This window comes from Nocardioides ferulae, assembly GCF_003660455.1.
GTDB classification, from domain to species: domain Bacteria; phylum Actinomycetota; class Actinomycetes; order Propionibacteriales; family Nocardioidaceae; genus Nocardioides; species Nocardioides ferulae.
Genome location: NZ_QZVR01000026.1, coordinates 1 through 56379 on the forward strand (window position 1 = coordinate 1; position 56379 = coordinate 56379).

At 73.6% G+C, this 56379-nt stretch carries 53 protein-coding genes (1 of these 53 only partly in view); 20 read left to right on the top strand and 33 right to left on the bottom strand.

The features are described 5' to 3' along the window. Nucleotides 1-331 precede the first annotated feature (331 nt). On the top strand, nucleotides 332-1987 hold the full coding sequence (locus tag D6B71_RS19820; protein ID WP_121258334.1) for an ABC-F family ATP-binding cassette domain-containing protein: 1656 nt from the start codon (nucleotides 332-334) through the stop codon (nucleotides 1985-1987). Here D6B71_RS19820 and D6B71_RS23215 read toward each other — a convergent pair. Both D6B71_RS23215 and D6B71_RS19830 read right to left on the bottom strand, forming a co-directional pair. Continuing rightward, on the bottom strand, nucleotides 1978-2721 hold the full coding sequence (locus D6B71_RS23215) for a M23 family metallopeptidase (protein WP_206051866.1): 744 nt from the start codon (nucleotides 2719-2721) through the stop codon (nucleotides 1978-1980). The two genes, D6B71_RS19820 and D6B71_RS23215, sit on opposite strands and share 10 nt — an antisense overlap. Then, on the bottom strand, nucleotides 2718-3713 hold the full coding sequence (locus D6B71_RS19830; protein ID WP_121258336.1) for a hypothetical protein: 996 nt from the start codon (nucleotides 3711-3713) through the stop codon (nucleotides 2718-2720). Before D6B71_RS19830 ends, D6B71_RS23215 begins: the two co-directional genes overlap by 4 nt. Nucleotides 3714-3889: 176 nt before the next feature. On the opposite strand from D6B71_RS19830, the gene D6B71_RS19835 reads away from it, so the two are divergent. Then, nucleotides 3890-5242, top strand: coding sequence for a TrpB-like pyridoxal phosphate-dependent enzyme (locus D6B71_RS19835; protein ID WP_121258338.1), 1353 nt, complete (start codon nucleotides 3890-3892; stop codon nucleotides 5240-5242). A gap of 98 nt (nucleotides 5243-5340) precedes the next feature. Further along, nucleotides 5341-5901 carry a Uma2 family endonuclease gene (locus tag D6B71_RS19840; RefSeq protein WP_121258340.1) on the top strand — a complete coding sequence of 187 codons (561 nt, stop codon included), beginning with the start codon at nucleotides 5341-5343 and terminating at the stop codon, nucleotides 5899-5901. Nucleotides 5902-5926: 25 nt separating this feature from the next. Here the strand turns inward: D6B71_RS19840 and D6B71_RS19845 are convergent, their stop codons facing one another. Then, complete coding sequence (locus tag D6B71_RS19845) at nucleotides 5927-6664, bottom strand: hypothetical protein (protein WP_121258342.1); 738 nt, start codon at nucleotides 6662-6664, stop codon at nucleotides 5927-5929. Nucleotides 6665-6771: 107 nt separating this feature from the next. Between D6B71_RS19845 and serA the strand changes: the two genes are divergently transcribed. From serA to D6B71_RS19860, 3 genes are read left to right on the top strand one after another with little or no spacing between them, the layout of a single operon-like run. Further along, nucleotides 6772-7971 carry a phosphoglycerate dehydrogenase gene (gene serA / locus D6B71_RS19850; RefSeq protein WP_121258431.1) on the top strand — a complete coding sequence of 400 codons (1200 nt, stop codon included), beginning with the start codon at nucleotides 6772-6774 and terminating at the stop codon, nucleotides 7969-7971. Between the two features lie 19 nt (nucleotides 7972-7990). Then, nucleotides 7991-8371, top strand: coding sequence for an HNH endonuclease (locus tag D6B71_RS19855; RefSeq protein ID WP_240641585.1), 381 nt, complete (start codon nucleotides 7991-7993; stop codon nucleotides 8369-8371). Between the two features lie 31 nt (nucleotides 8372-8402). Beyond that, nucleotides 8403-9326 (top strand): oxygenase MpaB family protein, encoded by a 924-nt coding sequence (locus D6B71_RS19860; protein WP_121258344.1) that lies wholly within the window; start codon nucleotides 8403-8405, stop codon nucleotides 9324-9326. A gap of 153 nt (nucleotides 9327-9479) precedes the next feature. Here D6B71_RS19860 and D6B71_RS19865 read toward each other — a convergent pair whose 3' ends face one another. The 4 genes from D6B71_RS19865 to D6B71_RS19880 are packed head-to-tail and all read right to left on the bottom strand — an operon-like array spanning nucleotide 9480 to nucleotide 13164. Next, complete coding sequence (locus tag D6B71_RS19865; RefSeq protein ID WP_121258346.1) at nucleotides 9480-9839, bottom strand: acyl-CoA carboxylase biotin carboxyl carrier protein subunit; 360 nt, start codon at nucleotides 9837-9839, stop codon at nucleotides 9480-9482. A 16-nt stretch (nucleotides 9840-9855) separates the two neighbouring features. After that, nucleotides 9856-10125 (bottom strand): hypothetical protein, encoded by a 270-nt coding sequence (locus D6B71_RS19870; protein ID WP_121258435.1) that lies wholly within the window; start codon nucleotides 10123-10125, stop codon nucleotides 9856-9858. A 14-nt stretch (nucleotides 10126-10139) separates the two neighbouring features. Further along, nucleotides 10140-11678: an acyl-CoA carboxylase subunit beta gene (locus D6B71_RS19875; RefSeq protein WP_121258437.1), complete on the bottom strand. Its 1539-nt coding sequence runs from the start codon at nucleotides 11676-11678 to the stop codon at nucleotides 10140-10142. 43 nt (nucleotides 11679-11721) lie between these two features. After that, nucleotides 11722-13164: a methylmalonyl-CoA carboxytransferase subunit 5S gene (locus D6B71_RS19880; protein WP_240641595.1), complete on the bottom strand. Its 1443-nt coding sequence runs from the start codon at nucleotides 13162-13164 to the stop codon at nucleotides 11722-11724. Nucleotides 13165-13495: 331 nt separating this feature from the next. Here D6B71_RS19880 and D6B71_RS19885 point away from each other — a divergent pair, with 331 nt between their 5' ends. Beyond that, a complete protein-coding gene (locus D6B71_RS19885; RefSeq protein WP_121258348.1) occupies nucleotides 13496-14815 on the top strand; it encodes an MSCRAMM family protein in 1320 nt (439 codons plus the stop codon). Nucleotides 14816-14825: 10 nt separating this feature from the next. On the opposite strand, the gene D6B71_RS19890 is transcribed toward D6B71_RS19885, so the two are convergent. Then, nucleotides 14826-15203 carry a nuclear transport factor 2 family protein gene (locus D6B71_RS19890; RefSeq protein WP_121258350.1) on the bottom strand — a complete coding sequence of 126 codons (378 nt, stop codon included), beginning with the start codon at nucleotides 15201-15203 and terminating at the stop codon, nucleotides 14826-14828. An 85-nt stretch (nucleotides 15204-15288) separates the two neighbouring features. On the opposite strand from D6B71_RS19890, the gene D6B71_RS19895 reads away from it, so the two are divergent. Then, nucleotides 15289-15897, top strand: a complete 609-nt coding sequence (locus tag D6B71_RS19895) for an HD domain-containing protein (RefSeq protein ID WP_121258440.1) — start codon at nucleotides 15289-15291, stop codon at nucleotides 15895-15897. Here D6B71_RS19895 and D6B71_RS19900 read toward each other — a convergent pair. Continuing rightward, nucleotides 15891-16211, bottom strand: coding sequence for a DUF4031 domain-containing protein (locus D6B71_RS19900; protein WP_240641586.1), 321 nt, complete (start codon nucleotides 16209-16211; stop codon nucleotides 15891-15893). The genes D6B71_RS19895 and D6B71_RS19900 overlap by 7 nt on opposite strands. Before the next feature lie 2 nt (nucleotides 16212-16213). Further along, nucleotides 16214-16990 (bottom strand): copper homeostasis protein CutC, encoded by a 777-nt coding sequence (locus D6B71_RS19905; protein ID WP_121258354.1) that lies wholly within the window; start codon nucleotides 16988-16990, stop codon nucleotides 16214-16216. 33 nt (nucleotides 16991-17023) lie between these two features. Here D6B71_RS19905 and D6B71_RS19910 point away from each other — a divergent pair, with 33 nt between their 5' ends. Beyond that, a complete protein-coding gene (locus D6B71_RS19910; protein WP_121258356.1) occupies nucleotides 17024-17404 on the top strand; it encodes a hypothetical protein in 381 nt (126 codons plus the stop codon). Here D6B71_RS19910 and D6B71_RS19915 read toward each other — a convergent pair. The 3 genes from D6B71_RS19915 to D6B71_RS19925 form a co-directional block, all read right to left on the bottom strand. Further along, nucleotides 17370-18089, bottom strand: a complete 720-nt coding sequence (locus D6B71_RS19915; RefSeq protein WP_240641587.1) for a GntR family transcriptional regulator — start codon at nucleotides 18087-18089, stop codon at nucleotides 17370-17372. The genes D6B71_RS19910 and D6B71_RS19915 overlap by 35 nt on opposite strands. A gap of 131 nt (nucleotides 18090-18220) precedes the next feature. Then, the gene (locus tag D6B71_RS19920; protein ID WP_121258358.1) at nucleotides 18221-20773 is read right to left on the bottom strand and encodes an ABC transporter permease; all 2553 of its coding nucleotides are present in this window, start codon (nucleotides 20771-20773) and stop codon (nucleotides 18221-18223) included. Continuing rightward, the gene (locus D6B71_RS19925) at nucleotides 20770-21540 is read right to left on the bottom strand and encodes an ABC transporter ATP-binding protein (protein WP_121258360.1); all 771 of its coding nucleotides are present in this window, start codon (nucleotides 21538-21540) and stop codon (nucleotides 20770-20772) included. The genes D6B71_RS19920 and D6B71_RS19925 overlap by 4 nt, the downstream gene beginning before the upstream one ends. Before the next feature lie 133 nt (nucleotides 21541-21673). On the opposite strand from D6B71_RS19925, the gene D6B71_RS19930 reads away from it, so the two are divergent. The 3 genes from D6B71_RS19930 (at nucleotide 21674) to D6B71_RS19940 (ending at nucleotide 25712) form a co-directional block, all read left to right on the top strand. Beyond that, complete coding sequence (locus tag D6B71_RS19930) at nucleotides 21674-22288, top strand: alpha-ketoglutarate-dependent dioxygenase AlkB (protein WP_121258362.1); 615 nt, start codon at nucleotides 21674-21676, stop codon at nucleotides 22286-22288. Nucleotides 22289-22429: 141 nt separating this feature from the next. Beyond that, a complete protein-coding gene (locus tag D6B71_RS19935) occupies nucleotides 22430-24712 on the top strand; it encodes a catalase (RefSeq protein ID WP_121258364.1) in 2283 nt (760 codons plus the stop codon). Between the two features lie 52 nt (nucleotides 24713-24764). Further along, nucleotides 24765-25712, top strand: a complete 948-nt coding sequence (locus tag D6B71_RS19940; RefSeq protein ID WP_121258366.1) for an SDR family NAD(P)-dependent oxidoreductase — start codon at nucleotides 24765-24767, stop codon at nucleotides 25710-25712. A gap of 22 nt (nucleotides 25713-25734) precedes the next feature. Here the strand turns inward: D6B71_RS19940 and D6B71_RS19945 are convergent, their stop codons facing one another. Both D6B71_RS19945 and D6B71_RS19950 read right to left on the bottom strand, forming a co-directional pair. Continuing rightward, nucleotides 25735-26298, bottom strand: coding sequence for a LemA family protein (locus D6B71_RS19945; RefSeq protein ID WP_121258368.1), 564 nt, complete (start codon nucleotides 26296-26298; stop codon nucleotides 25735-25737). A 57-nt stretch (nucleotides 26299-26355) separates the two neighbouring features. Further along, nucleotides 26356-28101, bottom strand: a complete 1746-nt coding sequence (locus D6B71_RS19950) for a DUF2207 domain-containing protein (RefSeq protein WP_164519752.1) — start codon at nucleotides 28099-28101, stop codon at nucleotides 26356-26358. A gap of 214 nt (nucleotides 28102-28315) precedes the next feature. Here D6B71_RS19950 and D6B71_RS19955 point away from each other — a divergent pair, with 214 nt between their 5' ends. Beyond that, on the top strand, nucleotides 28316-30049 hold the full coding sequence (locus D6B71_RS19955; RefSeq protein WP_240641588.1) for a BCCT family transporter: 1734 nt from the start codon (nucleotides 28316-28318) through the stop codon (nucleotides 30047-30049). Nucleotides 30050-30068: 19 nt separating this feature from the next. Here the strand turns inward: D6B71_RS19955 and D6B71_RS19960 are convergent, their stop codons facing one another. The 15 genes from D6B71_RS19960 to D6B71_RS20030 all read right to left on the bottom strand — a co-directional run bounded on the left by D6B71_RS19960 (nucleotide 30069) and on the right by D6B71_RS20030 (nucleotide 43811). Beyond that, a complete protein-coding gene (locus D6B71_RS19960) occupies nucleotides 30069-30854 on the bottom strand; it encodes an SRPBCC family protein (protein WP_121258370.1) in 786 nt (261 codons plus the stop codon). A gap of 7 nt (nucleotides 30855-30861) precedes the next feature. Beyond that, entirely contained in the window at nucleotides 30862-31716 is an 855-nt protein-coding gene (locus D6B71_RS19965) for an FAD binding domain-containing protein (protein WP_121258372.1), read from the bottom strand. Continuing rightward, nucleotides 31713-34196: a xanthine dehydrogenase family protein molybdopterin-binding subunit gene (locus tag D6B71_RS19970; protein WP_121258374.1), complete on the bottom strand. Its 2484-nt coding sequence runs from the start codon at nucleotides 34194-34196 to the stop codon at nucleotides 31713-31715. Before D6B71_RS19970 ends, D6B71_RS19965 begins: the two co-directional genes overlap by 4 nt. Next, entirely contained in the window at nucleotides 34193-34702 is a 510-nt protein-coding gene (locus D6B71_RS19975; RefSeq protein WP_121258376.1) for a (2Fe-2S)-binding protein, read from the bottom strand. Before D6B71_RS19975 ends, D6B71_RS19970 begins: the two co-directional genes overlap by 4 nt. 268 nt (nucleotides 34703-34970) lie before the next feature. Next, entirely contained in the window at nucleotides 34971-35489 is a 519-nt protein-coding gene (locus D6B71_RS19980) for an SRPBCC family protein (protein ID WP_164519753.1), read from the bottom strand. Further along, nucleotides 35486-35797, bottom strand: a complete 312-nt coding sequence (locus D6B71_RS19985; protein ID WP_240641589.1) for an ArsR/SmtB family transcription factor — start codon at nucleotides 35795-35797, stop codon at nucleotides 35486-35488. Before D6B71_RS19985 ends, D6B71_RS19980 begins: the two co-directional genes overlap by 4 nt. A gap of 43 nt (nucleotides 35798-35840) precedes the next feature. Continuing rightward, nucleotides 35841-37070, bottom strand: coding sequence for a sigma-54-dependent transcriptional regulator family protein (locus D6B71_RS19990; protein ID WP_121258382.1), 1230 nt, complete (start codon nucleotides 37068-37070; stop codon nucleotides 35841-35843). A gap of 60 nt (nucleotides 37071-37130) precedes the next feature. Further along, nucleotides 37131-38198: an alpha/beta hydrolase family protein gene (locus tag D6B71_RS19995; protein WP_206051867.1), complete on the bottom strand. Its 1068-nt coding sequence runs from the start codon at nucleotides 38196-38198 to the stop codon at nucleotides 37131-37133. A 40-nt stretch (nucleotides 38199-38238) separates the two neighbouring features. After that, nucleotides 38239-38586, bottom strand: coding sequence for a cupin domain-containing protein (locus tag D6B71_RS20000; protein WP_121258386.1), 348 nt, complete (start codon nucleotides 38584-38586; stop codon nucleotides 38239-38241). Then, nucleotides 38583-39737 (bottom strand): XdhC family protein, encoded by a 1155-nt coding sequence (locus tag D6B71_RS20005; RefSeq protein ID WP_121258388.1) that lies wholly within the window; start codon nucleotides 39735-39737, stop codon nucleotides 38583-38585. Before D6B71_RS20005 ends, D6B71_RS20000 begins: the two co-directional genes overlap by 4 nt. Next, a complete protein-coding gene (locus D6B71_RS20010) occupies nucleotides 39730-40947 on the bottom strand; it encodes a vWA domain-containing protein (RefSeq protein WP_240641590.1) in 1218 nt (405 codons plus the stop codon). Before D6B71_RS20010 ends, D6B71_RS20005 begins: the two co-directional genes overlap by 8 nt. Then, nucleotides 40944-41873, bottom strand: coding sequence for an AAA family ATPase (locus D6B71_RS20015; protein WP_121258390.1), 930 nt, complete (start codon nucleotides 41871-41873; stop codon nucleotides 40944-40946). The genes D6B71_RS20010 and D6B71_RS20015 overlap by 4 nt, the downstream gene beginning before the upstream one ends. 9 nt (nucleotides 41874-41882) lie before the next feature. Further along, nucleotides 41883-42548, bottom strand: coding sequence for a nucleotidyltransferase family protein (locus D6B71_RS20020; RefSeq protein WP_121258450.1), 666 nt, complete (start codon nucleotides 42546-42548; stop codon nucleotides 41883-41885). Nucleotides 42549-42585: 37 nt separating this feature from the next. Continuing rightward, nucleotides 42586-43275: a hypothetical protein gene (locus D6B71_RS20025; protein ID WP_121258392.1), complete on the bottom strand. Its 690-nt coding sequence runs from the start codon at nucleotides 43273-43275 to the stop codon at nucleotides 42586-42588. Next, complete coding sequence (locus tag D6B71_RS20030; protein ID WP_121258452.1) at nucleotides 43272-43811, bottom strand: RNA polymerase sigma factor; 540 nt, start codon at nucleotides 43809-43811, stop codon at nucleotides 43272-43274. Before D6B71_RS20030 ends, D6B71_RS20025 begins: the two co-directional genes overlap by 4 nt. 263 nt (nucleotides 43812-44074) lie before the next feature. On the opposite strand from D6B71_RS20030, the gene D6B71_RS20035 reads away from it, so the two are divergent. From D6B71_RS20035 to narI, 4 genes are all read left to right on the top strand, one after another. Next, complete coding sequence (locus tag D6B71_RS20035) at nucleotides 44075-47797, top strand: nitrate reductase subunit alpha (protein ID WP_240641591.1); 3723 nt, start codon at nucleotides 44075-44077, stop codon at nucleotides 47795-47797. 73 nt (nucleotides 47798-47870) lie between these two features. Continuing rightward, nucleotides 47871-49511, top strand: coding sequence for a nitrate reductase subunit beta (gene narH / locus D6B71_RS20040; RefSeq protein WP_121258394.1), 1641 nt, complete (start codon nucleotides 47871-47873; stop codon nucleotides 49509-49511). After that, entirely contained in the window at nucleotides 49508-50236 is a 729-nt protein-coding gene (narJ, locus tag D6B71_RS20045) for a nitrate reductase molybdenum cofactor assembly chaperone (RefSeq protein WP_206051868.1), read from the top strand. The genes narH and narJ overlap by 4 nt, the downstream gene beginning before the upstream one ends. 3 nt (nucleotides 50237-50239) lie before the next feature. Next, on the top strand, nucleotides 50240-50971 hold the full coding sequence (gene narI / locus D6B71_RS20050; protein ID WP_121258396.1) for a respiratory nitrate reductase subunit gamma: 732 nt from the start codon (nucleotides 50240-50242) through the stop codon (nucleotides 50969-50971). 41 nt (nucleotides 50972-51012) lie between these two features. Here narI and D6B71_RS20055 read toward each other — a convergent pair whose 3' ends face one another. From D6B71_RS20055 to D6B71_RS20065, 3 genes are all read right to left on the bottom strand, one after another. After that, nucleotides 51013-51420, bottom strand: coding sequence for an HIT family protein (locus D6B71_RS20055; RefSeq protein WP_240641592.1), 408 nt, complete (start codon nucleotides 51418-51420; stop codon nucleotides 51013-51015). Beyond that, nucleotides 51417-51836 carry an SRPBCC family protein gene (locus D6B71_RS20060; RefSeq protein ID WP_121258398.1) on the bottom strand — a complete coding sequence of 140 codons (420 nt, stop codon included), beginning with the start codon at nucleotides 51834-51836 and terminating at the stop codon, nucleotides 51417-51419. The genes D6B71_RS20055 and D6B71_RS20060 overlap by 4 nt, the downstream gene beginning before the upstream one ends. Nucleotides 51837-52021: 185 nt before the next feature. After that, complete coding sequence (locus tag D6B71_RS20065) at nucleotides 52022-52354, bottom strand: DUF2249 domain-containing protein (RefSeq protein ID WP_121258400.1); 333 nt, start codon at nucleotides 52352-52354, stop codon at nucleotides 52022-52024. A gap of 144 nt (nucleotides 52355-52498) precedes the next feature. Here D6B71_RS20065 and D6B71_RS20070 point away from each other — a divergent pair, with 144 nt between their 5' ends. The 3 genes in view from D6B71_RS20070 to D6B71_RS23865 are tightly spaced (each overlapping or abutting the next) and all read left to right on the top strand, a layout consistent with a single transcriptional unit that may run on beyond the window. Then, nucleotides 52499-53194, top strand: a complete 696-nt coding sequence (locus D6B71_RS20070; protein WP_240641593.1) for a helix-turn-helix transcriptional regulator — start codon at nucleotides 52499-52501, stop codon at nucleotides 53192-53194. Next, nucleotides 53191-54363, top strand: coding sequence for a hypothetical protein (locus D6B71_RS20075; protein ID WP_206051869.1), 1173 nt, complete (start codon nucleotides 53191-53193; stop codon nucleotides 54361-54363). Before D6B71_RS20070 ends, D6B71_RS20075 begins: the two co-directional genes overlap by 4 nt. Next, nucleotides 54360-56379, top strand: the 5' portion of a protein-coding gene (locus D6B71_RS23865) for a multicopper oxidase domain-containing protein (protein ID WP_121258404.1). 722 nt of this gene lie beyond the right edge of the window; the window shows 2020 of its 2742 coding nt (coding positions 1-2020); it begins with the start codon at nucleotides 54360-54362; the stop codon falls past the right edge of the window. The genes D6B71_RS20075 and D6B71_RS23865 overlap by 4 nt, the downstream gene beginning before the upstream one ends.

The window sequence follows — 56379 nt, forward strand, 5'->3', positions numbered from 1 at the left end:
TGAATACAACCCCTAGATGCCCCACTGTGAGTGGAATGCCGCTGCCGTCGCACATTTCGATGCCCTCTCGCCCTGACCGTGTACTCCGAGGACACAAATCGATGGTGCGATGCCGCGCTCTCCGCCTACCCTCTTCCCGATGGGAACTCTGAAGAGCACGACCGGGACGCTGCGTCCCTCTCGCCGCCGCTGACGCCGTCGTCCTGACGGCCCCGGTCGGCGTACGCCGCAGCGGGTCCTGAGCGCGCCTGCCCTCGCGGGGCCGGCGCGAGCGACCGTCTTCGTGCTCTTCGTTCGGCCGCGCCGGGGCGCGACCGGGAACGGATCCCCCATGACCACCCCTGCAGCCACACCCACCCAGATCGCCCTGGCCGGCGCCTCCCTCAGGTACGCCGATCGCCTGGTCCTCGACCGCATCGACATGACGCTGCGACCCGGCGAACGCGTCGGCGTCGTCGGCGACAACGGATCCGGCAAGTCCACGCTCCTCGCCCTCCTGGCGGGGCAGCTCGCGCCCACTGCCGGCCATCGCCGCGTCGTGGTGCCCGGCGGCCTCGCCCACGCGGGCCAGACGCTCGACCTGCCGCCCGGCAGCACCGTGCAGCACGCCGTCGACCACCTGCTCGCCGACCTGCGGCGTCTCGAGGCCGAGATGCGCGCCGTCGAGGTCGAGATGGGCACCGTCCCGGAGACCCGGCTCCCGACGCTCCTGGACCGGTACGCCGCCCTGACCGCGGCGTTTGACGCGCGCCAAGGACGCACCGCCGACCTGCGCGTCGAGTCGGGATTGACCGCGCTCGGGCTGGGCGGGCTCGACCGGGGCCGACCGGTCGAGACGCTGTCCGGGGGCCAGCAGGCCCGGCTCTCGCTCGCGGTCGCCCTGTCGGCACACGCCGAGCTGCTCCTGCTCGACGAGCCGACCAACGACCTGGACGCCGATGCCCTGGCATGGCTGGAGGGACGGCTCGCCCGGCACCGCGGCACCGTCGTGGTCGCGACCCACGACCGGGGCTTCCTCGACCGCTTCACGACCGGCATCCTCGAGCTCGACCGCGGCCGGGCCCGCCGGTACGGCTCCGGCTACCGGGGCTACCTGGCCGCGAAGGCGGTGGAGCGGGAGCGCCAGCGGGTGGCCCACGAGGCCTGGCGACGCGACCTCGAGCGGCATCGGGCACTGGTCGCGGCGAACGCCGCCCGCACCGAGGCCATCCCGCGCAAGCAGGAGCTCGACGGCTTCGGCCACGGCGCCTTCCGGGCCCGCAGCCGCGACCACGGCGCCACGCGACGGATCCGCCGCTCCAAGGAACAGATCCGCCGGCTGCTCGCCGACCCCGTCCCCGCGCCGCCGGCGCCCCTCTCCCTCGCCGCCGCCTTCGAGACCAGCGATGGGGCGTGCGGCGACGACCCGGCGGTGCTGGTGGGCGACCTCGTCGTCGAACGCCGGCTCAGCTTGTCGCAGCTGCGCCTGCACCCGGGTGAGCGGCTGCTGGTGACGGGCCCGAACGGCGCCGGCAAGAGCACGCTGCTGGGTGTGCTGGCCGGACGCGTGAGACCCACCTCCGGATCCGTCCTCGTCCCGCGCCACGTCGGCTATCTCGCCCAGGGGCTCACGCGATGGCCACCGGGGACGACGGTGCTCGCGGCCTATGCCCACGGCCGCGGCCTGCACCCGGAGGACCTCGCCGGGGAGCTGCTCGACCTCGGGCTGCTGGACGCCGACGACCTGCGCCGGCCGATCGCCACCCTCTCGGTCGGTCAGCGCCGGCGCGTCGACCTCGCCCGGCTGCTCGCTCGCCCCGCCGACCTGCTGCTGCTCGACGAGCCCACCAACCACCTCTCCCCGGCGCTGGTCGAGGACCTCGAGCGCGCGCTGGCGGGCTACCCCGGCACGGCCGTCGTGGTCACCCACGACCCGCTCCTCCAGCACCGCCTGCGAGCGCGGGAGCTCCGCCTGGCCGAGGCGAGCCGACCGTCGGGTCAGCAGTAGGTGCGGCACTCCGAGTCGTCGCCGAACCGCCGCTGAGCGCGGCGCACCTCCTGGGCCGGGCTCGCCTGCCGCCCCTCGCGCCAGGCGTCGAGGTAGCGCTGCGGCGCGACCGTGCCGCGGCGGATCCACCAGTGCTCCGGCGGCGTCGGCCAACTGATCCCGAAGTGCAGGTGGGTGCCGGTGCCCGCGGCGCTGCCGCTGTCGCCGATCCGGCCCAACGGGGTGCCGGCGGTCACGCGCCGGCCCGGGCGTACGCCGTCCAGCACGGCCTCCAGGTGCGAGCCGTAGTAGCGGACCCCGTCGTCCCCGACGAGCGAGACCGACCGGCCGCTCCGGGTGGCGCCGTCGTTGACCGCCGCCGACCAGGTGTCGACGCGGGTGACCTCGTCGACCCGCCCGGAGACGGGCGCGACGAAGAGACAGCCGCGCTCGGCGAACATGTCGACCGCCGGGTAGTGGTGGTGGACCGTGGCATAGCTGACCTCGCAGCCCCTGATCGGGAAGGCGTAGCGCAGCCGCGCGGACGCCGCGGGCGGCGTGGCGCTCGGCGACGGCCTCGGGGCGGTCCGGTCGCCGGTGGCGCGGGAGGACGCCCCGGTCGCCGCGGTTGAGGCCTCGGGCGCGCCGGCCGTCTCGTCCGACGACCCGTCGCAGCCGGCAAGCACGCCGACCAGGACGAGCACCGCGACGAGCACCGGGAGTGGACGCGCACCCCGGGGCCGGGGACCGGTCACCGCCAGAACTCCGCGACCGCGCGGCGCGGGTAGGCGTCCTCGCAGGGGCGTGAATTGCCGTCGGCGTCCATCACCGCCAGGTCGGGCTCGTCGCGCCAGTAGGCCACGGCGTACGGGTAGTCGATCTGGAAGCGGGTGAAGTAGGCGCAGTCCAGGCCGGCCGGCAGCAGCGTGACGTCGGGGACGGCGGTGTCGACGAGCGAGCCGAAGAGCGCCCGCACCGCTTCGGGGGGATAGACGGTCTCGCAGGGGATGCCGTTGGCGTCGCCGTCCATCGAGATCGGCCGCTGGTGCAGGTTCCAGTAGCCGACCGCGAGCGGGAACGTCAGGTCGCGGGCCGCCAGGTCGGCGCAGGACAGCCCTCCAGGGAGCCGGCGCACCCGCGCGGTGAGCTGCCCCTGCGGCTGCGGCCCGGCGGTCTCACTGGGCTCGCTCGGCTCCGTGGGCTCGCTGGGCTCGGCCGTCGGCGGGTCCGCCTCGCTCGGGCTCGCGGTGTCGCTCGACGGCGCTCGGGTCACCTCGGGCCGAGCGGACTCCTCGTCGTCGTCGCCGCCCGTCAGCAGCAGGCCGGCGGCCGTCGCCGCCCCCGCGAGCAGCAGTACGCCGGCCGCGACGGCGCCGAGGACCGGCCCCCGGCCGCGCCGCGCAGCGGGCGGGCCGGTCGGTGCCGGAGCGGACGCCGTCGCGGCCCCGTCGGCGAACAGATAGTCGTAGTCGCCGCCCGTCGAGGTCTGTCCGGGCGCCGCCGAGCCGGGCGACCCCGGCGGAGGTGGTGACCACCCGGGCGGCGGTCCGGCCGGCGGCGGTCCGGCCGGCGGCGGTCCGGCCGGAGGAGGTGGCGGCGACCACCCGGGCGGCGGCCCGGAGGGAGGCGGCCCGGACGGGGGACCCGGAGGCGGCGCGGCGGAGGACGCGGCAGGGGGCAGCGGTGCGCCACAGAGGGTGCAGAACCGCACGCCGTCGGTGGGCCGCTGACAGGTCGGGCAGATCATGGCCGTGCTCCGGGGCAGCCTTCCGTCGGGGACGCCGTGCCGTGAACCTACGCCACCGGTCCGGCCCCGCGCGCGGACTTCGGCACGTCGGTGCTGTGAGATCGTCCGCGCCGGCAGGACGCCGCGGGCATACGATGCCCGCGGCTCGGGCCCATCCGTCGACGAGGGGAGAACCCATGGAGCAGGTCAGCTACACCTTGGACGCGTCCGAGCAGCCGACGCACTGGTACAACATCGTGGCCGACCTGCCCACGCCTCCGCCGCCACCGCTGCACCCCGCGACGCAGCAGCCGGTCGGCCCCGACGACCTGGCCGCGCTGTTCCCACCGGAGCTGATCGCCCAGGAGGTCAGCGGGGAGCGCTACATCGAGATCCCCGACGCGGTGCGCGAGGTCTACGCGCAGTACCGCCCCTCGCCGCTGATCCGGGCCCGCCGCTGGGAGGAGAAGCTCGGCACCTCCGCGCGCATCTACGTGAAGTACGAGGGGGTCTCCCCCGCCGGGTCGCACAAGACCAACACCTCGGTGCCGCAGGTCTACTACAACGCCCTCAACGGAGTGACCCGGCTGACCACCGAGACCGGGGCCGGCCAGTGGGGCACCGCGCTCGCCTACGCCTGCTCGCTGTTCGGGCTCGGCTGCGAGGTGTGGCAGGTCGGCGCGTCCTTCGACTCCAAGCCGCAGCGCCGCACGCTCATCGAGGTCTTCGGCGGCACCGTGCACCGCTCTCCCAGCCGGATGACCGAGGCCGGCAAGGCGTTCGCCGAGGACCACCCCGGCTCGCTGGGCATCGCGATCTCCGAGGCCGTCGAGCTGGCCGCGCAGGCCCCGGAGGCGAAGTACGCGCTCGGCTCGGTGCTCAACCACGTGCTGCTGCACCAGACGGTGATCGGCGAGGAGGCCGTGCGTCAGCTCGCCAAGGCCGGCGAGTCCGGCGCCGACCTCGTCGTGGGCTGCGCCGGCGGCGGGTCGAACCTGGCCGGCCTGGCGTTCCCGTTCCTGCGGGAGAAGCTCGCCGGCAACCAGAGCCCGCGGCTGCTGGCCGTCGAGCCGTCGTCGTGCCCGACGCTGACCCGCGGCGAGTACCGCTACGACTTCGGCGACACCGCCGGGCTCACCCCGTTGATGAAGATGTACACGCTCGGCCACGACTTCGTGCCGTCGCCGATCCACGCTGGCGGTCTGCGCTACCACGGCATGGCGCCGCTGATCTCCCATGTCGTCCACGAGGGCCTGATGGAGGCCACCGCGCTCCACCAGAACGAGTGCTTCGCCGCGGCGATCGAGTTCGCCCGCACCCAGGGCATCGTGCCGGCGCCGGAGTCCTCCCACGCCCTCGCCCAGGTACGCCGCGAGGCGCTGGCCGCGGCCGAGACCGGCGCCGAGCCGGTCATCGTCGTCGGGCTGTCGGGACACGGGCTGCTCGAGCTCGGTGCCTACGACTCCTACCTGTCCGGCCACCTCGAGGACGACCCGCTCTCGGAGGACGCCGTCGCCGCGGCGATGGCGCGGCTGCCGCAGATCGGCTGACACGGCTGCCGACCCATCGGGCCTGTGGAGGGCCGCTGCACGATCCGTCGGGACGGGTCACCATCGACCGGTGACCCGTCCCGACGTCGTGAGGCACCATGGAACTCGTGACCACGCTCCCCCGCACCGGCCCCCACACCGGCCCGCTGACGCGGGACGAGCTCGACGCGCTGCCCGATGACGGGCGTCGCCACGAGCTCATCGACGGGGTCCTGGTCGTGACCCCGGCGCCGGTGCCACGACATCAGGTGGTCGTCGGCGAGCTGCACCTGCTCCTGCGCAGCGCCTGCCCCGGTGATCTGCAGGTGTTCCTCGCCCCTGTCGACGTCGTGCTCGGCGCCGCGGACGTGCTCCAGCCCGACCTGCTGGTGACCAGGCGACGCCACGTCACCCGGCGCGACATCTCGGGCGCCCCGCTGCTCGCGGTCGAGGTCCTCTCGCCCAGCACCCGGCGCCTCGACCTGGGTCTGAAGCGGGAGCGCTACGAGGCCGCCGGCTGCCCGGCGTACTGGGCGGTCGACCCCGACGAGCCGCGGCTGCTCGCCTGGGAGTTGCGTGAGGGCCGCTACGAGCAGGTGGCCGACGTCGGCCCGGAGCAGGAGTGGACCGCCGCCACGCCGTACGCCGTGACCGTGCGGCCGGCGTCCCTCCTGCGCTGAGCAGGCCCAGACCGGTCCGCGCCGGTCAGTCCGGCACCAGCTCCGAGAGGTCGGCGTCGACCTCGAGGATCTCGACCGAGAAGCCGAGGTCCTCGCGCTTGCCACCGATCGGCCGCAGCTCGACCACGACGCCGGTCTGCACGTCGAGGGCGACGTCGTAGGCGTCGGGGTAGACCGTGCCGGGGGCGGGGACCCACGAGTCGTCGTCCTCGTCGGCGTACTCGTCGCGGTCGGAGAACCACGACCACAGCAGCGCGCAGCAGCCGCACCGCGGCTGGTAGCCCTCCTGCGCCGTCATCCGGGCCCACCAGGTGCGCCGCCCGGCCCGCTCCTCCTCGCGCAGCCCCGACACTCCCGTGTGGTGGCTGAGCTCGACCGGGTCGAGCATCGCCACCCAGTCGTAGGACTGCCACATCGGGTCGTCGTACTCGACCGGCGAGGAGTTCGAGTCGGGCCGCACCCCGACGAGCCCGTCGTCGCGCCACACGGGCTCGACCTCGTGCGGCCAGCGCGGTTCAGGAGGGGCCGGGGGCACGAAGCCGGGATCGTCGCTGACGAAGAAGTAGACCCGGCCTCGATCGCGCCGCTCCTGCTCGTCGACCCGGTGCTCGCGGCCGCCGGAGTCCCGCACGCGCATCAGCCCCGGCCGCCGCACCCAGGCCTCCACCCGCCCCCAGCGGGAGCGGTGCGCGAAGTGCAGGCTGCGCCAGCGCCACGGCGAGCTCTGCGCCAGCGCCCGGAAGGCGTCCTCGGTCAGGTCCATGGCCCGATGGTGCGCCCCGCATGCACACGCGCGCGAACGGTTATCGCCGTGTCCGCGGTACGGCGCCGAATCGGCGCGGCGCCCGCGGAGACCTAGGGTGGGTGGTCGTGAAGGCGCTGCTGCTCGAGAACATCCATCCGGTCGCCGTCGAGGTCCTCCAGGGCCGCGGGTTCGAGGTCGACCTGCGCTCCCACTCGCTCGGCGAGACCGAGCTGGTCTCCGCGCTCGAGGGCGTCGAGCTGCTCGGCATCCGCTCCAACACCCATCTCACCGAGAAGGTGCTGCAGAACGCGCCCGACCTGCGCGCGGTCGGCTGCTTCTGCATCGGCACCAACCAGGTCGACCTCGCGGCGGCCTCGAAGCAGGGCGTGGCGGTGTTCAACGCGCCCTACTCCAACACCCGCAGCGTCGTGGAGCTGGTCATCGGCGAGATCATCGCGCTCGCCCGGCGGTTGCACGAGAAGAGCGAGAAGATGCACGCCGGGGTGTGGGACAAGTCGGCCAAGGGCAGCCACGAGGTGCGCGGCCGGGTGCTCGGCATCGTCGGCTACGGCAACATCGGCACCCAGCTGTCGAACCTGGCCGAGTCGATGGGCATGCGGGTGATCTTCTTCGACACCGCCGACCGCCTGGCGCACGGCAACGCCCGCCGGATGCCGACGCTCGACGCCCTGCTGGCCGAGGCCGACGTCGTCAGCCTGCACGTCGACGGCCGGCCGGGCAACGCCGGACTGTTCGGTGCCGAGCAGTTCGAGAAGATGAAGCCGCGGGCGCTGTTCATCAACGCCTCGCGCGGCATGGTCGTCGACGACGTGGCGCTGCGCGCCCACATCGAGTCCGGCCACATCGCCGGCGCGGCGCTCGACGTGTTCCCGGTCGAGCCGAAGGCGCAGGGCGACCCGTTCGAGTCGGTGCTGCGCGGCCTCGACAACGTGATCCTCACCCCGCACGTCGGCGGCTCCACCCAGGAGGCCCAGGAGGAGATCGGCTACTTCGTCGCCAACAAGCTGGCCGCGTTCCACCACGGCGGCAACACCGCGCTGTCGGTGAACCTGCCGCAGGTGCAGGCGCCGAAGCTGCACTCCGGGTTCCGGGTGGGCTACCTGCACGACAACGTGCCCGGCGTGCTGGCCGCGTTCAACCAGGTGCTCGCCGAGCAGAACGACAACGTCACCGGCCAGTACCTCTCCACCCGGGGCGAGTTGGGCTACGTGGTCACCGACGCCGCCGAGCCGCTCTCGGAGATCTCGCTGCAGCACCTCGAGGAGTCGCCACACGGCATCTGGTTGCGCAGCTGGGAGGTCTGAGCCTCGTAGCCTGGTGGCTGTGACGACCCCCCGGCGCGTGGTGCGCAGGCCCAGCCAGCGGCAGCGCCAGCGGGCGGCCCGGCGCCGGCAGACGCGGATGGGCCGCGTCGAACACGACCTCACCGACGCCCAGTGGAGGGTGCTGCAGCAGGCGTGGGGAGGGTGCGCCTACTGCGGCGCCACCGACCGTCCGCTGCAGCGCGACTGCGTGCTGCCGATCTCGCGCGGCGGCCGCTACACCCTCGACAACGTGGTGCCGGCCTGCGGGCCCTGCAACGCCAGCAAGTGCAACGACGAGGTCACCTCGTGGTTGCGACGGCGGCGCCGCGACGAGGCGGCCTTCCTGCGGCGCTGGCTCGAGGTCCAGGCCGGGGTGGCCGCGCTGCTCGCAGAGCGCTGACCCGCCACCGGCGACCGCCTACCCTCGGACCATGGCGACCCTGTCCGCCCCCGCGGCTCTCCACACCGTGCGCGAGCGCACCCTCGGCCCCGTGCGCGACCGCCTCGGCGAGGCGCTGTTCCTGCGCGTCGCCGGGCCCGACGGAGCGCGGCAGGCGGCCCGCATCCACGGCCGGCCGGGGCCGCGGTGGTTCGACCCGGCCAGCCCGATCGGACGGGTGCACGGCGACGCCTCGATGTTCGTCGGCGGCATCCGCGCGCTGCTGCTGCAGACGCTGCACCCGGCGGCGATGAAGGCGGTCTCGGACCACTCGGGCTTCCGCGGCGACATGTGGGGCCGGCTGCACCGCACCAGCACCTTCCTCGCGGTGACCACGTTCGGCCACGAGGCCGACGCCCAGGCCGCCGTCGACGCGGTGCGGCGCATCCACGAGCGGGTCACCGGCACCATGGCCGACGGCACCCCCTACGCCGCCTCCGACCCGCACCTGCTGCGCTGGGTCCACGTGGCCGAGGCCGACAGCTTCCTTCGCGCGCACACCGCCTACGGAGCCGCACCGCTCGACCAGGCGGAGCGCGACGAGTACGTCGCCCAGATCGGCGAGGTCGCGCGCCGCCTGGGCGTGGTCGACCCGCCGACCAGCGAGGCGGAGCTGGCGGCCGCGCTCGCGGCGTACCGTCCCGAGCTGCGCGGCACCCCCGAGGCCCGCGAGGCGGTCCGCTACCTGCTGTTCAAGCCGCCGCTGCCGCTGCCCGCCCGACCGGCGTACGCCGTGCTGGTCGCGGCCGCGGTCGGCCTGATGCCGGCCTGGACCCGCCCGCACCTGCGGCTGCCGTGGCTGCCGGTCGCCGAGCGCACGGTCGTCCGGGCGCTCGGCACCGCCGCGACCGGCACGATCCGGTGGGCGATGACACCAGGCCGGCAGGCGCGCGCCGCGATGACCCTGGAGGCTTGAGCCGAGCCGAGGTCGATCTCGCACGGCGGTCCGGGCCCACTCGGCACCGTCGCCACCGGAGGGTCGCTCCGGTGGGCAATGGCGCCGGGCCGGGGGGCCCGGACCTCCGGCGTCTGGGGGCGTCTGGGACGACGCCGCGGGTGAGGCCTGTGGTCAGGAGAGCTCGACGAGCACCTGGCCGCCGGTGACCGCGTCACCGGGCTTGACCAGGATCGCTCCGACCGTGCCCGCCTCGGGCGCGGTGATCTCGGTCTCCATCTTCATCGCCTCGAGCACGACCAGCACCGCGCCGGCCTCGATCTGCTGGCCCTCCTCGACGGGGATCCGGGCCACGGTGCCGGCCAGCGGCGCACGCACCCCGTCACCGTCGCCGCCGGTCGGGGCCGCCGCCGCGGGCGGGGCCGAGAAGCTGCCGCCGGCCATGAAGATCGCGCCGAGGGTCGGCTTGGGCTCCTCCTCGACCTCCACCTCGACGTCGTAGGACTGGCCGTTGACGGTCACCTTGAGTTGCATGTCTGTCCTCCCGGCCTCAACGGGCCCCGTGGATGATGTGGTGCCCCTGCACGGCCACGCGGCCCTGCTGGGCCCAGGCCTGGCCGGTGCGGAAGTGCACCTGCTTGACCTTGGCCCGGTGGCCCAGGAAGGCCGCGACCGCCGCGGAGATCGCGAGCAGCACGTCCTCGGGCACGTCCTGCGCCTGCAGGGCGCGCACCTCGGCCAGCTCCGCCTCCAGCTGCTCGACCCGCGCGGTGAGCCCGCGGACCGCGTCGAGCAGCTCGGCGACCGTCGTCTCGGCCATCTCGACCCCGCCGGTCACGTCGGGCCCAGCCCGTGCTTCTTGGCCGGCCGGAGCGCCCGCTTGGAGGCGAGCATCTCCAGCGCCTTCGAGATGTGCTCGCGGGTGCGGGCCGGCTCGATGATGTCGTCGACCAGGCGGCGCCCGGCGGCGACGTAGGGCGTGTTGAACGTGGAGCGGTACTCCTCGACCAGCTCGGCGCGCTTGGCGACGGGGTCCTCGGCATCGGCGATCTCGCGACGGAACACGATCTCGGCCGCGCCGTCGGCGCCCATCACCGCGATCTCGGCGGTCGGCCACGCGAACACCTTGTCGGCCCCGAGGTCCTTCGCGCACATCGCGAGGTAGGCGCCGCCGTAGGCCTTGCGGAGCACGACGGTCACCTTCGGAACGGTCGCCGCGGAGTAGGCGTAGAGCATCTTCGCGCCGTGGCGGATGATGCCGCCGTGCTCCTGCGCCACACCCGGCAGGAAGCCGGGCACGTCGACCAGGGTGACCAGCGGGATGTTGAAGGCGTTGCAGAACCGGACGAACCAGGAGCCCTTGTCGGAGGCGTTGATGTCGAGCACGCCCGACATCACGCTGGGCTGGTTGGCGATGATGCCGACCGTGCGTCCGGTGATCCGGCCGAAGCCGATCACGATGTTGGGGGCGTAGCCGGCCTGCACCTCGAGGAAGTCGGCCCGGTCGACGATCCGCCCGATGACCTCGCGGACGTCGTAGCCCTTCTTGTCGGAGACCGGCACGATCGCGGGCAGCTCGGGGTCGGCCTCGATCGTGTCGTCGGGGTCGACGATCGGCGGGTCCTCGGTGTTGTTCTGCGGCAGGAAGCTCAGCAGCTTCTTCGCGATCAGGATCGCCTGCTCGTCGTCGTCGGCGACGAAGTGGGTCACGCCCGAGCGCGCCATGTGGGCGTCGGCGCCACCGAGCGCGTCGGAGGTGACCTGCTCGCCGGTGACCTGGGCGATCACGTTCGGCCCGGTGATGAACATGTGGGCCTTGCGGGTCTGGATGATGAAGTCGGTCAGCGCCGGGGAGTACGCAGCGCCGCCGGCGCAGGGCCCGGAGATGATCGAGACCTGCGGGACCACACCGGAGAGCAGCACGTTGGTGTAGAACACCCGGCCGTAGCCGGCCAGCGAGCCGATGCCCTCCTGCACCCGGGCGCCGCCGGAGTCGTTGATGAACACGAACGGCGTGCCGGTGGTGAGGCTGGCCTCCATCACCGCGACGACCTTGTCGGAGTGCACCTCGCCCGCGGAGCCGCCGGCGACGGTGAAGTCCTGGCTGGCGACGTGGACCGGGCGCCCGAGGACCGCGCCCTCGCCGGTGACGACGCCGTCGGCGGGCATGTCGGCCTTGTCGAGCCCGAAGTAGGTGGACTGGTGGATGGCGAACATGCCGGTCTCGGCGAAGGTGCCGGGGTCGAGCAGCGCGTCGATGCGTTCGCGCGCGGTCAGCTTGCCCTGGTCGTGCTGCTTCTGCAGGCGGCGCTCACCGCCGCCCGCTTCGACCTTGGCGCGCTTCTCGAGGAGCTCGGCGGTGCGCTCCTCCATCGTGGCGACGTGGTGCTTGTGCTTGCTCAACGAGAGGCCCCTTTCAGGCTCGCTCGACGGTGACGCTGTGGGCACGCCCGTCCAGGGTCACGGAGTAGTTGATCGGGCCCTTGACGGGGCCGGTGCCGGGGGCGGACGCGGCGAGCTTCTCCGCGGCGACCTCGGCGGGGTCCTTGCCGACGTTCTTGGGGCCCTCGGGCCGCTCGAGGAAGAACTTCGGGGCGACGCCGGGGAACATCGCGTAGGTGAGCACGTCCTCGTCGGTGCCGTCGGAGCCCTCGAGCGCGTTGGCCTCGTCGCAGAGCTTCTGCCACTCCGGCTCGAGCAGGTCGGCCGGCCGGACGTCGATCGGCTCCTTCTTCGTCTGCGCCTGGGCGGCCGCGATGATCTCGGCGTCGCGGGGACCGATCGTCGCGCCGTAGTAGCCGAGCATCAGGTCGGCGAACTCGGCGGTGAGCACCTTGTAGGGGCCCATCAGCGTGTTGAAGACCGCCTGGGTGCCGACGATCTGGCTGGACGGGGTGACCAACGGCGGGAAGCCGGCGACCTCGCGGACGCGCGGCACCTCCTCGAGCACCTCGCGGAGCCGGTCGCCGGCGCCCTGCTGGCGCAGCTGCGACTCCATGTTGGAGATCATGCCGCCGGGGATCTGGCTCTTGAAGATCTCGGTCTCGACACCGGTGATCGCCGACATGAACTCGGTGTACTTCGGCCGGATGCCGGCGAAGTGGTCCTTGATCTTCAGCAGCCGCGCGTCGTCGAGGTTGGTGGTGTACGGCGTGCCGTGGAGCATCTCGACCAGCGACTCGGTGGGGTTGTGGCCCGGGCCCATCGAGATCGAGGAGATCGCGGTGTCGACCACGTCGGCGCCGGCCTCGATCGCCTTCATCAGGCTGACCAGCGTGACGCCGGTGGTCGCGTGGCAGTGCACGTGGATGCGGACGTCCTGGCCGAGGGAGTCCTTGATCGCCTTGACGATGTCGTAGGCGGGCTGGGGACGCAGCAGCGCGGCCATGTCCTTGAGGCACAGCGAGTCGCAGCCGAGCTCCATCAGCTCGTGGGCCATGTCGACGTAGCCCTGCACGGTGTGCAGCGGGCTCTCGGTGTAGCAGATCGTGCCCTGCGCGTGCTTGCCGACGCGGCGTACGGCCTTGATCGCCTCGCGGACGTTGCGCACGTCGTTGACCGCGTCGAAGGTGCGGTAGACGTCCATGCCGTTCTCGGCCGACTTCTCCACGAACTTGTTGACGACGGTGTCCTCGTAGTGGCGGTAGCCGAGGAGGTTCTGGCCGCGCAGCAGCATCTGCAGCTTGCTGTTGGGCATCAGCTCGCGGAAGGTGCGCAGCCGCACCCAGGGGTCCTCGTTGAGGAAGCGGATGCAGGAGTCGTAGGTGGCGCCGCCCCAGCACTCCACCGACCAGTAGCCGGCGGCGTCGATGTCGGCGCACGCGTCGACCATGTCCTCCAACGCCATCCGGGTGGCCATAAGGCTCTGGTGCGCGTCTCGGAGGGCCAGCTCGGTGACCCCCACCTCGCGCTTCGCGGGGCTCGCGGCGCCCGCACTCTCGTTGTCCGCCTGCACCTGTTCGACCTGGGCCGTCATGTCCCCCACCCTTGCACCGCCCGTCAACCCGAGGCAACGCCTCGGGACCCGTCGGGACCTAGGTCCCCCGGATTCGTGACGCTGCCCGGTCATCGCGCGTGGATGGGGCGATCTTGAGCAAAGGCTGAGCCGCGCTTGAGCGCCACTGAAGCCGGCGTTCCTAGGGTGGGTACGCCGCTGGGGATGCACCCCGGCCACCCCCCGGAGAGCCCCCGTGACCCACGCCGCGACCTCGCTGCCCCGCCGTACCGGCGTCTCGCTGGTGCTGGCGCTGCTGGCCTCGCTCCTGCTCGCAGTCGCGCCGTCCCCGGCGTCGCACGCGGAGGACGCCTCCCAGGTGTCGGATGCCGACACCGGGTCCGGCAGCCGGGTCGGCCCCGGCAAGGTCCAGGGCGCGATCACCGGCGCGCAGCGCGGCGCCCCGCGGGTGCGGATGACCTGGTTCACCGCGGACTGGCGCTACCTCGGCACCCGCAAGCAGCTCGGCGGCGTCTACTCGGTCTCGCTGCCGGCCGGCGGCTACTGGCTGCAGTTCACCGATCTGCGCCCCTCCTACGACGTCACCAAGTACGCCCCCACGGACGTCTTCGTGCGGGTCCGCGCGGGCGACGTCACGATCAAGCACGTGCGGATGCAGCCGGGAGCGGCGATCACCGGGACGGTGCTGGCCGACGGCCGGCCCGCGTCGAAGGCCCGGGTAGTCGCGGCGAGCACCGACGAGCGCTCCTTCGAGACCCGCGCCGACGGCCGGGGGCGGTTCGCGATCGGCGGACTGCCCGCGGGCAGCTACTCGGTGTTCGGCTACGACCGCGCCGCCACCTGGGTCGGCCCCAGCAGCTGGGTGCCGAAGCTCGAGGCCGGGCACGTCGTCAACACCTCACTGCGGATGAGCAAGCGGGCCGGAAGCCTGCTGGTCAACCTGCTCACACCCCGCGGCCAGCTCCGGCAGTCGGTGTTCGTGACCGCGGTCAGCCGGCGCACCGGGCAGTACTGGGTGACCAAGGCCCGGGGCGGCACCGCGAGGTTCACCGGGCTCGCCCCCGGCCGCTACCGGATGGTCGTGCCCGGCGCCGGCATCTGGCTGGGCCGCGAGGGCGCGGTCGAGAAGGGCCGGGTGACCCCTCGCCGACCCGCGTTCGGCAACTTCCGGCTGACCCGCCGCGGCGGCTGGCTGACCGGCCGCGTGGTCGACGAGCTCGACCCGACCGTCGTGATGAAGCGCGCCGAGGTCCGGCTCTTCGACGGCTACGGCACGGTGCTGGACCGCACCAGCACCGATGACGACGGGCGGTTCACCCTGGACGGTCAGCTCACCAGCCAGCAGGGGCTCACCGTCGTCGTCGACCCGTTGGCCGACGCGGGCGGCTGGATGCTCGGCAAGTTCTGGTGCCAGTTCGAGTCGACCGCTCTCGACGACCTGGCGGTGACCACCGGCCGACAGACGGAGCTCGGCGACGTGGTGCTGCCGCACGTCATCGACGAAGGGACCCCCGCGCACTGCCTCGTCGGCGAGGCCCCCCGGCGCCGCCGCTGACCGCGCCCGGTCACCCCTCGACGCGCATGTCGCCCTCGCCCCAGAAGGCGCGCATGCTGGTGATCCGGCCCTCGTCGTCGAAGGTCATCACGTCGATCGGGGCCAGCACGTAGGTCGCGCCCTCGGCCTTGGTGCGCACCTCGAAGCAGAACGCGGCCTGGCCGCCGCAGATGCGGGCCTCCAGCAGCCGGGTCTCCTGCTCCAGGCCCTCGAGCGTGGCGTAGAAGGCGTGGATCTGCTCGCGGGTGGTGAGCACGTCGCTGCCGACGGGGTCCTCGACGGTCGCCCCGTCGGCGTACAGCGCCACCACCTGGTCGGCGGTGCCGTCTCCGACGAGCGCGACGTAGGCCTCGACGACCTCGCGGATCCGTTCGTTGCTCGCGGCCATGGTGGTACCTCCTGATGACGTCGGGGTAGAACGCGTTCTCGTGCGGGCGTTCCGCGGCACCGTAGCGGATGCTTGAATGTCGGGCGTGGACCTCGGCGACAGTTGGCCCCTCCCCGACCTCACCGAGCTGCGCGAGGAGCTGCTGCGCGCCTACGACCACCCGGCCCGGGGCTACCACGACACCCGGCACCTGGCCGAGGTCCTCGCGCGGATCGACGAGCTCGGCGCGTCCGGCATCGGCTTCGAGCGGCTCCCGGTGCTGCTCGCCGCGTGGTTCCACGACGGCGTCTACGACGGGGAGCGCGACGCCGAGGAGCGCTCCGCGGTCTGGGCCGAGCAGGCGCTGGCCGGGCTGCTCACCGCGCAGGCGGTCGCCGAGGTGGCCCGGCTGGTCCGGCTCACCGAGACCCACCACCCCGAGCCCGGCGACGCGAACGGGTCGGTGCTCTCCGACGCCGACCTGGCCATCCTGGCGGCGCCCGAGGATCGCTACGACGAGTACGTCGCCGCGGTGCGCGGCGAGTTCGCCCACCTCGACGACGAGGCGTTCCGCGAGGGCCGCACCCGGGTGCTGCACAGCCTCACCGCCAGGCCGCACCTGTTCGCGACCGACTACGCCCGCGAGCGCTGGGAGGCCGCGGCGCGCAGCAACATCGAGCGCGAGCTCGCCGGCCTGACGCCGACCCGTCACTGACTCCCGCGGTTGGTCGGCGTGTCGGTGAACGATCGACGGCTCGAGCCACCGGGCCCGACGGCCGGCGACCGCGGCCGGCGCAGGCCGGCAGAGCGGAGCCGGGCGACCAGCTCGCGGCTCGAGACCGGCTCGGCACCCGCGGCGACCACCGCCTCGTAGGCCTCGGCGGGCACGTCGTAGTGGTCGCGGTCGAAGCCGCGCTCCGGGATCCCCAGCCGCCGGGCGAACGCGTGCAGCTCCTCGAACGAGGCGTCGCTGGCCAGGTGCGACCACCAGCGGCCGTGGCCGGGCGTCTGCGGCGGATCGACGAGCACGCTCACCGCTCCACCGCCGGCCGGCCGCCCAGCCGGGCGACCGTGCTGTCGACGAGCAGCCGCCAGGACCGGACCAGGGAGGCGTCGACGTCGGCGCGGTGGCTGCCGCCCGGGCGCGCCTGCGGACCGAGGTGGAACTGGCGCACTCCGGCCCGCACCAGCCACGGCACCTGCTCGGCGACCAGGCCCGGGCCGGGGAGCAGCAGCGCCGCGACCCGCGGGTCGTCGGTCGCGGCCGCGAGCAGGTCGTCGTACCCGACGGCGAGCCCCTGCGGCGATCCGCCCGAGCAGACCCCGACCAGCCCGGGCAGGCGCAGCAGTGCCCGCCAGGCGCGTCGCGGGTCGAGGGCGTCGTCGACGGCGCCGTGGAAGGTCCACGGCACCCCGCGCAGGCGCTCGGCGAGGTGGCCGCAGACCTCCTCGTCGACCTCCAGGTTCGCGTCGAGGAAGCCGAACGAGACCCCTGCCGCGCCGCCGCCGAGATAGCTCTCGGCCAGGCCGACCAGTCGGGCCAGCTCGCCGCCGGTGGTGGTCCACGAGTCACCCAGGCGCAGCATCACGAAGACCGGGAGGTCCGCCTCGCGGCACACCGCCGACACGACGGCCGGCTCCGGCGAGGTGCCGACCCGGTCGGGCTGCGCGGCAGTCTCGGCCACCAGGTGCAGCCGGTCCGCGCCGCCCTCGCGGGCACCCGCGACATCGCGCGGGCGTCGTACCGTCACCTCGAGCAGCGTCTCGGTCCTGCTCTCGCGGCTGCTCTCGTGCCCGACCTCGGCCATGTCCCGACGGTAGGCCCTTGAGCGGGCCGGACAATGGAGGTCGTGGACAACGCGCTGCTCTTCGACGCCCGGGCCCGGGTGCTCGCCGACCTGACCGCGTGCGGGCGGGCGGACGCCGCGGCGGTGTCGGTGCTCGAGGAGGCCTGCTCGGCGCGCCGGTGGTGGGCCGAGCAGTGGCCGCAGGGCGAGGTGTACGTCGCCGGACTGGTCGCGCAGGACGTCCAGGACGCGCTGCTCGAGACCGTGGGCCGGTGGCCGCTGTGCGAGGAGTGCGGTGACGCGCCGGCGCACGCGCTCTACATCTCCCCCGACCTCGGGGGGCCCGACCCGGAGTGGGTGTGCGAGGAGAGCGGTCGCGCCGTGGCCGAGCTGGGGCGTCTCAGCTCTCGTGGCCCAGCTGCACCCACAGGGTGAACCGGTCGGCCCGATAGACGGTGCGGGAGACCTCGATGACCTTCTCGCCGGCGATCGCCCGGCGCGAGTGGCGCAACACCGGCTTGCCGGGGTCGCACTCCAGCAGGGCGGCCTCGTCGGGGCTCGGCACGTCGGCGGTGATCGAGTCCTCGGCCCAGGTCGGCCGCAGGCCGCGCTGGTCGAGCGCCTCGTAGAGGCTGGTGGGCATGCCGCTCTGCAGGAAGCCCGGCAGCAGGACCTCGTTGAGGTAGGCGTCCTCGAGGCACATCGGGACGCCGTCGGCGCGGCGCAGCCGACGCCAGTGGATCACCGCGTCGCCCTCGGTGAGGCTCAGCGCCCTGGCGACGCCGGGGCCGGCCTGCTCGCGGCGGGCCAGCAGCGTCGAGGACTCGGCCAGCAGCCCGCGCCGGCCCATCTCCTCGGTGAAGCTGGTGATCCGGCTGGCGGTGCGGCGCGGCCGGGCCACGAAGGTGCCCCGACCCGGGATCCGCTCGAGCAGCCCCTCGACCACGAGGGCGTCCATCGCCTGCCGCACGGTCATCCGCGCCACCCCGAAACGATGCACGAGCTCCCGCTCGGAGGGAGCCGGCGACCCGGGGGCGCTGCCGGTGACCAGCGAGCGGACGTACTCGCGCACCTGGACGTGCTTCAGCGCGCGCCCGTCGGTCACCAGAGCCTCGTCCACCCCTGCAGACTAAGGGCCCGGAGCCCTCTCGTCCGCGTGTTTGTAGGAACTAGGTCCCTATACAGCGGGATTGAGGTCCCTCTCAACCCCGGCCCAGGCCAGCGTCGCCGGCTCGACGCATCGGTGCCGACTCACTCGGTGGCGATCGCGCGCAGCACGTCGAGCCGGGCCGCCCGACGCGCCGGAAGCACGGCCGCCAGCACGCCGATCACCAACGAGAGCCCGAGGAACCACGAGAGCTGCCCGACCGGCACGCTGATCACCTCCAGCCCCTCGTCGCGCACGGCGTACATCAGCGCCGCACCGAACCCGAGGCCCAGCAGCACGCCGAGCACGGCGCCCAGCAGCGAGATCACCACCGACTCCATCGTCACCATCCGGCGCAGCTGACCGCGGCTGAGCCCGATCGCGCGCAGCAGGCCCACCTCGCGGGTGCGCTCGATGATCGACAGGGCCAGCGTGTTGACGATGCCGAGCACGGCGATCACCAGCGCCAGACCGAGCAGCGCGTAGATCATCAGCAGCAGCCGGTCGATCGGCTCGCGCTGCTCCTCGGCGAAGCCGGCCTCGTCCTTGACCGTGACGATCGGCAGCTCCTCGACGATCCGGTCGAGACGGTCCTGCAGCCCCCGGGCGGCGCCGCCCGTCTCGGCGAAGACGATGAGGGCGTTGTCCTTGTCGGGGTAGCCGGCCTCGAGCAGGGTCCGGGGCGTGGTCAGGATGGGGAAGAACACCACCGGGTTGTCCTCGAAGACCCCGGCCACCTCCCATGCCTGCTCGCCGCCGGGCGTGTCGAGCTCGACGGTGTCGCCGACCGCGTAGCCCTCGTCCTCGGCCCACGACCGCTGCAGGAGCACGGTGCCCTCGCCGAGCCCGTCCGCCGACCCGTCGGTGACCTCGAGGCGCAGCGCATCGAGGTCGTCGGCGCCCGTGGCCGCCACCCCTTGCTGGTCGCCGTCGCGGCGCGCGACGGAGAAGCGCTCGCGGACGACCTGGTCGACACCCTCGACCCGGGCGACCTGGTCGCCGATCGCCGGCGAGAACGAGCCACCGAAGACGTTGCTGACGATGTAGTCGCCGACGAAGTTCTCCTCGACCGACTTGTCGACGCTGGCCTTCGCCGAGTCGCCGACGATCGCCATGGTGCAGGCGAGCGCGAGTCCGATCATCAGCGCGGACGCCGTGGCGGTGGTGCGCCGCGGGTTGCGCAGCGAGTTCTGGCCGGCGAGATTTCCGACGCTGCCGAAGACACGGGCGTAGACGACCCGGGCCGCCACCAGGAACGGGCGGCTGATCACCGGGCTCGCCGACGCGACCCCGAGCAGGATGCCCAGGACCCCGGCCCCGACGAACCAACCGGCGCGCGGAACGTCGACGAAGAGGCCGGCGAAGAGCGCGGCCGCGCCGAGCCCGAGGAGAGCCATCCCGAGCAGCAGCCGGCGGTGCAGTGAGGACTCCGGCATCGCGACGTCGTCGCGCAGCGCCTGGACCGGGGCGATCCGGCCGGTGCGTCGTGCCGGCAGCCAGGCGGCCACCATGGTGACCAGCACCCCGACGGCGTAGGCGGCGATCACGGTGCGCGGCGCGAAGACCAGCGACTGGCCGGACATGTCGAGCCCGAACTGGCCGAACAGGAAGCGCAGCCCGAAGGCCAGCAGGACGCCGAGCCCCAGGCCCACCGTGGAGCCCAGCAGCCCCAGCACGAAGGCCTCCAGCTGGACCGACCACACGACCTGGCGGCGCGAGGCCCCCAGCGCCCGCAGCAGCGCCAGCTCACGGCTGCGCTGGGCGACCAGGATCGAGAACGTGTTGACGATCAGGAACGCTCCCACCACCAGGGAGATGCCGGCGAAGATGAGCAGGAACGTGGTGAGGAAGCCCAGGTTGTCGATCAGTACGGTGGCCGACTCGTCGGCGGCCTCGTCGCCGGTGAGCGCCTCGAACCGCTCCGGCAGCACCTCGGCGACCCGCTCGCGCAGCTGCTCCTGGGAGACGCCGTCCTCGGCGGTCACCCACAGGTCGTTGAATGCGTCCTCGCCACCGAGGAAGAGCTCCTGCGCGGTGGCGGTGTCGAAGAGGCTCAGTGTGGCCCCGTTCAGCGAGCCGCCCTCGGGGAAGTCGGCGATGCCGACCAGCGTCGGCTCCAGGCGCAGCGCGTCCTCGGCGCCGGAGGAGGTGATGATCGTGACGTCCTCGCCGAGCGCGTAGCCGGCCCGCTCGGCCGTGCGGTCGTCGAGCACGACCTCGCCGGGGCCCTGCGGTGGGCGGCCGTCGGCGATCTCCAGGCCGGTCAGCCCGTGCCCGGCCGGAGCGTCGGTCCAGTTGCCGCCGAGGGCGGGCGGGCCGAGGCCACCGACGACCTTGTTGTCCTTGTCGATGACGAAGACGCCGATGGCCGACACGTTTCCGTCGACCCGGGCCGCGCCGGGCACCTCGGCGAGCTCCCGCACCAGCGTGGCGGGGATGGTCTCGGTGGAGACCTCTTGGTCCTCGGCCGACGCGGCCTCGGGCCGCACCACGACGTCGCCGACGACCGAGGCGAACAGCGCGGTGAAGCTGCGGTTCATCGTGTCGGAGAAGACCAGGGTGCCGGCCACGAACGCGACGCCGAGCACGATCGCGAACGTGCTCATCAAGAGGCGCAGCTTGCGCCCGAGCAGGCTCTTGAGGGCGGTGCGGATCATCGGTGCACCGGCCCGACTGCGCCCGGGTCGCTCATCCGGGCCATGGTCTCCAGCACCTGCTCGCGCGTGGGGTGCGTCAGCTCGTCGACGACCTTGCCGTCGGCGAGGAAGACGACGCGGTCGGTGTAGGAGGCCGCGACGGGGTCGTGGGTGACCATGACCACGGTCTGCCCGTGCTGGTCGACGGCGCTGCGCAGCAGGTCGAGCACCTCGGCGCCGGAGCGGGAGTCGAGGTTGCCGGTGGGCTCGTCGGCGAACACGATGCGCGGCCGGCTGACCAGCGCCCGGGCCACCGCCACCCGCTGCTGCTGACCGCCGGAGAGCTCGCTGGGCTTGTGGTCGAGCCGGTCGCCGAGCCCGACGGTGGCGATCACGGTGTCGTACCACTCCGGGTCCGGCTTGCGACCGGCGATCGAGAGCGGCAGCAGGATGTTCTCCTTGGCGGTGAGTGTCGGCACCAGGTTGAACGACTGGAAGACGAAGCCGACCTCGTCGCGGCGCAGCCGGGTCAGCGCCTTGTCCTTGAGCGTGGTGAGGTCGGCGTCGCCGATGAACACCGAGCCGGAGTCGCCGGTGTCGAGCGCGGCGCAGCAGTGCATCAGCGTCGACTTGCCCGAGCCGCTAGGCCCCATCACCGCGGTGAACTGGCGGGCGTGCAGGTCGAGCGTGACGTCGTCGAGGGCCCGGACCAGCGCCTGCCCGGTGCCGTAGGTCTTGGTGAGGTGGACGACGCGCGCCGCAGGGGCGGCGGTGGGGGTGACCGTCATGGCTCTACCCTGTCGGCTGCGGCTCCGCCCCGCCACCGGGTTGACCCCGAGCCGGCCCTGAGAGCGTCCCGGACCCGGACTCGCCCGACCAGGCGATCGAACATGTGTTCGAGCCCGTCGTACAGTGGTCGCCATGGACTTCCAGTCGACGCTCTTCGAGACGCCGGCCGCCGGGCTGACCGACTTCACCGCGCTCGAGCGGCGGGTGCTGACGCGCGGCGCCTGGGTCGACGTGCTGCGCACCTGGGTGCCGCGGGCCGACGAGGTGTTCGCCGCGCTGGTCTCCGAGGTGCCGTGGCGGGCCGAGCGTCGCGAGATGTACGACCGGGTGGTCGACGTGCCGCGCCTGGTGCACACCTACCTGGGCGGGCAGCCGCTCCCCCATCCGGTGCTCACCGAGGCCCGCGAGGCGCTCGGCGACCACTACGAGCCCGAGCTCGGCGAGCGCTTCGTCACCGCCGGCTGCTGCTACTACCGCGACGGCAACGACTCCGTCGCCTGGCACGGCGACCGCGTCGGCCGGGCCCGGTCGCACGACACCATGGTCGCGATCGTCTCCTTCGGCGATCCGCGCCGGCTCTGCCTGCGGCCCCGCGGCGGCGGCGAGTCGATCGCGATCGAGATGGGCCACGGCGACCTGGTGGTGATGGGCGGCTCGTGCCAGCGCACCTGGGAGCACGCGGTGCCCAAGGTCGCCGCGGCGGGGCCGCGGATCTCGGTGCAGTTCCGGCCGCGCAACGTGTTCTAGCCGGGACGCCCGAGGCACGAGGTCGCGACCGGCGTGTCGAGACCGGGACGCCCGAAGCACGAGGGCGGACCAGGACCGGTGAGACGGCCCTCGATGGGCACCGGGGAGGAGCACGTCCACCGAAGCCCGTAGGGGGAGCACATGGACCCGAAGAAGCCCGTCGAGGCAGTCAAGGAGGCCGCGCAGACCGCGGCCGCGAAGGCCCAGGAGATGATGGGCGTGAAGATCCCCGGCACGCCCGGCAGCGCACCCGCACCGCTGGAGGAGCCGACGGCGCCGAAGCCGCCGCTGCCGCCCAAGGCCGACCAGGGCACGCCCGACCAGCGCACCGCCACCGGCGCGAAGGTCGGTGCCAAGCCGACCGACGCCGGGCAGCAGGGCGCCTATCTCACCACCGCCACCGGCACCCGCGTCCGCGACAGCGACCACTCGCTGAAGGCCGGATCGCGTGGCCCGACGCTGCTGCAGGACCACCACCTGCGCGAGAAGATCACCCACTTCGACCACGAGCGCATCCCGGAGCGGGTCGTCCACGCCCGCGGCGCCGGCGCGCACGGCGTGTTCGAGGGCTACGGCACCGCCGACGACATCACGATCGCGGGCTTCCTGAAGAAGGGCGTGACCACACCGGTCTTCACCCGCTTCTCGACGGTGCTCGGCTCGCGGGGGTCGGCCGACACCGTGCGCGACACCCGGGGGTTCGCGACGAAGTTCTACACCGACGAGGGCAACTTCGACCTGGTCGGCAACAACATCCCGGTGTTCTTCATCCAGGACGGCATCAAGTTCCCCGACGTCGTCCACGCCGGCAAGCCGCACCCCGACCGCGAGATCCCGCAGGCCCAGAGCGCGCACGACACGTTCTGGGACTTCGTCTCACTGCACACCGAGGCCCAGCACCACACCATGTGGAACATGTCCGACCGCGGCATCCCCCGCTCCTACCGGATGATGGAGGGCTTCGGCGTCCACACCTTCCGGCTGGTCAACGCCGAGGGCGGCACGGTGCTGGTGAAGTTCCACTGGAAGCCGAAGCTCGGCGTGCACTCCCTCACCTGGGAGGAGGCCCAGCTGCTGGGTGGGCTCGACCCCGACTTCCACCGCCGCGACCTCTACGACGCGATCGAGGCCGGCGCGTTCCCGCAGTGGGAGCTGGGGGTCCAGGTCTTCGAGGACACCCCCGAGCAGACCTTCCAGGGCATCGACCTCCTCGACCCGACCAAGATCGTGCCGGAGGAGCTCGCCCCGGTGCAGCCGGTCGGGCTGCTCACGCTCAACGCCAACCCCACCAACTTCTTCGCCGAGACCGAGCAGGTCGCCTTCCACGTCGGTCACCTGCCTCCCGGCATCGACGTCACCGACGACCCGCTGCTGCAGACCCGGCTGTTCTCCTACGTCGACACCCAGCTGACCCGGCTCGGCGGCCCCAACTACAACCAGATCCCGGTGAACCGGCCGCACGCGCCGGTCAACGACATGTTCCGCGACGGCTTCCACCAGCACGCGGTGCACGGCGGGGTCGCACCGTACAAGCCGAACTCGCTCGACGGCGGCTGCCCGTTCTTCGCGGGCGCCGGCGACGAGGCGGTCAGCGCGATGGCGGACACCCCCGTGCGCGTCGCGGAGGCGGTCAAGGAGCGGGCCAACCCGGCGTCCTTCGACGACCACTACAGCCAGACCCGCCAGTTCTGGCTGAGCATGAGCCCGGTCGAGAAGGAGCACATCATCCGGGCCTACACCTTCGAGCTCGGCAAGTGCTACGAGCAGGCCGTCAAGGAGCGCCAGCTGCAGTGCCTGGCCAACATCGACCCGGTGCTCTGCTCCGAGGTGGCGACCGGGCTCGGCCTGCCCGCGCCGGAGCCCACCGTGCCGCTCGTCGACCTCGACCCGAGCCCGGCGCTCTCGCAGGTCGGCAAGCCCTTCCCGCCCGACGGCCGGATGGTCGGCATCGTGGTCGACCCCGACGGCGACCTGACCGGCGTCGACGCGCTGCGCAGCACCATCGACGCGGCCGGCCTGGTCCCGCTGCTCATCGCACCGCACGGCGGGATGGTCGACGGCATGCCCGTGCAGCGCACGTTCGCCACCGCCCGGTCGGTCGAGTTCGACGTGCTGCTGGTCGCGGGGGCGCCAGCCCCCGCTCCCGACGCCCTGCCGCACCGCGACGCGAAGGGCGGCGCCGCGACCGGGGAGGGGGCGACGCCGCTCGACCCGCGGGTCGACCTGCTGCTCGACGAGTGCTACCGCCACTGCAAGGTGGTCGGCGCCTGGGGCGACGGCGTCCGGGCGCTGACGGAGGCCGGGCTGCTGGGCGGCTCGCCCGGGGTCGTCACCGGCGACGACCCGGCGACGGTGTTCGCCCAGGTGAGCGAGCAAATGGCGCTGCACCGGGTGTGGGAGCGGTTCCCGGTCTCGGTCGCGTGACCTCGGCGCCCGGCCCGTTTCCCCGTGGAACGGGCCGGGTACCGGCCCGCCCATGAGCACCGATCCCCAGGTCCTGCTGGTCACCGGCGCCTCGAGCGGCATCGGGCGCGCCACGGCGCTGCGCGCGGCCGCGGCCGGCGACCACGTGGTGCTGGTCGCCCGCGGCGAGGTGTCGTTGAAGGAGGTCGCCGACGAGTGCGAGCTCGCCGGGGCGGCCTCGACGACCGTGCTGCCCACCGACGTCGGCGACGACGCCGCCGTCGAGCGGTGCATCGCCGAGACCCTGGAGCGCTTCGGCCGCATCGACGCGGTCGTCAACGCGGCCGGGGTGGTGGCCTACGGACGCACCGAGGAGGTGCCGGCCCCGGTCTTCGACGGGGTGCTGCGCACCAACCTGCTGGGGTCGGCCAACATCGCCCGCCACGTGCTGCCGGTGCTGCGCCGGCAGGGCCGCGGCACGCTGCTGCTGGTCGGCTCGGTGGTCGGCCACGTCAACGTGCCCTCGATGAGCCCCTACGTCGTCAGCAAGTGGGGGGTGCGCTCGCTGGCGCGCCAGCTGGTGCTGGAGAACCGCGACCTCGACGACGTGCACATCGGCTACGTCGCCCCCGGCGGCGTCGACACCCCGATCTACCAGCAGGCCGGCAACTACGCCGGTTTCGTGGGCCGCCCGCCGCCGCCGGTGGCCTCGCCCGAGCGGATCGCCCGGCAGATCCTCAACCGGATCGAGCACCCCTGGCTGCGCGCCCAGCTCACGCTGACCAACGACGTGCTGCGGTTCGGCTTCAGCGCCCTGCCCTGGGTCTACGACCGGATCGTCGGCCCGATCTTCCCCGTGGGCGCCACCGACCTCGGCCGGCCGGTCGAGCCGACCGAGGGCAACGTGCTGGTCTCCCAGGAGACCGGCAACGCGCTGACCGGAGACCCGGGCAACGCGCTGGTCGGCATCGCCCGCAACCTGGCCCGCCGGGTCACCGGCGGCGACCAGCCGCGGCACTGAACCGTGCGGGACGGCGTACCGGTCAGAAGCTGACCTGCGGCGCCTGGTCGTGCCCCTCGGGGGCGTCGTAGAACTCGCGCTTGTGCACGCTGGCCATGCCGGTGAGGAACATCCACGGGATGGTCTGGGTGAGCTTGTTCAGCGTCGCGACCGCGTCGTTGTAGTACTGCCGGGCGAACGCGATCTGGTCCTCGGTCTCGGCGAGCTGCTTCTGCAGCTGCATGAAGTTCTGGTTGGCCTTGAGGTCGGGGTAGGCCTCGGCGACCGCGTTCAGCCGGACCAGGGCCTGCTGCATCTCGGCGTCCGCGGCCGCCTTGGCCGGGACGTCGTCGCCCTTCGCGGCCGAGGCCAGCCCGGCCCGGGCGCGGGTCACCTCGTCGAAGACGCCCTTCTCGTGCGCGGCGTACCCCTTCACGGTCTCGACCAGGTTGGGGATCAGGTCCGCGCGACGGGTGAGCTGGACGTCGATGCCGCCCAGCGCCTCCTGCGCCCCGATGTCGGTGGTGCGCAGCTTGTTGAAGCCGACGATGACGAAGCCCACCAGGGCGACGAGCACCACCACCACGACGATGATCGCGATCAGCATGGATCAGTCCTTCTCTGTTGGGTCTGCTGGGAGTGTGTCAGTTCAGGCGCGGGGAGGTCACCAGGAGCCGCCGCCACCGCCGCCGCCACCGCCGCCGCCGGAGAACCCGCCGCCACCGGACGACGAGGAGCTCTGGGTGGCCTGGTAGGCCGACACGGCACTGGAGAGCGTGCTGCTGAAGTCGTTCACCATGGAGCCGACCATCGCGCCGGTGTAGGCGCCGGCGTAGGAGTGCGCGAAGTACGACGGTCGGGGCGGCTCGGCGGCCATCTCGGTGCGGTACTTCTCGGCCCACTCGTCGGCGCAGCCGAAGGCGACCGCCCAGGGGATGTACTTGGTGTAGAGCTCCTCGCGGCCGGAGAAGTCGAAGCGCTGCACGCTCGAGGGGGTGGAGAGCACCCGGCGGAACCCGCCGGCCCGCGACCACAGCTCGCGCGCGGCGGGGGTGCGCTTGGTGGCCGCGCCGGTCTTCAGCAGCGGCAGGGCGCAGACCGCGAACGCGCCCGGCACCAGCCCCACCATCGTCATCGAGAACGGGTTCCAGATCAGCGCGGCACCCGCGGCGATGGCGGCCGCGATCACCAGGATGGCGCCGAAGGCCCCCAGCCCGGCGCTGACCACCAGCCCGGCCTCCTCGGCCCAGGCCTCGGTCTTCTCCTCGAAGGACTCCATCTCCTTCTTCAGCCGCTTGCCCGCCTCGACGTCCTTCGGCGAGGCGACGAACGTGCTGCCCGGCCCCGAGAGCAGGTGGGCGACGCTGCCGGTGATCGGGTCGAGGCCGGCCCACCCCTGAGCACCGGCCTTGTCGGTGACCGTCCAGGCGTCGTCGGACTTGTCGAGGTCGATGGCACCGCGCTCGGCGGCGTACATCAGCGTGGCGACGTAGGTCTCCTCGTCGACGTCCTCCTCGAGCAGGTAGGTCACCTGGGCGGGCCCGACCCCGTCCGGCGGGGCGTACATCAGCGGGAAGCCGGGCTCGGTCTCCTTGGTGCGTGCGGCCAGGATCCAGCCGCCGATCGCCGCCAGCGCCGCCAGCAGCACCACGATCACCAGCAGCACCACGCTGGAGCCGAGCACCCGGTCGAAGCGCGCCGTCCACGGCAGCGTCTCGCCGGCCTCCGGTGTGGGGATGTCGAGGCCGACCTTCACGGTCACCGGGGTGTTCGGCGCCAGGTCGGTGGCCCGGACGGTGAGGGTGTCGGTGCCATCGCCGGCGACGTCGCAGCCACTGGTCTCGCCCACGCCGACCGCGCACCGGACCCCCTCGGCCGGTGCCGGCAGGTGCACGGTCAACGTCGCCCGGTCGATGGCCTGTCGCCAGCCGCTGGGGATCAGGTTCCAGTAGAGCTGGGTGTCGGCGCCGTCGGTGCCCGGCTCGAGGACGCCGTCGATGGTGTAGCCGATGCGGTAGACGTGCTCGCCCCGGGCGACGGTCGAGTAGGGGTCGCCGATCTTGGCGGTGACCAGCCGGCCGTGGTCCTCCTCGAGGACCTCGAACTCCACCGGGCCGCCGTCCATCGTCACCTCGATGTCCTCGGGCGTACGGCGGGCGTTCGGTGCGCTGGAGTCGGCTCTGTCGAAGAACCGGAAGATGCCGTGCTTGCCGGAGGGGAAGTCGACCGTGAGCGTCTCCTCGACCGTCAGGTCACCGTCCTCGTCGACGGTGAAGTCGGCGCGGTAGTCGATGATCCTGGTGGTCTCCGGGTCCTGGTCCTCGCTGCCGAGGTTCCAGAAGGCGGCCGGGAGGAACAGCAGCGCCGCCAGGACGGCGAGGCCGACAACGGTGGCCACCAGTCGCTTCATGCTCCGCACGCTAGTGCGCGCGGCACCCGGGGCCGCCGTTAATGCAGGAACGGCGCCGGGGTGCACCTGGAGGAACCCGGAGGCACCCCGATGCACACCGGCGCCGTTCCGGGCTGGACTGGACCGGTCACCGCAACGACGACGCACCGGGTAGGCCGCGCAGTTCCGGGTACCGGCTGCCGGCCCCGAACCCGACAAGACGAGGAGGACCCGGGTGAGCAGCGACCAGCAGCACCCCCAGGTCGCCGTGGACGACCCGGCAGACCACCCAGCGACCGCGCCCGCCCAGCGCCGCTCCAGCATCTCCCCCAGTGTCCTCTGGCCCTCGCTCGCCGTGCTCGGCACCGCGGTCGCGCTCGCGATCGTCTTCCCCGACCGCACCGGCGAGGTGCTGGGCCGGATCCAGACCGACATCGTCGGCGGCTTCGGCTGGTACTACTCCCTGCTGGTGGCCGGGTTCGTGATCTTCGCGCTGTGGATGGGGCTGAGCCGGTTCGGAGACATCACGCTGGGTCTCGACGACGACGAGCCGGAGTTCAGCCTCCCCGTCTGGTTCGCGATGCTGTTCGCGGCCGGCATGGGCATCGGTCTCGTCTTCTGGGGCGCCGCGGAGCCGCTGACGTTCTTCGAGAGCCCCAAGCCGGGCGTCGCCGGCACCGATACCCAGCTCGCCCAGACCGCGATGTCGCAGGTCTACCTCCACTGGGGCTTCCACGCGTGGGCGATCTACGTCGTCGTGGGCCTGGCGCTCGCCTACGCCATCCATCGCAAGGGCCACCCGGTCTCGATCCGCTGGGCACTGGAGCCGCTGATCGGCGACCGGGCCCGGGGCAGGCTGGGCGACGCCGTCGACATCGTCGCCGTCGTCGGCACCGTGGCCGGCGTGGCCACCTCCCTCGGCCTGGGCGTGCAGCAGATCTCCGCCGGCCTGGTCCACCTCGGGCTCTTCGACGAGGCGAGCGACCTGCTGATGGTCGGGGTGATCGCGGTGATCACCGCGATCGCGGTGTTCTCGGTGGTGACCGGCGTCGACAAGGGCATCAAGTGGCTGTCGAACACCAACCTGATCCTGGCCGGGGTCTTCATGGTGGCCGTCCTGGCGTTGGGGCCGACCCTGTTCCTGCTGCGGGAGTTCGTCCAGAGCATCGGCGTCTACCTGCGCGACGTGGTGCCGATGACCTTCAACACCAGCGCCTTCACCGGCGCCGAGGGTCAGGCCTGGCAGGCTTCGTGGACCACCTTCTACTGGGGCTGGTGGATCTCGTGGGCGCCGTTCGTGGGCGTCTTCATCGCGCGGATCTCCCGCGGCCGCACGATCCGGCAGTTCGTCGCCGGGGTGCTGCTCGTGCCGACGCTGGTGACGTTCCTGTGGTTCTCGGTGTTCGGCGGCAGCGCCATCCACCGCGAGCTGTTCGGTGAGGGCGGTCTGGTCGGTGCCGACGGGTCGATCGTGTCCGAGAACGTGCTCTTCGACCTCGTCGGCGACCTGCCGCTCGGCGGGCTGCTGTCGGGGGTGGCCATCGTGCTGGTCGTGATCTTCTTCGTGACCTCGTCCGACTCCGGGTCGCTGGTCGTCGACATGATCGCCTCGGGCGGAGAGCTCGACCCGCCCAAGTGGAGCAGGATCATGTGGGCCTGCCTCGCGGGTGCGCTCGCGATCGGTCTGCTGCTGGCCGGTGGCCTGGTCGCCCTCCAGACCGGCGCGATCATCACGGCCCTGCCGTTCAGCTTCGTGATGGTGGGGATGTGCCTGGCCACCTATCGGGCGGTCTCAGGGGAGCACCGGCTGCTGCTGCGCGCCGAGCGCCGTCAGCGCCGCGAGGAGCTCAGCGCCGAGGTGGGGCAGGACGTGACCGGCCGGCTCACCCGCGACTTCGACGAGCACTTCGGCGAGCACGTCGATCGTCACGTCACCCGGATCCTGCACCGGCGCCGTCGCGGCGAGTGACGGCGCCGGCGCGGGCGGATCAGTCGTCGCCGCGGCGCACCCACCGCCACACCAGCAGCAGCACCAGCAGGGTGCCGAGGCCCTGCTTCCAGTAGGTGCGGGCCAGCACCGGCAGCACAGTCGCCCCGAGGTCCATGTGGTCGGCGGAGGGACGCGGCGGGGGCGGCGCCGCCGAGGCGACGCGCTCGGACGGCGAGGGGCCGCGCGGGCCCGGGATCGAGGTCACCGGCGCGACCTCGTCGGCGGCGGGGGTCTCGGCGGACTCGGCCGCCGGACCGGGCTCGGCCGCCGGACCGGGCTCGGCCGCCGGACCGGACTCGGCCGCCGGACCGGACTCGGCCGCCGGACCGGACTCCGGCTCTCCCAGCCGCTGCTCGAGACAGTCCATGAACTGCCCCAGCAGCTTGTCGGAGACGTCCTGCATGACCCCTCGTCCGAACTGCGCCGGCTTGCCGGTGATCGCCAGGTCGGTGAGCACCTCGACGTCGGTGGCACCGCCGTCGCCGGACGGCGTCATCGTCAAGGTGACGTGGGCGCCCGCGGTGCCGTTGCCGCGCTTGTCCTTGCCCTTGGCCTCGACCTTGAACCGGTGCCCGGCCTCGTCCTTCTCCAGGAACGTGCCGGTGCCGTTGTAGACCAGCGCGATCGGCCCGAGCTTGACCTTCACCGAGCCCGAGAAGGTCTCGCCGTCGACCGAGGTGACCTGGGCTCCCGGGAAGCACTCGGCCACCGACGCGATGTCGTTGAAGTGCGCCCAGGCCTCCTCGACGCCGGTGGGGACCGTGAAGCGATGGGTCAGCTCCACGGGCGCCTCACGCTCCCGCGGCGGCCAGCACCGCGCGGCGGGTGACCACGGTCGCCAGGTGCCGGCGGTAGTCGGCGTCGCCGTTGAGGTCGGACGGCGGGCTGGTGCCGTCGGCGGCCCGCGCGGCGGCGGCGCGCACGGCGTCCTCGCTGGCCGGCTGCCCGACCAGCGCCTCCTCCACCGCCCGCGCCCGCAAGGGTGTGTTGCCCATGTTGGTCAGCCCGACCCGGGCCTCCGCGATCGTGCCTCCCTCGACGCGCACGGCGGCCGCCACCGCCACGATCGGCCACTGGTGCGCCACCCGCACGAACTTCTCGTAGTGGGCCCCCCAGCCGGTGTGCTTGGGGATGCGCACCTCGGTGAGGATCTCGTCCTCGCCGATCGCGGTCTCGAACAGGTCGACGAAGAAGTCGTCGGCCGCGACCGTGCGGGTGCCCCCGCGCCCGGCGATCACGAACTGGGCGCCCAACGCCAGCGCGGGCGCCCCCAGGTCTCCCGCGGGGTCGGCGTGCGCGAGCGCACCGCCGAAGGTGCCCCGGTGCCGGATCTGGGCATCGGCGAGGTGCTCGACCGCCTTCGGGATCAGCGCGGCGTGCTCGGCCAGCAACGGGTCCTTGCCGACGGCCGCGTGCGGCGTCATCGCGCCGATCACCACCGCGTCGCCGTCGTCGCGGACCCCCCTCAGGGCCTCGATCCGACCCAGGTCGATGACCAGCTCGGGGGCGTTGAGCCGCATCCGCAGCACTGGCAGCAGGCTCTGCCCGCCGGCCATGATCTTCGCGTCGTCGCCGTGCTCGGCGAGCGCGGCCAGCGCCTCCTCGACCGTGGTCGGGGCGAGGTAGTCGAACTGGGTGGGGATCACTGCAGGCCTCCTTGGGTGCTGCTCGCGCCGGGTGTCTCCTGGTTGCCCGCGGCACCACCGGCCTCGAAGTGCGGCATCGCCGCCCCTTCGGTCGTGCCGCCGGAGCCGGCCGCGTTGATCGCGCGCCACACGCGTTCGGGCGTGCACGGCATCGTGATGTCGTCGACGCCGAGGTGCCGCACCGCGTCGACCACGGCGTTGACCACCGCCGGGGTGGAGGCGATCGTGCCGGCCTCGCCGACGCCCTTGGTGCCGAGCGTGTTGGTGGTGGCCGGCGAGGTGGTGTGGTCGATCTCGAAGCTGATCGTGTCGGCCGCGGTCGGCAGCAGATAGTCGACGAAGGAGCCGGACACCAGCGTCCCGGCGTCGTCGTACACCGCCTCCTCCCACAGCGCCTGCGCGATGCCCTGCACCAGCCCGCCGTGCACCTGGCCGGACACGATCAGCGGGTTGATGATGTTGCCGATGTCGTCGACGCAGGTGTACTTGCGCATCCGCACCTGACCGGTCTCGGTGTCGACCTCCATCGCGCACAGGTGGGTGCCGTGCGGATAGTTGAAGTTCACCGGGTCGAAGGTCGCGTCGGAGTCGAGCGAGGGCTCCACCCCGTCCGGCAGGTTGTGGGCGGTGAAGACGGCGGTGGCGAGCTCGCCGATGCCGACGCCCTGGTCGGTGCCGCGCACGGTGAACCGGCCGCCCGCGAACTCCAGGTCGTCGACCGACGCCTCGAGCAGGTGCGCCGCGATCGGGCGGGCCTTCTCGATCACCTTGTCGGCCGCCCGCACCACGGCCTCGCCGCCGACGACCAGCGACCGCGAGCCGTAGGTGTCCAGGCCCTTGTGCGAGATCTGCGTGTCGCCGTGCAGGATCTCGACGTCCTCGAACGGTACGCCGAGCCGGTCGGCCACGATCTGGCTGAACGCCGTCTCGTGCCCCTGGCCGTGCGGGGAGACGCCCACCGCGACCTCGACCTTGCCGGTGGCGGTCATCCGGACCGAGGCGTGCTCCCAGCCGCCCGCGCCGTAGTCGAGCTGGCCGAGCACCCGCGACGGGGCCAGGCCGCACATCTCGGTGAACGTGGAGACGCCGATCCCGAGCTGGACGGTGTCGCCCGCCTCCCGGCGCCGACGCTGCTCGGCCCGCAGCTCGTCGTACCCGAAGAGCTCCTTGGCCCGGGCCGTCGCCGCCTCGTAGTTGCCGGAGTCGTACTCCAGCCCGGCGACCGTGGTGAACGGGAACTCCTCGTGGGTGATCCAGTTCTTCTCCCGGATCTCGAGCGGGTCGACGCCCAGCTCGGCCGCCAGCTCGGTCATCATCCGCTCGATCGCGAACGTGGCCTCCGGCCGGCCGGCACCGCGGTAGGCGTCGGTCCAGGTCTTGTTGGTCAGCACCGTCTGGCAGTTGAACTGGTAGGCGGGGAACTTGTAGATCGCGTTGAACATGAACGCGCCCAGCACCGGCACGCCGCCGCCGACCAGCGAGACGTAGGCGCCGAGGTCGGCGAGCAGCTCGACCTTGAACCCGGTGACGGTGCCGTCCTTCTCGGCCGACAGGGTCAGCTTCTGCCACTGGTCGCGACCGTGGTGGCCGCTGAGCAGCGACTCGCTGCGGGTCTCGGTGTACTTCACCGGCTTGCCCAGGCGCCGGGCCACCGCCCAGGCGATCCACTCCTCCGGGGTGGTCTGCAGCTTGCCGCCGAAGCCACCGCCGACGTCGGGGGCGATCACCCGGATCTTGGACTCCGGCACTCCCGTGGTCGCCGCGAGCGCGAACCGCAGGATGTGCGGGATCTGGGTGGCCGACCACATGGTCAGCTGCTCCCCGGTCGGGTCGACGACGACCGAGCGTGGCTCCATGAACGCCGGGATCAGCCGCTGCTGGCGGTACTCCCGCTCGATCACGATGCCGTCGGTGCGCGCCTTCGCGATCGCCTCGTCGACGTTGCCGCCGGTGCCGGCCTCGGCGGAGTCGAAGCGCCACAGTGCCGACTTGTTCGTGCCGAGGTCGGGGTGGGCCAGCACCTCGTCGGCGGCGGCGGCCTTCAGGTCGAGCGCGGCGGGCAGCTCGTCGTAGTCGACGTCGACCAGCTCGGCGGCGTCGCGCGCCTCGGCTGCGCTGCGGGCCACGACCACCGCGACCACCTCGCCGGCGAACGCCACCCGGTCGGTGGGCATCGGCGAGTGCACCGGCGCCACCTGGTCGGGGGTGATCGGCCAGGCGTTGATGTTGACGCCGAGCGACTCGCCGAAGTCGGCGCCGGTGAACACCCCGACCACGTTGGTCGCCTGCTTGGCCGCCGAGGTGTCGATGGCCGTGATCCGGGCGTGGGCGAACGGGCTGCGCACCATCGCCAGGTGCAGCATGCCCGGGAGCACGATGTTGTCGGTCCAGCGGGTGCGGCCGGTGATCAGCCGCTGGTCCTCCTTGCGGCGCCGGTCGCGGCCGATCTCGGCGGCGGGGCGCTCCTGGGTCGCCGTCATGAGGCCGGCACCTCCGCGGCGTGCTTGCCGCCGGACTGGCCCGCGCCACCGTGCTCCGCGGCGTGCTGGACCGCCTTGACGATGTTGTGATAGCCGGTGCAGCGGCACAGGTTGCCCTCGAGCCCGAGCCGGATCTCCTCCTCGCTCGGGTGCGGGTTCTCCTTCAGCAGGTCGACGCTCTGCATGATCATGCCGGGGGTGCAGTAGCCGCACTGCAGGCCGTGACACTCCCGGAACGCCTCCTGGACGGGGTGCAGCTCGCCGTCGGTGGCCAGCCCCTCGATCGTGGTCACCTCGTGGCCGTCGGCCTGCACCGCGAGCATGTTGCACGACTTCACGCTGGTGCCGTCGAGGTGCACGGTGCAGGCGCCGCAGTTGCTGGTGTCGCAGCCGATGACCGTGCCGGTCTTGCCGAGCTGCTCGCGCAGGTAGTGCACGAGCAGGGTGCGGGGTTCGACGTCGTCGGAGACCCGCGCTCCGTCGACGGTGAGGTTGATCCGGGTCATGACGCTCCTGTCGGCAGGGGTGTGACCCGGGTCACGCTAGGAGCGCAGGGTTGGGAGTTGGTTGGGGGCAGGCCGCCCCCGAGCGAGGGACGAGCTCGCGGGCGAGGCTGTCCCGGTCGAGCGAGCGGCGCGGCCGAGCCTGCGAGGGCGCGGCAGCGAGTCGAGACCAGCAGGCCGCGGCAGCGAGGGACGAGCTCGCGGGCGAGGGTGCGGGGGTGAGCCGGAGACTTCCCTCCGTCGAGATACGAGGCCCTCCCGCGAGGCCGAGTCAGGTCAGCTCCGCGTACGCCGCCTCCAGCGGTGCCACGTCGACGTCGACCAGCGAGCCGTCGGCCCCGGTGTCGAGGCGCCGCTCGAGGGCGTCGAGGCAGACGTGGTAGCCGGCGGCGGTGCCGGCGAGCCCGGCGGGGCCGTCGAGGCTCTGGGCACCGAGCCAGGTGGTGAAGACCAGCCGGGTGCCGGCGGGGTCGGGGTGCAGCTCGAAGCGGAGCACGTCGGAGTCCCAGGTCAGCTCCCACAGCCGAGGCGGGTCGCAGGCGAGCACCCGGCCGGTGAGCACCGGCTGCTCGATGTCGTAGGCCGCGACGTGCTCGGGCCAGAACGGCAGCGTCAGCTCGGCGCCGGCGCGGCGCTCGCCCACGATGTCGGCGGGGAACCACGCGGCGAGGTGCTCGGACTCGGTCAGCGCGCGCCACACCGCCTCCGGCGGGTGGCGCAGCAGTCGTTCGAAGCGCAGGCCGCGCCGCTCGCCGTCGGCGAGCACGGCGCCCAGTCGGTCGGTGGTCATCGGTCCTCCATCCGGTCGAGGTGGGTCTCCAGCCGGTCGAGACGCTCCGCCCAGGCCCGGCGGTAGGGCGCGAGCCATCGGTCGACCTCGCGCAGCGGCTCCGGCGCCACGGCGTAGATGCGGCGCGGCCCGTCGACCCGCACCCGCACCAGCTCGGCGTCGGCGAGCACCCGCAGGTGCTTCGACACGTTGGGCTGCGCGACGCCGAGCAGCCGCACGAGCTCGCCGACCGGGCGTTCGCCCTGGCGGAGCAGGTCGAGGATGTCGCGGCGGACCGGCTCGGCCAGGGCCGAGAAGGCGTCTCTCACCGTTCTATATTCGCAATCTGGCATATGCCTGTCAAGGCATGGCTCAGCTGCGGGCGACCGCCAGCCGCCCCTTGAGCAGCGGGACCGCGGGGTGCGGCCGGCCCGCCAGGTCGGCGAGGCAGACCTCCAGCACCTCCGCGTCGTACGGCGCCCGCTCGCTGTAGCGGACCACCGCCTCGGGCCGCGGGTCGGCCAGCAGCGCCTCGCGCAGCGCGACCGCGACGTAGTCGGCGAGCTCGTTCAGCGCCGGGGAGTTGGTGCCGGGCAGCAGGTCGCCGCCGTAGGCCTCGACCGCGCCGGCCACGTCGCTGCGTCGCAGCAGCCCGAGCACCCGCTCGACGTCGGTGGTGACCGGCATCGGCAGCCGGTAGGGGCGCGAGGAGAGCTGGCCGTGCAGGGCGGCCCGCAGGTGGGAGACCTCGGCCTTCAGCGTGGACAACGTGACCGGCTGGTCGCCGTAGACCAGCGCGTGCAGCCGCTCCAGCGACAGCCCCTCGGGGTGCATGGCCAGCAGCGCGAGCACCTCGGTCTGGCGGCGGTTGAGCAGCAGCCGCTCGCCGTCGAGCCGGGCCTCGGCGGTGCCGAGCAGTCGCAGCACCAGGCCGGGCTCCTCCTCCGGGGCTCCCGGGCCGGCCGGGGTCGCCGTGGCCGGCAGCGCGGTCTCGATCAGCCGCGCCATCACCCGGGCGGTGGCCAGCCCGATCGGGTGGGTGCGGTCCCAGGTGGTGGAGAGGTCGATCACGCCGAGGTGGGCGCCGGTGCGCGGGTCGTGCACCGGCGCCGCCCAGCAGACCCAGTTGTGCACGATCGGCGCGTAGTGCTCGGCGCTGAACACCATCGCCGGCCGGTCGAGCCGGTTGGCCAGGTCGAGCGCGTTGGTGCCGACCGAGCGGTCGTCCCAGCGCCCGCCGGGCACGAAGTTGACCGTCTCGGCCTTGCGGCGCATCACCCGCCCGCCGTAGGTCCACAGCACCCGGGTGTCGGGGTCGGTCACCGCGATCACCAGGTCGCCGTCCTCGGCGGTGCGGCGCAGCTCGGTCTCGACCCGCGACACCGCGATCTGCAGCGGCGAGCCCTGCCAGTAGGACGCGGTCTCGCTCTCGTCGGCCAGCGGGGCCTCGGCGACGTCGGTCGGCACGCTGGCCTCCGAGCGGGTCCAGCTGGTGAGGATCTCGGGGCGCACCAGCGCCTCGGCGGCGTCACCGTGCTCGACGAACGCGGTCCAGGCACGCACCGCGTCGAGGCGGCGGGCCTGCAGGTCGGTCGTGGTCATCGCGGCTCCGGGAGGTGGAGGCGGTCCGGGGCGGCCACCGTACACCGGGAGTGACGGCGATCACAGGTGCCGCCGAAGGAACGCGACGGTACGCCGCATGGCGTCGGCGAAGCGGGGACCGAACGCGTGCTCCTCCCCCCTGTAGACCGCCAGCGTGCTGTCCGCCCCCGCGCGGTTGAGCAGCCGGTGGGTCTCGCGCGACCAGGCGATCGGACAGGTGTCGTCGGAGGTGCCGTGGTGGATCAGGACCGGCGCGCGCACCCGGTCGAAGTAGCTGCGGGCGGAGAGCTCCCGGTAGGGCCGGGGCGCCTGCCGCGGGTCGCCGCCGAGCCGGTCGAAGAGCGCCCGGGCGGCCTCGGGCCGCTGCGGCAGCGTCCAGCGCTCGAGGTTGTCGACGAGGTCGGAGCTGACCGGGGCGAAGACCACGGCGGCGTCGACCAGGTCGGGGTGGGTGACCAGCGCGTTGTAGACGACCCCGCCGCCCATCGACCGGCCGGCCAGCGCGACCCGGTCGCCGTCGACGTCCTTCTCCTTGCGCAGCGCGCCGACGGCGGCGATCACGTCGCGGGTGTAGGCCAGGCGCGACTCGCGGTCGAGGTCGCCGACAGGGTCGGAGCCGGCGTGGCCGCGGTAGTCGGTGTGCAGCACCACGAAGCCGTTGCTGGCCAGCCACTCCTGCTCGCGCGACATGCCGCGGCCGAGGGTGTAGATCGCGGGGTCGATGTAGCCGTGGGCGAGCACCACCGCTGGGAAGGGGCCGGGGCCGGTGGGCACCAGCAGCTCGCCCGAGACCGTGGCCCCACCGGCGGCGCCGCCGACCGTGTAGGTCACCGCCCAGCTGGTCCAGCGGTCGGTGCCGCCGAGCCGCTCGGTGCGCCGGATCCGGCCGGCGCCGACCTGCTCGCGCATCAGCGCCGGGAGCGAGACGCGGTGGTGCACGGGCGGCAGCCGCTCGCCCGGGCCGGTCGTCTCGGGCGCCTGCGTGGGCTCGGCCGGCTCGCCGGGCGGCGGTGAGGCCGACGGCGGGCCGGACGCGGTCGGCGTACCGGACGGGGGGTCGGCGGCCGGTTCGCCGTCGTCGCTGCACCCGGCGAGCGGCGCGACGAGCAGCAGCACCAGGCTCGCCACGAGCCGCCGCGTCGGTCGCCCCGGCCCGGTCATGGGTCGGTCAGTGGGCGGGGATGGCCCCGGTGGCGACGGTGAGCAGCACCGCCGCGTCGGTGAGCGCGGTCAGGTCGTGGCGGGCGGCAGGGATCACCAGCAGCTCGCCCTCGGCCGCCTCCCAGGAGTCGTCGCCGGCGTGCAGCCGCACCCGTCCTCTCAACACCTGCAGGGTCGCCTCCCCCGGCGACTCGTGCTCGCCGAGCGTCCGGCCGTCGGCGAGGGCGATCAGCGTCTGCCGCAGGTCGTGCTCCTGGCCGCCGAAGACCGTGACCGCACTGCGGCCGGCGGAGGCCTCGCGGGCGATGGCGAGCTGGCTGTCGGCGAGCGCGGTCAGGGACGTGGTGCTGGTCATGGTGCCTCCGTGGCTGGGGGTTCGTGGGGCTCTGCTCTGTGGATCCGGCCACTGGTGGCGGCGAGCGGCTCGCCGGTGCCGCCCCAGCGTCCGGCGACGATCTCGGCGGCGATGCTGATCGCGGTCTCCTCGGGGGTGCGGGCGCCCAGATCGAGGCCGATCGGCGAGTGCAGCCGCGCCAGCTCGGCGTCGGCGAGCCCCGCCTCGCGCAGCCGGTCGAGCCGGTCGTCGTGGGTGCGCCGCGACCCCATCGCCCCGACGTAGGCGACCTCGGGCAGCCGCAGCGCCACCTCGAGCAGCGGCACGTCGAACTTGGGGTCGTGGGTGAGCACGGTGACGACCGTGCGCCCGTCGACGCGCCCGGCGTCGCGCTCGGCGGCCAGGTAGCGGTGCGGCCACTCGACCACGACCTCGTCGGCCTCGGGGAACCGGGTGGCGGTCGCGAAGACCGGCCGGGCGTCGCAGACGGTCACGTGGTAGCCGAGGAAGGCGCCCACCCGGGCCACCGCCGCGGCGAAGTCGATCGCGCCGAAGACGAGCATCCGCGGCTTGGGCGCGAACGCCCAGACGAACACCCGCATGCCCTCGCCGCGGCGCTCGCCGTCGGGGCCGTAGCCCAGCGTGGCCGAGTGGCCGGCGGCAAGCAGGCCGAGCGCGTCGTCGTGGACGGCGTCGTCGGCGCGGGGCGAGCCGAGGCTGCCCGCCGCGGGCTGCTCGGGCCGCACCAGCATCCGGCGGCCCACCCACGCGGGGTCGGGGTGCTCGACGACGGTGGCGACCGCCACGGGGCGCCCGGCGTCGAGGTCGGCGGCGATCTCGCCGAGCTCGGGGAACGACTCGCGGCTGACCTTCTCGACGTAGACGTCGAGGATGCCGCCGCAGGTCAGCCCGACCGCGAACGCGTCGTCGTCGGAGACGCCGTAGCGCTCCAGCACCGGGGCACCGGCCTCGACGACGGTCTGGGCGAGGTCGTAGACGGCGCCCTCGACGCAGCCGCCGGAGACCGAGCCGACCGCGGTGCCGTCGGGCCCGACCAGCATCGAGGCGCCCGGCGGTCGGGGCGCGGACCGGAACGTGGCGACGACCGTGCCCATGCCGACGGTCTCGCCGGCCTCCCACCAGGCCAGCAGCTGGGGCAGCACCTCACGCACCCGCGACCACCTCCACGAGCTCGGCGTAGGTCGCCAGCGAGTGGCCGGCGACGAAGTGGTCGACGTGCGGCAGCACCGCGACCACGCCCTGCTGGACCGGCTCGTAGCCGGCCTTGCCGCGGTGCGGGTTCACCCACACGACGCGGTGCGCGATGCGGTGCAGGCAGGCCATCTGCTCGGCGAGCAGCGTCGGCTCGCCGCGCTCCCATCCGTCGCTGAACACCACCACGACCGCCCCACGGGCCATGCCGCGGCGCCCCCACCGGTCGAGGAACACCTGGAGCGTCTCGCCGAGGCGGGTGCCGCCGGACCAGTCGGGCACCGCCTCGCCGGCGGCCACCAGCGCCCGGTCGGCGTCGGGCTGGCGCAGCGCGCGGGTGAGGTGGGTCAGCCGGGTGCCGACCGTGAACGTCTCGACCATGCCGGCGGGGCCGCCGGCGTCGCGGCCGGCCTGGGTGAACCGGTGTGCGAGCCGCAGCAGCGCGTCGGCGTAGCCGCTCATCGACCCGGACACGTCGACCAGCAGCACCACCCGACGCGGGCGGACGCCGCGGCGGCGCCAGGCGATGTCGGCGGGCTCGCCCATCCGGCGCAGCGAGGCCCGCAGGGTGCGGGAGGCGTCGACGTCGCCGCGGTGCCAGGCGCGGTGCCGGGCGGTACGCCGCTGGGGCGCGCGCGGCCGAAGGCTCGCGAACATCGCGGCGAGACGCTGCTTCTCGGCGGCGGTGAGGCCGGCGACGTCGCGGTGCCGCAGCACCTCGGTGTCGCTGGCCCGGGCCCGGACCACGTCGTCGAGCGCGGTCTCGCCGTCGGCGTCGCCGTCGCGCTCGGACTGCGGCAGCTGGCTCAGCAGGGTGGTGCGCTGCTGCGCGGGGCGGGTGCGCGGGAGCCCGTCGCGGGAACCGAACCACGCCTCGAAGACCTGGTCGTAGCGGGCCAGGTCGTCGGGCGAGGCGCACAGCGTGGCCCGGCCGGCGTGGTAGGTCGCCCGCTGGTCGTCGAGGCCCAGCAGGGCCACCGCGGCGAGGTACCCCTGGGCCCGGTCCTGGGTCACCGCCACCCCCGCCGCCCGCAGCGCCCGGGTGAACCCGAGCAGGACGGTCTCCGGCCCGTGGTTGGACGCCGACCCGTCACTGATTCCCGTGTTTTCGCGGCGTGTCGGGGAACGATCGACGGGTCGGCGGGCAGCGGCCGCGCCGGTGGTGGTCACGTCAACATCCGTTCCAGCGACTGCCGCACCCGCTCGGCGTCCTCGCGGTACTTCACCAGCGCGCCCAGCGTCGCCGCGGCGGTGGCGAGGTCGAGCTCGGTGGTGCCGAGGTGCTGCAGCGCCCGCGCCCAGTCGAGGGTCTCCGCCACGCCCGGCGGCTTCTGCAGGTCCCCGGCGTCGCGCAGCTGCTGCACCAGCGTCACGACCTGCCGGCCCAGCGCCTCCGACACCTCGGGGGCCCGCGAGCGGACGATCTCGACCTCGCGCTCCAGGCCCGGGTGCTCGATCCAGTGGTAGAGACAGCGGCGCTTCAGCGCGTCGTGCAGCTCACGGGTGCGGTTCGAGGTCAACACGACCACCGGCGGCACGCTCGCCCGCACCGTGCCGAGCTCGGGGATCGACACCTGGTAGGTGGAGAGCACCTCGAGCAGGAACGCCTCGAACTCGTCGTCGGCGCGGTCGACCTCGTCGACGAGCAGCACCGCCGGGCTCTGCTGCAGCGCGGCCAGCACCGGGCGGGCCAGCAGGAACCGCTCGTCGTACAGGCTCTTCTCGGCCTCGGCCACGGTGTTGGGGCCGTCGTCGGCGCCGGCCAGGCCGCTCGCCCCCGCCGCCTCGAGCGCGCGCAGGTGCAGGATCTGGCGCGGGAAGTCCCAGTCGTAGAGCGCCTGGGTGGCGTCGATGCCCTCGTAGCACTGCAGCCGCACCAGCGGCAGCCCGAGGGTCTCGGCGATTGCCTCGGCCAACGCGGTCTTGCCGGTGCCCGGCTCGCCCTCGAGCAGCAGCGGACGCTGCATCCGCAGCGCCAGGAACGTCACGGTCGCCAGCGCGTCGTCGCACAGGTAGCCGGTGGCCCGCAGCCGGGCCGCGACGTCGTCGGCACTGTCCGGGTCGCCGACGGGGACGCGGGTGGACTGGGGCTCCATGGAGCAAGGCTAGCCAGGCAGGCGGTTGGCCCCCGGTTGGTCGAGCCCGTGATCAGTCGCGTGACCGGCCGGGTGGTCGACGTCGCGGCCGGTGGCCAGGTCGCCGCACTCGACCAGGTCTGCGGGGTGGGCGCGCAGGTAGCCACGCGCCCCCTCGTCACCGGTCGTCGTGGCCAGCACCCCGGCCCAGTGCTCTCGCCCGAGCAGCACCGGGTGCCCCGGCACGCCCGAGTACGCCGCGCGGCGCAGGTCGGCGTGCCCGGCGCCGTCGGCGAGCAGGCGGCGTACCACCTCGGGGCCGACGTCGGGCAGGTCGACCAGGTGGAGCAGTGCTACCTCGGCGTCGGTGACCTCCAACGCGGTGAGACCGGCGCGCAGCGAGGCGGACATGCCCGTGGCCCAGTCGTCGGCCCGGACCACGGTCACCGCCGGCCGACCCGGCGATCGTTCCCCGACACGCCGCGAAAACGCGGGAATCTGTGACGGGTCGGCGAGAAGCACCTCGGCCGCGTCGGCACCAGACCCGAGCACCACGGTGACCGCGTCGCACCCTCCGGCCAGGAGCGTCTCGACACCGCACACGAGCCACGGCCCGCGGTCGTCGGACACCAGCGCCTTGGGCCGGCCCATCCGGCTCCCGGCGCCCGCGGCCAGCAGCAGCCCGTGCACGGTCACCGGACGATCATCGCCGCCCGCAGCGGCGACGAGCACCTCACCCCGGGAACGCCTCGTCGTAGAGCGCCCGCAGGTCGTCGGTGGCCGGGCCGCTGAACCCGCACAGGGTGACCCGCCCGTCGGTCGCCGAGACCAGGTAGTCGCCGTCGACCTCGAACTGCACCGCGCCGAGCAGCGCCTGGAGCTCGCTGGCCGGCGCCTGCACCTCGACCAGGTCGGTGACCTCGCCGGTGTAGAACCGCTCGGGCTCGAGCACGACGACGCCGTCGGCGATCTCGGTGACCGTGCCCTCGAAGGCCAGCGACTGGCCGGCCAGCGCCTCGGCGTTGGGCACCATGCAGCGCCCGGCGTCGGGCTCGGGCGCGGCCAGCACGGTGACGCTGGGCTCGGCCAGCGTGGGCGAGCCCCCGGCGATCGGCGGCTCGGTCTGGTCGTCGCCGGAGCCGACCATCGCGAAGGTGGCGACGCCGCCGATCAGCACGACGGCGGCCGCGGCCACCGCCCAAGTGAGCGGGCTGCGGCCCCGGGTGCCGCTCTCGCGGGTCTCGGACAGCTCGTCGGTGGTGTGGTCGCGCATCGTCGCCTCCAGGAGTCTGGCCACCCGATCGGGATCGGCCGGTGGCAGGGAGGCGGCCGGGTCCGCGCCCCGGAGCCTGGCGCGCAGCTCGGCGTCCTCGCGGCTCTCGGGGCCGCCGGCGCCGGCCGGGCCACGCTGGTGCTCGGTCACGGTCGTCTCCCCTCTCTCGACTCCTCATGTCCGGCAGGCCCGGCACTCTTTCGGGTCCGCTCCAATCTGGTGCGCAGCTTCTGCCGGGCGCGGGTGAGCCGGATGCTCACCGCGTTGGGGGTGGTGTCGAGCACCACGGCGATCTCAGCCGGCCCCAGCTGCTCCCAGGCCCACAGTCGCAGCAGCTCGGCGTCCTCGGGTCGCAGCGCCGCCATCGCCTCGACCAGGCCGGCGTCGTCGGGCTCCTCCCCCGGGCCGGGCACCGGCTGCGGCGGTGCCACGCTGACCAGCCGGGCGGTCAGCCGGCTCCGGCGGCGGGCGCCGCGCTCGGCGTTGGCCAGGCAGTTGCGGGCCACGCCGTAGGCCCAGGGCAGCGGCTCGTCGGGCATCTGCTCGACCCGGCGCCAGCAGACCAGGAGCGTGTCGGAGAGCACCTCCTCGGCGGTGTCGGGGTCGGTACGCCGGGCCAGGAAGCGCCGCAACGGGTCGACGAGGGCGGGCGCGAGGTCTTCGAACCGGGCGCGTCGGGTGTCCACGTCCACGTCGGTACCCTCACACGCCGCGATCACCGACGCGAGCACCCGGCCGCCCCCGATCGCGGCTCGATGTGTCCGGGCCCACACGGCCCGCCGCGCTCAACCGGGACTTTGGTCCCGACGCAGCGGTGACGCTCGCCCCCTGCCGCACCGGTGGTGGGGGCGAGAGAGTTGCGGGCACCGGGGTCGGGCCCCTTCGCGGGAGCCGGCCCCGGTTTTGTCGTGCCCTCACCCCCATCTCCCCCAGCGCCAGGAGCGTCCGCGTGCCCGCAGATCCCCGCCGGAAGGGTGGCCGCCGCGGCGGCCCCTCGAACGACCGTGTCCCGGGAGCGGGCCCGCTGCTGGCAGCGCGCCGGTTCCTGACCCACGAGACCGTGGGGGCCGACGGCCGCACCCTGCACCAGGTGGATCCGAGCGCGTGGGACTCCTTCTATCGCGACCGGTGGAGCTACGACAAGGTCGTCCGCTCCACGCACGGCGTCAACTGCACCGGCTCCTGCTCGTGGAACGTGTTCGTCAAGGACGACCTGATCACCTGGGAGCACCAGGCGACCGACTATCCGACGACCGGCCCCGACAGCCCCGACTACGAGCCCCGCGGCTGCCCGCGCGGTGCCTCGTTCTCGTGGTACGAGTACTCCCCGTCCCGGGTCCGCCACCCCTACGTGCGCGGCTCGCTGATCACGATGTACCGCGCGTCGCTGGCCCGCCTCGGCGACCCGGTCCTGGCCTGGGCCGACGTGGTCGAGACCCCGCACAAGGCGAAGGCCTACAAGTCCCAGCGCGGGCGCGGCGGCTTCGTCCGCGCCGGCTGGGACGAGGTGATCACGATGGTCGCCGCCGCCCACGTGCACACCACCAAGACCTACGGCCCCGACCGCGTGGTCGGCTTCTCCCCGATCCCGGCGATGTCGATGGCCTCGTTCGCGGCCGGCACCCGCTACCACGCGCTGCTGGGCGGCACCCTGCTCAGCTTCTACGACTGGTACGCCGACCTGCCGATCGCGAGCCCGCAGGTGTGGGGCGACCAGACCGACGTGCCCGAGGCCGGGGACTGGTGGAACTCCACCTACCTGGTGATGTGGGGCTCCAACATCCCGGTCACCCGCACCCCCGACGCCCACTTCCTCGCCGAGGCGCGCTACCGCGGCACCAAGGTGGTCGCGGTCAGCCCCGACTACGCCGACAACGTGAAGTTCGCCGACGACTGGCTGGCCCCGCACCCCGGCACCGACGGCGCGCTGGCGATGGCGATGGGCCACGTGGTGCTCCAGGAGTTCTTCGTCGACCGGCAGGTGCCCTACTTCACCGACTACGTGCGGCGCTTCACCGACCTGCCGTTCCTGGTGACGCTGCGCGAGCGCGACGGCGGCTACGCGGCCGAGGGGTTCCTCACCGCGGCCGACCTGGGCCAGCAGACCGAGCACGCCGGGCACAAGACCGTGCTGCTCGACGACGCCACGGGTGAGCCGGTGGTGCCGCACGGCACGCTCGGCCACCGCTGGGACGGCGAGGACGGCAGCTGGAACCTGGACCTCGAGGGCGTCGTGCCGGCGCTCGGCCTCGGCGACCACGCCACCGGCGCGGTCGAGATCGACCTGGCCCGCTTCGACGAGGGCGAGACCGAGGGTGGCGCGACCGTGCGGCGCGGCGTCCCGGTGCGCGAGGTCGGCGGACGGCTGGTGACCACGGTCTTCGACCTGGTGATGGCGACCTACGGCGTGCGGCACCGCGAGGACCTGCCCGGCGCCTGGCCGACCGGGTACGACGACGCCGAGTCGCCGAACACCCCCGCGTGGGCCGAGCGGCTCACCGGCGTCCCCGCGACGCTGGCGGCCAAGATCGGACGCGAGTTCGCCCGCAACGCCGAGCGCAGCAAGGGCCGCTCGATGATCGCGATGGGTGCGGGCGCCAACCAGTGGTTCCACTCCGACATGACCTACCGGGCGTTCATCTCGCTGGTCACGCTGACCGGCTGCCAGGGCGTCAACGGCGGCGGCTGGGCGCACTACGTGGGCCAGGAGAAGGCCCGCCCGATCACCGGGCAGCAGCACATGTCGTTCGCGTTCGACTGGCAGCGGCCGATGCGCCACCAGGCGAGCACCCCGTTCTGGTACCTGCACACCGACCAGTGGCGCTACGAGCGGGTGCCGGCCGACGAGCTGGCCTCGCCGCTGGGCAGCGGGCTGCTGGACGGCATGACGTTCGCCGACACGGTCGCCGCGGCCCAGCGGATGGGCTGGTCGCCGGGGCACCCGTTCTTCGACCGCAACCCGCTCGACCTGGCCGACCAGGCCGCCGCGGAGGGCCTGAGCACCACCGAGTACGTCGTGCGCGAGCTGAAGGCGGGCAACCTGCGGCCGGTCGCCGACGACCCCGACAACCGGCGCAACCACCCGCGCTGCCTGACCCTGTGGCGGGCGAACCTGCTGGGGTCCAGCGGCAAGGGCAACGAGTACTTCATGCGCCACCTGCTGGGCATCGACTCGCTGGCCACCGCCGAGGAGTGCGGCCCCGACGAGCGCCCGCGCGACGTGGTGTGGCGTGACGAGGCGCCCACCGGCAAGCTCGACCTGCTGACCGCGATCGACTTCCGGATGACCAACACCGGCCTGCACTCCGACGTGGTGCTGCCGGCGGCCACCTGGTACGAGAAGCACGACATCTCGACCACGGACATGCACCCGTTCGTGCACGCGTTCAGCCCGGCGGTGAGCCCGCCCGGCGACGTGCACACCGACTACGACGCGTTCCTGGCGCTGGCCGACAAGGTCAGCGAGCTGGCCGTCGGCCACCTCGACACCCGGCGCGACGTGCTGGCCGCGCCGCTGCAGCACGACACCCCCGACGAGCTCGCGACGCCCGGCGGGCGGGTGCGCGACTGGCGCACCGGTGAGGTGGAGCCGATCCCGGGCGTGACGATGCCGAAGCTGGTCGAGGTCGAGCGCGACTACACGCTGATCGGCGCGAAGATGCGCGCGGTCGGCCCGCTGCTCGACAAGGTCGGCACCACCACCAAGGGCATCACCGTCGACGTCACCGAGGAGATCGCCTACCTCAAGCACCAGAACGGCGTGATCGCCGACGGTCCGTTCGCGGGCCGCCCGTCGCTGGCCACCGCGGACCGGATGGCCGAGGCGATCCTGGCGCTGTCGGGCACCACGAACGGCCGGGTCGCCGAGGCGGGGTTCCGCCACCTCGAGCAGCAGACCGGCCAGCCGTTCGTCGACTTCGTCGCCGGCCACGAGCGCGACCACGTCACCTACGCCGACACCCAGCGCGCCCCGCAGCCGGTGTTCACCAGCCCCGAGTGGTCGGGCTCGGAGAAGGACGGCCGCCGCTACAGCCCGTTCACGATCAACGTCGAGCGCGACAAGCCGTGGCACACCCTCACCGGCCGCCAGCACTTCTTCGTCGAGCACGACTGGGTCGCCGAGCTCGGCGAGCAGCTCCCGGCGTACCGGCCGCCGCTGAACATGGCGCGGCACTTCGGCAAGCCCGGCGAGGTCGCCGACGGCGGCGTGACCGTGCGGTTCCTGACCCCGCACGCGAAGTGGTCGATCCACTCGATGTACCACGACAACGAGCTGATGCTGGCGCTCTCGCGCGGCGGCCCGGTGATCTGGATGAGCGTCGAGGACGCGCGCAAGATCGGCGTCGCCGACAACGACTGGGTCGAGGCCTACAACCGCAACGGCACCGTGGTCGCCCGCGCGGTGGTCAGCCACCGGATGCCGGAGGGGACGGTGTTCCAGTACCACTCCCCCGAGCGCACCGTGAACGTGCCGAAGACCGAGGAGAAGGGCCAGGGCAAGGGCCGCCGCGGCGGCTACCACAACTCGATGACCCGGCTGCTGGTCAAGCCGACCCACCTGGCCGGCGGTCACGCCCAGCTGACCTACGCCTTCAACTACTACGGCCCGATCGGGAGCCAGCGCGACGAGATCACCGTCATCCGCCGCCGCGCGCAGGAGGTCAGCTACTGATGTGCGCCCTGCTGCACCCCCGGCTCCACCACCCCCACCCGCTCACCCCCCAGAACGCGAAGGTCGCCCACTGATGAAGCTCCGCGCCCAGGTCGCCATGGTGATGAACCTGGACAAGTGCATCGGCTGCCACACCTGCTCGGTCACGTGCAAGCAGACGTGGACCAACCGCGAGGGCACCGAGTACGTCTGGTTCAACAACGTCGAGACCAAGCCGGGCATCGGCTACCCCAAGCACTACGAGGACCAGGAGCGCTGGCACGGCGGCTGGAAGCTCGACGGCAAGGGCCGGCTGGTGCTGCGCTCGGGCGGGCGGGCCAAGCGGCTGACCCGGATCTTCGCCAACCCCGACCTGCCGTCGCTGGCCGACTACTACGAGCCGGCCACGTTCGACAAGGACATCCTGGTCAACGCGCCCGAGGGCCTCCTCGACACCCCGGTGAAGCAGCCGCGCTCGGCGCTGACCGGTGAGCCGATGGCGATCGAGTGGGGCGCGAACTGGGAGGACGGCCTCGGCGGCGCGCACGAGCGCGCCGACACCGACCCCAACATCGTCGCGATGGAGAAGGCCACCAGCGAGAAGGTCCGCTTCGAGTTCGAGAAGACCTTCATGTTCCACCTGCCGCGGATCTGCGAGCACTGCCTCAACCCCGCGTGCGTCTCGGCCTGCCCCTCGGGCGCGATGTACAAGCGCGAGGAGGACGGCATCGTCCTGGTCGACCAGGACAAGTGCCGCGGATGGCGGATGTGCGTCTCCGCGTGCCCCTACAAGAAGGTCTACGTCAACCACGCCACCGGCAAGGCCGAGAAGTGCACGTTCTGCTTCCCGCGGATCGAGGCCGGTCAGCCGACGATCTGCTCGGAGACCTGCGTGGGCCGGCTGCGCTACCTGGGCATCGTCTTCTACGACGAGGACGCCGTGCTGGCTGCCGCGTCCGTCGAGGACGAGCACGACCTGCTCGACGCCCAGCGCGCGGTCTTCCTCGACCCGCACGACCCGGCGGTGCAGCAGGCCGCGCGGGAGGCCGGGATGCCGCAGGAGTGGCTCGACGCCGCCGAGGCCTCCCCGGTGTGGCGGCTGATCAGCGACTACAAGATCGCGCTGCCGCTGCACCCGGAGTACCGCACGCTGCCGATGGTCTGGTACGTGCCGCCGCTCTCGCCGGTGCTCGACGCCGTCGGGGCCGCCGGCCGTGACGACGCGGACGCCGACGACGTGTTCCACACGATCCGCGACCTGCGGATCCCGGTGGAGTACCTCGCCGAGCTGTTCACCGCCGGTGACGCCGACGCCGCTGCCGGGGTGCTGATGAAGCTGGCCGCGATGCGCTCCTACATGCGGTCCCGCACGCTCGACGGCACCGTCGCCGAGGACCTGCTGGAGAAGATGGGCATGAGCGCCGACGAGGTCGAGGCGATGTACCGCCTGCTGGCGATCGCGAAGTACGACGAGCGCTACGTCATCCCCACGGCGTACACCAAGGACGCCGCGGCGCTGGAGGCCCAGGCGGCCTCGACGTCGGACTGCTCGCTGGACTGCGAGGGCGGCCCCGGCATGGGCGGCTCCGGCGGCGCCACCACCGCCACGGTCGAGAAGTTCCACCTGGTCGCCGACGACGACGGCGTGCGTCCCGGACGGACGCCGTGGAAGTCGCGGCGCAGCGACGGCCGGCTCGGCCTCTCGCTCGACCCGATGCCCGGCGGCGCGTCGTGAGCGCCCGGGTGCACCCGCGCCAGCGCGAGATCGCCCCGGCCGACCGGGCGCGGCTGTTCGAGGTGGCCTCGCTGCTGCTGACCTACCCCGACGCCGAGCTGCGCGGCGCCGCCGCGGAGCTCGCCGCCGCGGTCGCCGAGATCGGCGACGACGAGGTGCGCGGCCAGCTGACCCGGTTCCTGGTCTGGTTCGCCGCCAGCGAGGGCGCGGACGTCGAGCAGCACTACGTGCGCACCTTCGACCTGCGCCGCCGCTCGGGGCTCTACCTGACCTACTACCTGCACGGCGACACCCGCAAGCGCGGGCTGGCGCTGCTCACGCTCAAGCAGCGCTACCGCGCCCACGGGCTGCGGCTGCGCGACGGCGAGCTGCCCGACCTGCTCCCGGTGGTGCTGGAGTTCGCCGCGGTGGCCGGCCCCGGCGACGGGGAGGCGCCGCTGCGCCAGCACCGGCAGGGGCTCGAGCTGCTCCGGCTGGCGCTGGTCGAGGCCGGCTCGCCCTACCGCGACCTGCTCGACGCGGTCGTGCTCGCGCTGCCGCCGCTCACCGACGCCGACCGGGAGGCCGTGGCCGCCCTGGCCGCCGACGGACCCCCGGTCGAGGCGGTCGGCCTGGCGGCGTACGGCGACGAGCTCGCCGGCGTCGGACTCGGCCCCGCCCCCGCCGGACCCACCGCCGGGTCCCTCGCCCCCTGCTCCGCCCACCCCGCCACCCCGGAGGTCTGACCCGTGAACACCCTGGCCTTCGTGGTCGTGCCCTACCTGTGCCTGGCCGTCTTCGTCGTCGGCCACGTGTGGCGCTGGCGCCACGACCAGATGGGGTGGACCACCCACACCAGCCAGCTGCTGGAGGGCCGGCTGCTGCGGCTGGCCTCGCCGCTGTTCCACCTCGGCGCGCTGGGCGTGGTCGGCGGCCACGTGATCGGGCTGCTGATCCCGGCCTCGTGGACCCACGCGGTCGGGATCTCCGAGCACGCCTACCACGTGGTGGCGGTCGGCGGCGGCACGGTGAGCGGGCTGATGCTGGCGGCCGGGTTCGTGCTGCTGGTGATCCGCCGGCGGATGACGCCGAAGGTGTTCCGGGCGACCACCCGCACCGACAAGCTGCTCTATGCCGCGATGGGCTGGATGATCCTGCTCGGCATGACCGCGACCGTCGGGGTGAACATCTTCGGCGAGGGATACGACTACCGCGAGGAGCTCGCGGTGTGGTTCCGCCAGATCTTCTGGCTGCAGCCCGAGTCGCACCTGATGGCCGACGCGCCGCTGGTCTACCAGGCGCACGCGGTCAGCGGGTTCCTCTTCATGGCGCTGTGGCCGTTCACCCGACTGGTGCACGTGTGGTCGGCGCCGCTTGCCTACCTGTGGCGCCCCTACGTCGTCTACCGCGGCCGCCCGGGCAACGCCCCCACCGCCTCCCGCACGCCCTCCGATGTCCGAGACTCCGCCCTCCCCCGCTGAATCACGGACGCCGAGCCGGCGCTGGTGCAGGCCCTCGGCCCCTACCGGTCGGAGCCGGAAGTCTCGTGCGGCCGGGCGTTGTCGCGGTGCTTGAACCACCAGCGCAGACCCCGCCCGGCGTACGGCTCGTCGGCGTAGCGCGGCAGCAGGTGGAGGTGGGCGTGCGGGACCGACTGGCCGCCGGTGGGCAGCACGTTCCAGCCGACGTTCCAGCCGGCGGGGCCGTGCTCGACCGCGATCCGCTGCTGCTGCCGGGCCAGCAGCAGCCGGGTGTCGCGCCACTCCTCCTCGGTGAGGTCCCACGGCGCGACCCGGTGCGCGAACGGCAGCAGCATCACCGACCCCTGCGGCCCGTCCAGGCTCGGCATCGCGAAGCAGCCGCCCTCCCGGTCGATGACCGGCAACGCGTCGATGGCGCAGAACGGGCAGTCGGACGTCGCTGCGCTCAACCGGTGCCCTCCTCCAGGGCGCGCCGCCCCACCTCGCGCACCAGCCGCCGGGTGACCAACGCGTGCAGACCGGTCCGGACGACCAGCCAGCGATAGACCCTTCCGTGGACGCCTGGGAACTCCGCGTGGCTGACCGCCCGCAGCTCGGTGCCGCCCGGGGAGTCCGCGAGCAGCCAGGTCAGGCGGTAGCGGGAGAAGCGGTGCCGCCCGGAGAGCTCCAGGCGCTCCCCGGGATCGACGATCGTCGGCGCGAATCCTGCCGGCGGGTGGGTGCCCAGCACCCGGGCGACCGGACCGCCCACCCGCAGCCGTTGCGCGGCGTACGTCTCCAGTGCCGCCCACACCCGTTCACGCGGCGCGTCGACGAGCAGGTGGTGCTCGTCGAGGTACGGCGGCGGATCCGGGGCGGGTCTCACGAACCCATCATGCCTGGCCGCGCGGAGGGCGGACGCTGCACAAGCGCCGACTCGGCGAGCCACTCTAGACGTGAGAGGAGGCCGGACCAGGTGCGGATGGGCACCGGCCCGGCCTCCTCCCGTCCCCGGCTCAGGGATCAAGCACCCAATCGTTCAGGCGCTCAGGCGCTCAGGCGTTCAGGCGTTCAGGCGCCGGTGCGCAGGAAGGCGAGCTTCCAGGCCGGCCCGCGCTCGACGTACTCGACGGTGAACCGGCCCGGGGTGCGCTGCTCCACCTGGGCGAGCAGCGGGATCGGGTCGTGCGGGGCGACCAGCACCATGCCCCCGCCGGGCTGGATCGAGTCGAGGGCGCCGAAGATGCTGGCGTGCCGCAGCGCCGGCGGCACCACGGTCGCGTCGAACTCCGGCAGCGTGGCGGCGCCGGCGTTGCCACCGCAGCCGCAGTCACCGCCCCCGCCACAGCCGCCCTGCTTCGGGGCCTCGGTGAGGCCGAGGTCCTGGTGCTGGTCGGTGCTCATGCTTCCTCCTGTCGCGGCTGCGCCGCGGATCGCTTCGGTCTGCTCGCGGACCCCGGCGCTGTTCGCCGGGGGTTCTCCGCGATGTCTGCGGGATCACGCGCCGTCGAGATGACAGCGCGCCGCTATTTTGCCACACTTAACTCCGTGGTTAATACAGCCCTCGGCCCCCGGCCGGCGCGCAGCGCCTCCGGCCGGGCCATGTCGCCCAGCCGCGCGGCGCTGCTCGAGACCCTGCAGGCCCAGCCCGACCCGACCAGCCTGCAGGCGCTGGTCACCATGACCGGGCTGCACGCGAACACGGTGCGCGAGCACCTCGACGCGCTGATCCGCCGCGGCCTCGTCACCCGCGAGCAGGCGCCCCCCTCCGGACGCGGGCGACCCGGCTGGCTCTACCGGGCCACCCACCGCGGCGGCGAGCCGGAGCGACCCGAGTACGCCGGGCTGGCCGCCACCCTCGCCGCGGTCGTCACCCGCACCAGCCCCGACCCGGCCCGCGACGCCCGCGCCGCCGGGGCCGACTGGGGCCGCCGGCTCGCCCAGGACGCCGGCGCCCCCGACGCGCCCGGACCCGAGGCCGCCCGCCGGCAGGTCGGCCGCATCTTCGAGCAGATGGGCTTCGAGCCCGAGAGTGAGGACGACGGAGACGCCACCACGATGCGGCTGACCCGATGCCCCTTGCTGGAGGCCGCCCACCAGAACCGCGAGGTGGTCTGCTCGGTGCACCTCGGCATCGCCGAGGGCGCGATGGAGGTCTACGGCGAGGACGGCTCGGGCAGCGAGCTGGTGCCGTTCGCCGAGCCCGGCGCCTGCCTGCTGCACCTGCGCCCGGCCCCGCGATGAGCACCTTCGAGGTCCAGCGAGCCGCGGACCCCCAGACCGGCGGCCCCACCGCCGCGCCGCCGGCCGAGACCCGGGCCGGGGGGCGCCCGGGCCTCGGCCGGGTGGCCTTCCTGCTCCCCGCCGGGCTCTCGCTCCTGGCCGGCCTGGACGCCGCGCTGCTGCTGCTCGACCTGCCGGCCCCGGTCACCTCCGAGCGGCTGCCGCTGGTGCACGGCGTGCTGCTCGTGCTCGGCTTCGTCGGCACCCTGATCGCCCTCGAGCGCGCGGTGGCGCTGCGCCGTCCCGCGGGCTTCGCAGCGCCCGCGCTGCTCGGCCTCGGCGGGCTGCTGCTGCTCTCCCCCGCCCCGCTCTGGGTGGGCCGCACCGCCCTGGTGCTCGGCGCCGCCGCGCTGGTCGGCGTCTACGTGCCGCTGTGGCGTCGCCAGGCCGACGAGTCGGTGCTGGTCCAGGCCCTCGGCGCGGTGCTGGCCACCGGCGGGGCGCTCCTGTGGCTCGGCGGCGCCGCGGTACCCGCGCTGCTCCCCTGGCTGGTCGGCTTCCTGGTGCTGACCATCGGCGGCGAGCGGCTCGAGCTGGCCCGCCTCGCGATGGGCCCCACCGCCGGGCCGACCCTGGTCGGGCTCGCCGCCGCGCTCTGCGCCGGCGTGGTCGCCTCCCTGCTGTGGCCCGAGCCCGGCACCGTGCTGCTCGGCGCCGCCCTGCTCGCGTTCGGCGGCTGGCTGGCCGTCCACGACGTGGCCCGCCGGACCGTCCGCAGCCACGGGCTCCCTCGCTACATGGCCGCCTGCATGCTCGCCGGCTACTCCTGGCTCGGCGTCGCCGGGGCGGTCTGGCTGACCGGCGGCCCCGCGGCCGCCGGTGTGGCCTACGACGCCGTCGTGCACGCGGTGATGCTCGGCTTCACGATCTCGATGGTGATGGCCCACGCACCCGTGATCCTGCCCGCGGTGCTGCGCCGCCCGCTGCCCTACCACCCGCTGCTGTGGCTGCCGGTGGTGCTGCTGCACGGCTCGCTGGTGCTGCGGGTGTGGGTCGGTGACGCCCTCGGCGTCGACGCCGCCTGGCGCACCGGCAGCGTGCTGAACATCGCCAGCGTCCTGCTCTTCGCCGGCCTCGTGGTCTGGCGCACCAGCGGCTCGAGCCGCCGACCCACGAAGGAACCCCGATGAGCATCTCCTCCGCGCCCGTCCCGCGCCGCCGCGGCTTCTCGCCGTGGCGCGACCTGCCGGTGCTGGGCTGGCTGCTGGCCGTGGTGCTCTCGACGCTGGTGCACCCGTGGGTGCCCGAGCCGCGTTGGCTGATGCTGCACCTGCTGCTGCTCGGCGCGGTCACGCACGCGATCGTCGTGTGGAGCCAGTACTTCACCGACGCCCTGCTGCACACCCGCGTGGAGGAGCCCGCGCTGCGCGCCCGCTCCCGCCGGCTCGCCCTCCTGACCCTCGGCACGGTCGCGGTCGTCGTCGGCACCCAGGTCGTCGCCTGGCCGCTGACCGTGGCCGGCGCCACCGCGGTGACCGCGGCGGTCACCTGGCACGCGCTCGCGCTGGCCGCACAGCTGCGCCACGCGCTGCCGGCCCGGTTCGGCGCCGTGGTCCGCTACTACGTCACGGCGGCGCTGCTGCTGCCGGTCGGGGCGGTGCTCGGCGTGCTCCTCGCCCGCGGGCTGGCCGACCCCTGGCACGCCCGGGTGCTGCTGGCGCACACGGTGGTCAACCTGCTCGGCTGGGTGGGGCTGACCGTCGCCGGCACCCTGCTCACGCTGTGGCCCACGATGCTGCGCACCCGCCTCGGCGAGGGCAGCGACACGGCGATCCGGCGTGGCCTGCCGGTGCTCGCGGCCGGCGTGCTGGTCGCCGCGGGCGGGGCCCTCGCCGGGCTGCGGCCGGCGCTCGCCGCCGGCCTGATCCTGTACGCCGGGGGGCTGGCCGTGGTGGCCGTCCCGCTGGCGCGCGCCACGCGGCGTACTCCCCCGTCGTCGTTCCCTGCCTGGTCGGTGGGGGCGGGTCTCGTCTGGTGGGCGGTGCTGGTGCCGGTGTGGGCCGGCGGCGTGCTGCTGGCCGGTGACTGGGGCCAGGCGCTCGACCACTTCCGTGGGCTGGCGCCCTTCCTGGCCGCCGGGTTCGCCGCCCAGGTGCTGCTCGGGGCGCTGTCGCACCTGGTGCCGTCCGCGCTGGGTGGCGGCCCGAGCGCGGTGCGCGCCGCGACGGCGGTGACCTCGCGAGGCGGGGCCGCGCGGGTGGTCGCCACCAACGCGGGACTGGTGCTGTGCGCGCTGCCGGTGCCGAGCCTGGTGCGGGTGCTCTGCTCGCTGGTCGTGCTGGTCGCGATGGCGGCCACGCTGCCGCTGCTGGTCGCCGCGATCCGGACCTCGCGACGGGTGCGCACCGAGGTCGCCGCCGCGGTCGCCGAGGGCACCGCGGCCACCCGCCCCACGGTGCCGCTGCCGGCGGTGCAGCGCGGCCGCGTGCTGGGTGCCGCCGCGGCCGGCCTGGCCGCGGTGGTGCTCGCGGTCGCGGCCGGTGCCGCGCTCGACCCGGCCGCCGTGACCACGATGGCGGCCCCCGCCTCGGCCGCCGGCGACGCCGCAGCGACCGGGGAGACCACGACGGTGGAGGTGGTCGCCGAGGGCATGCGATTCACCCCCGACGTGATCGACGTGCCGGCCGGCAACCGACTGGTCGTCGAGATCACCAACGCCGGCGACGACGTGCACGACCTGGTCTTCGAGACCGGCGCCGACAGCGGCCACCTGGCCCCGGGCGACCGGGCCACGATCGACGTGGGCGTCGTGGGGCGCGACCTCGACGGATGGTGCTCGGTCGTCGGCCACCGGCAGATGGGGATGACCCTCGAGGTGCGGGTGGTCTCGGCAGGCTCGACCACCGCCGACGGCTCGACCACCGCCGAGGGCTCGACCACCGGCGACGGCTCCACCACCGCCGACGGCTCGACCTCCTCCACCGATGGCGCGCACGATCACGGCGGCACCGACGGCCACGCCCACCACGCGGGAACGGGCGAGCCCGCCTCCCTCGACCCGATGGCCGAGCCCGGGGCCGGGTTCGCGGCCCCCGACGCCGTGCTGCCGCCGCTCGGCGACGAGCGGGTGCGACGGGTGACGATGACGGTCTCCGAGACCGAGGTCGAGGTCGCCCCCGGCGTCACCCAGACGCTGTGGACCTACA

What these genes read in the sequence shown, in the direction of transcription:
- D6B71_RS20015 (WP_121258390.1), bottom strand. Translation starts at nt 41,873, where the DNA reads ATGGAGCCCCAGTCCACCCGCGTCCCCGTCGGCGACCCGGACAGTGCC.
- D6B71_RS19920 (WP_121258358.1), bottom strand. Translation starts at nt 20,773, where the DNA reads ATGATCCGCACCGCCCTCAAGAGCCTGCTCGGGCGCAAGCTGCGCCTC.
- D6B71_RS19925 (WP_121258360.1), bottom strand. Translation starts at nt 21,540, where the DNA reads ATGACGGTCACCCCCACCGCCGCCCCTGCGGCGCGCGTCGTCCACCTC.
- D6B71_RS19845 (WP_121258342.1), bottom strand. Translation starts at nt 6,664, where the DNA reads ATGGACCTGACCGAGGACGCCTTCCGGGCGCTGGCGCAGAGCTCGCCG.
- D6B71_RS19865 (WP_121258346.1), bottom strand. Translation starts at nt 9,839, where the DNA reads ATGCAACTCAAGGTGACCGTCAACGGCCAGTCCTACGACGTCGAGGTG.
- D6B71_RS19980 (WP_164519753.1), bottom strand. Translation starts at nt 35,489, where the DNA reads ATGACCACCGACCGACTGGGCGCCGTGCTCGCCGACGGCGAGCGGCGC.
- D6B71_RS20065 (WP_121258400.1), bottom strand. Translation starts at nt 52,354, where the DNA reads ATGAGCACCGACCAGCACCAGGACCTCGGCCTCACCGAGGCCCCGAAG.
- D6B71_RS19830 (WP_121258336.1), bottom strand. Translation starts at nt 3,713, where the DNA reads ATGATCTGCCCGACCTGTCAGCGGCCCACCGACGGCGTGCGGTTCTGC.
- D6B71_RS20000 (WP_121258386.1), bottom strand. Translation starts at nt 38,586, where the DNA reads ATGACCAGCACCACGTCCCTGACCGCGCTCGCCGACAGCCAGCTCGCC.
- D6B71_RS19990 (WP_121258382.1), bottom strand. Translation starts at nt 37,070, where the DNA reads ATGACCACGACCGACCTGCAGGCCCGCCGCCTCGACGCGGTGCGTGCC.
- D6B71_RS19880 (WP_240641595.1), bottom strand. Translation starts at nt 13,164, where the DNA reads ATGGCCACCCGGATGGCGTTGGAGGACATGGTCGACGCGTGCGCCGAC.
- D6B71_RS19910 (WP_121258356.1), top strand. Translation starts at nt 17,024, where the DNA reads ATGGAGGTCGTGGACAACGCGCTGCTCTTCGACGCCCGGGCCCGGGTG.
- D6B71_RS19935 (WP_121258364.1), top strand. Translation starts at nt 22,430, where the DNA reads ATGGACCCGAAGAAGCCCGTCGAGGCAGTCAAGGAGGCCGCGCAGACC.
- D6B71_RS19890 (WP_121258350.1), bottom strand. Translation starts at nt 15,203, where the DNA reads ATGGCCGCGAGCAACGAACGGATCCGCGAGGTCGTCGAGGCCTACGTC.
- D6B71_RS19945 (WP_121258368.1), bottom strand. Translation starts at nt 26,298, where the DNA reads ATGCTGATCGCGATCATCGTCGTGGTGGTGGTGCTCGTCGCCCTGGTG.
- D6B71_RS19875 (WP_121258437.1), bottom strand. Translation starts at nt 11,678, where the DNA reads ATGGAGGAGCGCACCGCCGAGCTCCTCGAGAAGCGCGCCAAGGTCGAA.
- D6B71_RS19860 (WP_121258344.1), top strand. Translation starts at nt 8,403, where the DNA reads ATGGCGACCCTGTCCGCCCCCGCGGCTCTCCACACCGTGCGCGAGCGC.
- D6B71_RS19905 (WP_121258354.1), bottom strand. Translation starts at nt 16,990, where the DNA reads ATGGCCGAGGTCGGGCACGAGAGCAGCCGCGAGAGCAGGACCGAGACG.
- D6B71_RS19940 (WP_121258366.1), top strand. Translation starts at nt 24,765, where the DNA reads ATGAGCACCGATCCCCAGGTCCTGCTGGTCACCGGCGCCTCGAGCGGC.
- D6B71_RS19820 (WP_121258334.1), top strand. Translation starts at nt 332, where the DNA reads ATGACCACCCCTGCAGCCACACCCACCCAGATCGCCCTGGCCGGCGCC.
- D6B71_RS19930 (WP_121258362.1), top strand. Translation starts at nt 21,674, where the DNA reads ATGGACTTCCAGTCGACGCTCTTCGAGACGCCGGCCGCCGGGCTGACC.
- D6B71_RS20075 (WP_206051869.1), top strand. Translation starts at nt 53,191, where the DNA reads ATGAGCACCTTCGAGGTCCAGCGAGCCGCGGACCCCCAGACCGGCGGC.
- D6B71_RS19840 (WP_121258340.1), top strand. Translation starts at nt 5,341, where the DNA reads ATGGAACTCGTGACCACGCTCCCCCGCACCGGCCCCCACACCGGCCCG.
- narH (WP_121258394.1), top strand. Translation starts at nt 47,871, where the DNA reads ATGAAGCTCCGCGCCCAGGTCGCCATGGTGATGAACCTGGACAAGTGC.
- D6B71_RS19870 (WP_121258435.1), bottom strand. Translation starts at nt 10,125, where the DNA reads ATGGCCGAGACGACGGTCGCCGAGCTGCTCGACGCGGTCCGCGGGCTC.
- D6B71_RS19835 (WP_121258338.1), top strand. Translation starts at nt 3,890, where the DNA reads ATGGAGCAGGTCAGCTACACCTTGGACGCGTCCGAGCAGCCGACGCAC.
- D6B71_RS19950 (WP_164519752.1), bottom strand. Translation starts at nt 28,101, where the DNA reads ATGAAGCGACTGGTGGCCACCGTTGTCGGCCTCGCCGTCCTGGCGGCG.
- D6B71_RS19970 (WP_121258374.1), bottom strand. Translation starts at nt 34,196, where the DNA reads ATGACGGCGACCCAGGAGCGCCCCGCCGCCGAGATCGGCCGCGACCGG.
- D6B71_RS19975 (WP_121258376.1), bottom strand. Translation starts at nt 34,702, where the DNA reads ATGACCCGGATCAACCTCACCGTCGACGGAGCGCGGGTCTCCGACGAC.